42 protein-coding genes and 4 pseudogenes (1 of these 46 only partly in view) are annotated in these 57,671 nt (G+C 42.8%); 34 read left to right on the top strand and 12 right to left on the bottom strand.

Annotated features, from left to right (window positions below; all coding sequences use genetic code 11):
* Positions 1-90: 90 nt before the first annotated feature.
* From BCU07_RS05370 to BCU07_RS05380, 3 genes are read right to left on the bottom strand one after another with little or no spacing between them, the layout of a single operon-like run.
* The gene (locus BCU07_RS05370; RefSeq protein ID WP_102321029.1) at positions 91-399 is read right to left on the bottom strand and encodes a hypothetical protein; all 309 of its coding nucleotides are present in this window, start codon (positions 397-399) and stop codon (positions 91-93) included.
* Complete coding sequence (locus tag BCU07_RS05375; protein ID WP_102427820.1) at positions 400-1,611, bottom strand: Arm DNA-binding domain-containing protein; 1,212 nt, start codon at positions 1,609-1,611, stop codon at positions 400-402.
* The gene (locus BCU07_RS05380; RefSeq protein WP_102321027.1) at positions 1,604-1,840 is read right to left on the bottom strand and encodes a hypothetical protein; all 237 of its coding nucleotides are present in this window, start codon (positions 1,838-1,840) and stop codon (positions 1,604-1,606) included. Before BCU07_RS05380 ends, BCU07_RS05375 begins: the two co-directional genes overlap by 8 nt.
* Positions 1,841-1,900: 60 nt before the next feature.
* Here BCU07_RS05380 and BCU07_RS05385 point away from each other — a divergent pair, with 60 nt between their 5' ends.
* Positions 1,901-2,131, top strand: a complete 231-nt coding sequence (locus tag BCU07_RS05385) for a helix-turn-helix domain-containing protein (RefSeq protein ID WP_102393890.1) — start codon at positions 1,901-1,903, stop codon at positions 2,129-2,131.
* 201 nt (positions 2,132-2,332) lie between these two features.
* Here the strand turns inward: BCU07_RS05385 and BCU07_RS05390 are convergent, their stop codons facing one another.
* The gene (locus BCU07_RS05390; RefSeq protein WP_102427821.1) at positions 2,333-3,187 is read right to left on the bottom strand and encodes a WYL domain-containing protein; all 855 of its coding nucleotides are present in this window, start codon (positions 3,185-3,187) and stop codon (positions 2,333-2,335) included.
* Positions 3,188-3,408: 221 nt separating this feature from the next.
* Here BCU07_RS05390 and BCU07_RS05395 point away from each other — a divergent pair, with 221 nt between their 5' ends.
* The 15 genes and pseudogenes from BCU07_RS05395 to tnpB all read left to right on the top strand — a co-directional run bounded on the left by BCU07_RS05395 (position 3,409) and on the right by tnpB (position 24,989).
* Positions 3,409-7,068 carry an ATP-binding protein gene (locus BCU07_RS05395; protein WP_277871495.1) on the top strand — a complete coding sequence of 1,220 codons (3,660 nt, stop codon included), beginning with the start codon at positions 3,409-3,411 and terminating at the stop codon, positions 7,066-7,068.
* Complete coding sequence (locus BCU07_RS05400; RefSeq protein WP_102321023.1) at positions 7,065-7,703, top strand: hypothetical protein; 639 nt, start codon at positions 7,065-7,067, stop codon at positions 7,701-7,703. The genes BCU07_RS05395 and BCU07_RS05400 overlap by 4 nt, the downstream gene beginning before the upstream one ends.
* Entirely contained in the window at positions 7,703-7,960 is a 258-nt protein-coding gene (locus BCU07_RS05405; protein WP_241910032.1) for a hypothetical protein, read from the top strand. The genes BCU07_RS05400 and BCU07_RS05405 overlap by 1 nt, the downstream gene beginning before the upstream one ends.
* A 126-nt stretch (positions 7,961-8,086) precedes the next feature.
* Entirely contained in the window at positions 8,087-9,001 is a 915-nt protein-coding gene (locus BCU07_RS05410) for a hypothetical protein (protein ID WP_241910033.1), read from the top strand.
* Positions 8,998-9,843 (top strand): hypothetical protein, encoded by an 846-nt coding sequence (locus BCU07_RS05415; RefSeq protein WP_102427823.1) that lies wholly within the window; start codon positions 8,998-9,000, stop codon positions 9,841-9,843. Before BCU07_RS05410 ends, BCU07_RS05415 begins: the two co-directional genes overlap by 4 nt.
* Positions 9,844-10,168: 325 nt before the next feature.
* Positions 10,169-11,815, top strand: coding sequence for a type I restriction-modification system subunit M (locus BCU07_RS05420; RefSeq protein ID WP_102427824.1), 1,647 nt, complete (start codon positions 10,169-10,171; stop codon positions 11,813-11,815).
* A 16-nt stretch (positions 11,816-11,831) separates the two neighbouring features.
* Entirely contained in the window at positions 11,832-13,184 is a 1,353-nt protein-coding gene (locus BCU07_RS05425; RefSeq protein WP_241910034.1) for a restriction endonuclease subunit S, read from the top strand.
* 169 nt (positions 13,185-13,353) lie between these two features.
* Entirely contained in the window at positions 13,354-15,036 is a 1,683-nt protein-coding gene (locus BCU07_RS05430) for an SWIM zinc finger family protein (RefSeq protein WP_102427826.1), read from the top strand.
* 132 nt (positions 15,037-15,168) lie between these two features.
* Positions 15,169-18,465, top strand: coding sequence for a type I restriction endonuclease subunit R (locus BCU07_RS05435; protein WP_102427827.1), 3,297 nt, complete (start codon positions 15,169-15,171; stop codon positions 18,463-18,465).
* A 12-nt stretch (positions 18,466-18,477) separates the two neighbouring features.
* Entirely contained in the window at positions 18,478-18,873 is a 396-nt protein-coding gene (locus BCU07_RS05440; protein ID WP_102427828.1) for a (deoxy)nucleoside triphosphate pyrophosphohydrolase, read from the top strand.
* Positions 18,874-18,885: 12 nt separating this feature from the next.
* Positions 18,886-20,667, top strand: coding sequence for a DNA/RNA helicase domain-containing protein (locus tag BCU07_RS05445; RefSeq protein ID WP_102427829.1), 1,782 nt, complete (start codon positions 18,886-18,888; stop codon positions 20,665-20,667).
* A gap of 52 nt (positions 20,668-20,719) precedes the next feature.
* Positions 20,720-22,738, top strand: a complete 2,019-nt coding sequence (locus tag BCU07_RS05450) for an MrcB family domain-containing protein (protein ID WP_102427830.1) — start codon at positions 20,720-20,722, stop codon at positions 22,736-22,738.
* A 5-nt stretch (positions 22,739-22,743) separates the two neighbouring features.
* A complete protein-coding gene (locus BCU07_RS05455) occupies positions 22,744-24,120 on the top strand; it encodes an McrC family protein (protein ID WP_102427831.1) in 1,377 nt (458 codons plus the stop codon).
* A 200-nt stretch (positions 24,121-24,320) separates the two neighbouring features.
* A pseudogene (tnpA, locus tag BCU07_RS05460) lies at positions 24,321-24,639 on the top strand (IS66 family insertion sequence element accessory protein TnpA).
* 5 nt (positions 24,640-24,644) lie between these two features.
* A pseudogene (gene tnpB, locus BCU07_RS05465) lies at positions 24,645-24,989 on the top strand (IS66 family insertion sequence element accessory protein TnpB).
* Positions 24,990-25,128: 139 nt separating this feature from the next.
* Here the strand turns inward: tnpB and BCU07_RS05470 are convergent.
* A pseudogene (locus tag BCU07_RS05470) lies at positions 25,129-26,663 on the bottom strand (IS3 family transposase).
* Between the two features lie 83 nt (positions 26,664-26,746).
* Here BCU07_RS05470 and tnpC point away from each other — a divergent pair.
* Positions 26,747-28,219, top strand: a complete 1,473-nt coding sequence (gene tnpC / locus BCU07_RS05475; RefSeq protein ID WP_413286165.1) for an IS66 family transposase — start codon at positions 26,747-26,749, stop codon at positions 28,217-28,219.
* A 123-nt stretch (positions 28,220-28,342) separates the two neighbouring features.
* Here the strand turns inward: tnpC and BCU07_RS05480 are convergent, their stop codons facing one another.
* Positions 28,343-29,602: an adenylosuccinate synthase gene (locus BCU07_RS05480; RefSeq protein WP_017059182.1), complete on the bottom strand. Its 1,260-nt coding sequence runs from the start codon at positions 29,600-29,602 to the stop codon at positions 28,343-28,345.
* A 214-nt stretch (positions 29,603-29,816) separates the two neighbouring features.
* Between BCU07_RS05480 and BCU07_RS05485 the strand changes: the two genes are divergently transcribed.
* The 4 genes from BCU07_RS05485 (at position 29,817) to BCU07_RS05500 (ending at position 34,698) form a co-directional block, all read left to right on the top strand.
* Entirely contained in the window at positions 29,817-30,689 is an 873-nt protein-coding gene (locus BCU07_RS05485) for a LysR family transcriptional regulator (protein ID WP_017068305.1), read from the top strand.
* Between the two features lie 276 nt (positions 30,690-30,965).
* A complete protein-coding gene (gene dmeF / locus BCU07_RS05490) occupies positions 30,966-31,961 on the top strand; it encodes a CDF family Co(II)/Ni(II) efflux transporter DmeF (RefSeq protein WP_017059184.1) in 996 nt (331 codons plus the stop codon).
* Entirely contained in the window at positions 31,939-32,355 is a 417-nt protein-coding gene (locus BCU07_RS05495) for a MarR family winged helix-turn-helix transcriptional regulator (RefSeq protein ID WP_017059185.1), read from the top strand. Before dmeF ends, BCU07_RS05495 begins: the two co-directional genes overlap by 23 nt.
* A 618-nt stretch (positions 32,356-32,973) precedes the next feature.
* Positions 32,974-34,698, top strand: coding sequence for a methyl-accepting chemotaxis protein (locus tag BCU07_RS05500; RefSeq protein ID WP_102428734.1), 1,725 nt, complete (start codon positions 32,974-32,976; stop codon positions 34,696-34,698).
* Positions 34,699-34,843: 145 nt separating this feature from the next.
* Here the strand turns inward: BCU07_RS05500 and BCU07_RS05505 are convergent, their stop codons facing one another.
* The 4 genes from BCU07_RS05505 to BCU07_RS05520 form a co-directional block, all read right to left on the bottom strand.
* A complete protein-coding gene (locus BCU07_RS05505; RefSeq protein ID WP_004733935.1) occupies positions 34,844-35,083 on the bottom strand; it encodes a PAS factor family protein in 240 nt (79 codons plus the stop codon).
* 112 nt (positions 35,084-35,195) lie between these two features.
* The gene (locus tag BCU07_RS05510; protein WP_065583616.1) at positions 35,196-35,840 is read right to left on the bottom strand and encodes an HAD family hydrolase; all 645 of its coding nucleotides are present in this window, start codon (positions 35,838-35,840) and stop codon (positions 35,196-35,198) included.
* Positions 35,841-35,860: 20 nt separating this feature from the next.
* Positions 35,861-36,946, bottom strand: coding sequence for a class I mannose-6-phosphate isomerase (locus tag BCU07_RS05515; RefSeq protein WP_065583617.1), 1,086 nt, complete (start codon positions 36,944-36,946; stop codon positions 35,861-35,863).
* Positions 36,947-36,948: 2 nt separating this feature from the next.
* Positions 36,949-38,403 (bottom strand): mannitol dehydrogenase family protein, encoded by a 1,455-nt coding sequence (locus tag BCU07_RS05520; protein ID WP_102333272.1) that lies wholly within the window; start codon positions 38,401-38,403, stop codon positions 36,949-36,951.
* Between the two features lie 223 nt (positions 38,404-38,626).
* Between BCU07_RS05520 and BCU07_RS05525 the strand changes: the two genes are divergently transcribed.
* From BCU07_RS05525 to BCU07_RS05540, 4 genes are all read left to right on the top strand, one after another.
* Positions 38,627-40,399 (top strand): sodium:solute symporter family transporter, encoded by a 1,773-nt coding sequence (locus tag BCU07_RS05525; RefSeq protein ID WP_065583619.1) that lies wholly within the window; start codon positions 38,627-38,629, stop codon positions 40,397-40,399.
* Positions 40,400-40,466: 67 nt separating this feature from the next.
* Complete coding sequence (gene uxuA / locus BCU07_RS05530) at positions 40,467-41,648, top strand: mannonate dehydratase (RefSeq protein ID WP_065583620.1); 1,182 nt, start codon at positions 40,467-40,469, stop codon at positions 41,646-41,648.
* A 142-nt stretch (positions 41,649-41,790) separates the two neighbouring features.
* Positions 41,791-42,333 (top strand): acyltransferase, encoded by a 543-nt coding sequence (locus tag BCU07_RS05535; RefSeq protein ID WP_065101257.1) that lies wholly within the window; start codon positions 41,791-41,793, stop codon positions 42,331-42,333.
* 11 nt (positions 42,334-42,344) lie between these two features.
* Entirely contained in the window at positions 42,345-44,624 is a 2,280-nt protein-coding gene (locus tag BCU07_RS05540) for a heparinase II/III domain-containing protein (protein WP_102428733.1), read from the top strand.
* Between the two features lie 37 nt (positions 44,625-44,661).
* On the opposite strand, the gene BCU07_RS05545 is transcribed toward BCU07_RS05540, so the two are convergent.
* The gene (locus BCU07_RS05545; RefSeq protein ID WP_083190198.1) at positions 44,662-45,420 is read right to left on the bottom strand and encodes an FCD domain-containing protein; all 759 of its coding nucleotides are present in this window, start codon (positions 45,418-45,420) and stop codon (positions 44,662-44,664) included.
* Positions 45,421-45,834: 414 nt separating this feature from the next.
* Between BCU07_RS05545 and BCU07_RS05550 the strand changes: the two genes are divergently transcribed.
* From BCU07_RS05550 to BCU07_RS05565, 4 genes are all read left to right on the top strand, one after another.
* A complete protein-coding gene (locus BCU07_RS05550; protein WP_102428732.1) occupies positions 45,835-46,833 on the top strand; it encodes an acetyltransferase in 999 nt (332 codons plus the stop codon).
* 487 nt (positions 46,834-47,320) lie between these two features.
* Entirely contained in the window at positions 47,321-49,510 is a 2,190-nt protein-coding gene (locus BCU07_RS05555; RefSeq protein WP_102428731.1) for an immunoglobulin-like domain-containing protein, read from the top strand.
* Between the two features lie 229 nt (positions 49,511-49,739).
* Positions 49,740-50,660 carry a LysR family transcriptional regulator gene (locus tag BCU07_RS05560; protein ID WP_017059189.1) on the top strand — a complete coding sequence of 307 codons (921 nt, stop codon included), beginning with the start codon at positions 49,740-49,742 and terminating at the stop codon, positions 50,658-50,660.
* 181 nt (positions 50,661-50,841) lie between these two features.
* The gene (locus BCU07_RS05565) at positions 50,842-52,887 is read left to right on the top strand and encodes a TonB-dependent receptor domain-containing protein (protein ID WP_102428730.1); all 2,046 of its coding nucleotides are present in this window, start codon (positions 50,842-50,844) and stop codon (positions 52,885-52,887) included.
* A 129-nt stretch (positions 52,888-53,016) separates the two neighbouring features.
* On the opposite strand, the gene BCU07_RS05570 is transcribed toward BCU07_RS05565, so the two are convergent.
* Positions 53,017-53,760, bottom strand: coding sequence for a class I SAM-dependent DNA methyltransferase (locus tag BCU07_RS05570; RefSeq protein WP_102428729.1), 744 nt, complete (start codon positions 53,758-53,760; stop codon positions 53,017-53,019).
* A gap of 459 nt (positions 53,761-54,219) precedes the next feature.
* Here BCU07_RS05570 and BCU07_RS05575 point away from each other — a divergent pair, with 459 nt between their 5' ends.
* The 5 genes and pseudogenes from BCU07_RS05575 to BCU07_RS05595 form a co-directional block, all read left to right on the top strand.
* Positions 54,220-54,744, top strand: a complete 525-nt coding sequence (locus tag BCU07_RS05575) for a GNAT family N-acetyltransferase (RefSeq protein WP_017059192.1) — start codon at positions 54,220-54,222, stop codon at positions 54,742-54,744.
* A 14-nt stretch (positions 54,745-54,758) separates the two neighbouring features.
* Positions 54,759-55,355, top strand: coding sequence for a LysE/ArgO family amino acid transporter (locus BCU07_RS05580; protein WP_017059193.1), 597 nt, complete (start codon positions 54,759-54,761; stop codon positions 55,353-55,355).
* Between the two features lie 13 nt (positions 55,356-55,368).
* A pseudogene (locus BCU07_RS05585) lies at positions 55,369-55,526 on the top strand (porin family protein); the annotation flags it as partial.
* Between the two features lie 213 nt (positions 55,527-55,739).
* Positions 55,740-56,993 (top strand): exonuclease subunit SbcD, encoded by a 1,254-nt coding sequence (sbcD, locus tag BCU07_RS05590; protein WP_017067000.1) that lies wholly within the window; start codon positions 55,740-55,742, stop codon positions 56,991-56,993.
* A gap of 5 nt (positions 56,994-56,998) precedes the next feature.
* A protein-coding gene (locus BCU07_RS05595) for an SbcC/MukB-like Walker B domain-containing protein (protein ID WP_102428728.1) crosses the window boundary here: on the top strand, positions 56,999-57,671 show its 5' portion. It continues 3,044 nt past the right edge of the window; only the first 673 of its 3,717 coding nucleotides appear in the window; it begins with the start codon at positions 56,999-57,001; its stop codon lies off the right edge, out of view.

Consider the following 57,671-nt stretch of genomic DNA (forward strand, 5'->3'; position numbering starts at 1 on the left):
TCAAGCAGAGTATGGAAATGTTCAAAAATGGGAAATAGAAAAGAGCCAAATAAACATGGGTTCATTTGGCTCTTTTTTGAGTAGCTCTCATTAATGCAATTGCTTCAAAGAAAAACTGATCCGTGATTGCATTGCAATCAACAGCCAACTGGCATCTCGATTATTTGGCTTGTCTTTACATAGATGTAGTGCTTTTAGTACACCGCGCGTGACTGAATCAATAAAGACATGTTCATGATGGAATTTATCTGGCCACAGTTCAGTACGTTGCTTGATAAGTTCGTAAATTTCATCGTATAGCCAATCAATATCTTGATGAGAGATTTTCTGAAAACGCTGAGCCTGAAGAATGTCACAGCACAAACTGGTGCAGTGAATAGCTAGAGGTGAATAAGCCATTTACTTTCCTCCATTTAAATTAGCATCTAATAACTTTTCAAAAGCACTGCCGTCTTGCCTGGTTAGGTTTGGTATATATCGGCTGTAAACTGTGAACAGCATTTTTGTAGTGGTATGGCCCATTTGGCGAGCTATCCACTCAGGTGCTTCTCCGGCTGCTAACCATAATGTTGCAGCCGTATGTCGAGTCTCATAAGGGCGGCGATATTCCATTCCCAAGTTTTTAAGTGTCGGCTTCCAGATTCGGTCTCTGACGTTACCTTTATCTAAAGGGTTTCCAGCTGCATTGCAGAACACATACTCCTTAGTACCAGTCACTTTGTATTGGGATTTTATAGCTTTAAGTACAACAGATGACATTTGAATGTCTCTTGTTGAACCCACCGTTTTCGTTGTGTCTGAACGGCCGTGTACAAACGTTTCTCGAACTGAAATTAAACCACGCTCAAAATCTATGTACTTCCATTTCAGACCATCGATCTCTGAGGTGCGCATTCCGGTGAAGAAACGAACGGTGAAGTAATCTTTAAAATCGGAACGTACCGATGATAAAAACAAGTTCACTTCGTTAAAATCAAACGGGTTTACATTAGTGCGTTCAACACGTAGTGGTTTGATGTTTTCAAACGTCGAACGAAAATCGTAGCGATCTCCGGCTTCGCCCCAAATCATGCGCAGTGGTGTCATGACATGATTAATGAACTCGGCAGATAATTTTTTGCTGTTGTTACGCGGTTTCACTAAAGAAGCACGGTACTTTAAGATGTCAGGTCGAGAGATCTTCGCGACGTCTAAATGCCCGAAGTGGGGTACAAGGTACGACCATAAGTAGATCTTCATACTGTCCTTATAGCTCTCTTTCCAACGAACTTCGTTTTCGTCATACCACTCTTGTGCGAAGCTTTCGAACAAGACAGTTTCAATTCCTTGTAGCTCTTGTACTGCCGTTTTGTAATTACCAAGTAATTCCTGTTTGCGTTTTTGAGCTTGGATGTCTTGTTTCAAAAATGTTTGAGCTTTCTTAGACTCAGGGAAGTACTCACTATATACAAAACAACTCAGGCGAATGTCCGCTTCAATTTGATTTAGCAGTTTCTGTAGCTTGCGTTGGTTTACTTGAGTTGCAGGCAGTGCAGTTTGCTCACGGCAACGCATACCTTCATATCGGAAGTCGAGATAGAGCTTACCGCTACGTGAATTGATACTACCCATGACACACCCTCCCGCCAGCCATTGGAATATACTGAAGGTTACGTGATGCAGATTGGTATAATTCTGCCTCTACCTCTTCCCAAATGTAGAGAATTTTTCTACCATTGAATGGTCGAATGTAGTGTTTACCTTCGATGAAAATTGAATCTCGCAGAGTCGAATTGATATAGTTGGCGCTAAATTTGATACGACCTGCAAGCTCTTTTGCTGTAAGTAATAATTGGTCCATTTGACCTCCATTGTTTGTGTTTTATCAAGACACATTATTATATCTTTTAGGAATTGATGTGTGATTAGATATAACTTAAAGGAACTTATAGATAAAAAATCAGCGGAAGAGGGACGGAAGATCTCTGGAGCTCAAATTGCTGCCGAAATAGGTATTCAGCGTTCGGCCATGGCGAAAATGATCCGAGATGAAGGGTACACTACAACCACAAAAACTCTTGATGCCTTGTGTCAGTACTTTGATTGTGATGTGTCAGAGGTTATTTGGTATCAGAAAAGGAATATTAGCTAAAAACTTATCGAGTGAAATGTAGGGTGTTTTTAGTCGTCACTTTACAATAGATGTAGGCTGCTGTTTTAAAGCATTCAGCAAGGAGCGTATATTCATGGATCTTTACACCATAAATACAGTCAGCCCTAGTTTCGAGTAGACAGGTAATGTTCCATCTAGAACATCACCAATCTTATCGGGCTGTCTCGAACGAACCTTGATTTATCTAGGTAGACTTACGTCAAAGTAAGCTGTCAATTGGTAGGCTTCTGGTTGTTCTTTTAGCAGCTTTTGGTCTTGTATGACGCTCATACGTCGCAAGTAATAATTGACTAAAGCTCCACGAGTTACTATTTCCATCTTCTTGTTTTTCATAGCGTAGTCGTCAGCAACAACAACTTGTTGTTGCTCAGACAAGTAAGGATTAGGTGTAATCGTTAACTTAACTTGATGGTTCCAGTTGTCATCATGTTCTCGCATTTTTGGTGACTTATCCATTAAGTCAGGTTCGTTCCTAAAGCGACTTAACACGAAATCTCGAAATTCATTTTTCTCTTCACAATATGCTCTTACATGCCACCTGATCCCATCATAGACTAAGCTGTGAGGCGCAATAATTCGACCTCGAACCTCAGGTGTAGAGAGCGATACATAGTCAATATCGACTCGAAGGTTAGCCCTTGCTGCCGCAATTAATCCTCGAACAATACTTGGTGATATAGCCCTTTCAGGAACGTTCAATACGGTCGATTGAGCTTCCCCCCAATTAAAGAACTCGAAGGTCTCTTCTTGGTTATATTGCTGATGAAGCATAAGTAGATACTCGTGAGCAGTGCCTTGAGTAAATAAAGGCTTAAAGTTGTCTGCTGGCCTATAGCCTTTAATTGTTCTATCCAGTATCAATTGACCTTGGTCAGTTAAGCTAATGTACTTGTTGATATCCCTGGAAGCTTGTTGTCTCCCTATGTGAAAAGCATCACATAGGTGATTTGTCGTCAGTCGACCCTCCCAAAGAGCAATGATCTCAATTAGTCGAAATCGTACTTGTTGGTCCCATTTGATATCTGCTTGACTCATGTTCGTGCTCATAAATGTTACATGTTGATGTATACAGTATAAACATGTAGTGAAAAAGTACATATATTTATTGTGGATATTGGCAAGGGCAAGAAAAGTCAGGAATCTTTACTGTGAGAGAGTCGATGGTATTGAAAGCTGTAACCTGATTTAGTGGCCACAAATTCAAACTGGTTGATTTTCAGTCAAGAAAAACAACATAACTCGAGATAGATACGATGATGTATGCCGGATTGACCAAAGTTATCGCAATAAATTCTTATCAGAAAAACAAGATGTTTTCTGAGTATTCTTTTGACGCTCCCACTCAGATCACTGGCGGTAACGGAGAAGGCAAAACATCACTTTTAAGGCTCATTCCGTTTTTTTATGGGGCGACTGGCACGCAGATCGTCAGGAAATCGAATGTCAATAAGCCCTTTGCCGAATGGTATTTACCACACAACAACAGTTATATTGTTTTCGAGTACATTACTGCTCGTGGTCAAGTTGCTCATGTCATTTGTTATCGAAACCTTAGTACTAAAGGTGGCATTGTTTACCTTTTCGTTAAAGGTCAGTTTGAGCAGTCAGTGATCATTAAACAAGACAGCGAAGATAAGCCTTACGCTATCGGCTGTACAAAGCTGGCCGCGGAGCTGAACGCTAACGGCTTAGAATACGAGTCGCGTATTACTAGCGTCAAAGAGTACCGCGAAATTATCCAAAATATTAATGCAGGGAATTTGAGCAATCAGTTCCTGAGCTACTCTTTGTGCTCTGGTCGTCATGATGTCCGTCACATTGAAAAAATCACAGCGGCGTTGATTCAAGGTGAATTCAATATGGCCGACACAAAGGCGCTTTTCCTGGATATCCTCGAGCAAGGAAATAGCACATTAGAGTTTGGTGTGGATGCAAACAGAATTGAACAATGGTGTGATGACTACAACGGCCTAACAGCGTTCCTAGCCAAAAAAGAAGCGTTCATTGAAGCTATTGCGAACAATAAGCAGATTGCCTATCTAACCACTCAGCTCGCCGTTGCCTTAACAATCATTCGTGAAGCCTCTGAAAGCCTTGATGAATCTCTTAAGAAAACCGAAATCGAGCGCTCAGATTTTCTTGAAAACAGTGACAAGCAGATTGGCGAAATTAATCAAGATAAGCTTGATAAAGAGGTTCAAAAGAGCGCTCTTCAACGCTCTATCACAAGTATTAACTCTGAGATCGAAGTACATCACAGCAAGCTTATAACATACGAAAATAGTGGTTATCCAGAACTGTCCGTTAAGCTAAAGCAATTGCCAGAAATGGAAGACAGGGTGGCACAACAAAGACAAAGTTACGCCGATCTTGAAACTAAGGTAAATGATGCGAAAGCAAAGTATGAGAAAGACAAACAAAACCTTGTTAGTAAGTTCAATAAAGAAAAGTCTGACCTAACAGAGCAAAAACTTGATGCCGAGAAAGAGTGCAAGGTTAAAAAAGACAAGATAGACGATGTATATCAGCCACAGTTAAAGGAACTGACCCAAACCCATACGATTTTTACAGCGGATAAATCTCAGGCTCTTATGGAGCATAGGGCTGAACTCGCTACTCAAAAGCAGCGACTAAAGAACCCAGATATTGATGAGTTTCTCATTGAGCAGAGAGAGCAGTTGGAGTCTGAGAAGGACAGATTACAAGAACAAGTAGACACGTTAAAACACACGACAACTTTGAGTGAGAAGGAAGGAGTCAACTTACAAACTAAACGTGAAAAGCTACTCGAAAGATTAGAGGCCACTCGTCGAAATATGCGCGATGCCGAAACCAGGCTAAAAGTAGTCAGTAACCGATTAGACCCAGATTCAGGAACCTTGTTCTCGTTCCTGGAGGCTAATCGACAGGGGTGGCAAAGCTCTCCACTTGGTCGTGTTCTCACCGATGAGCTTTTGATGGACACGACACTCACACCATCAATGACTGAAGATTCAGGTTCAATGTACGATTTATATATCGATACGAGCAACCTAGCAGATTGTAGTGTCACCAACAAAGCTGATGTGGAAGAGCAGGCTCACTTGATGGACCGTATCGTTGAGCTTGAAGACGCAGAGGCTGATTTCAATAAGCAAATTTTGAAAAATGATTTTGCTGTTAAGCAGTCAACGCTTGAGTTATCACGATTACGCAATGAACTGCGAAACGCTGAGGGTGACCTATCACAAACTAAGGTTAACCTTAAAAACAAGAAAATAGAGATTGCCCGTGCAAAAGAGGGCTTAGTCGAAAAAATTAATATAAACATCAAATCGATTGAGAAAGCTATAGCCCTGATTGATAGGGAAATCTCAGTAACGCTTGAACGTTTTGAAGAAGCAAAATTAGAGCTAAACAACGACAGGCTTACTCAAATTAGCAATGTTGAATCATCACTTGATCTCACGATCGGAGCTATAGATGAACTACTGGAAAAAAGTACTCTGACGTTGGGCGAGAACAAACAGCGTATCAAAACGGAGTATGAACAGCGGTTGAGTGATCAAGGTATTAGCGGTGAAATCTATCAACGCTACAAAGAAGAAATTGAATTGCTTGATAATGAGATCAAAAACTTAAAAGTGAAGTCTCATAAAATCAAAGAATACGAGATATGGCTTGCTGTTTATGAAGTGGATGATCCTAAGAGACGTGACGATCGAAATACTAAGGTCAAAGAACTTGAAACGGTGCATCAAGAGTTTGAATCTTTTGAAACTAAACTGAAAGAGTTGAGAGCCAAAGCTCATCGAACCAAAAAAGAGTTTGATGAGAAGCTCTCTATCTTGAGAAACCACAAACAGCGAGCTGACAGTGCAATCTCTCGCCTAACTAACTATGTGATGTTTGAGGGCGAAGAAGGCAGCCAAGAAGCGCTCGATTATAACGGCGATTTAAATTCACTCTTGAGCTATGTAGAGAGCAAACTCCCGGAGTTAGAGAGGCTTACTAAGCTACGTAAAAAAGATATACAACAGATGGAAACTATCACTCTCAACCTTGGTGACGGGGAGCTGTATCGTTTCTGGAATGAAAGCAGCCGAAACGCCATTACAGAGGATATTGTTGCTAGTGACTCTAAGCGAATAGATATTCTAGAAATCATCATGAATGACATTATTCCTCAGGTGACCAGCATAACAATTGAAAGCGCGGTCAACATGGGGCGTATGCTCGTTGACTTCAAGCATCGGCTACTCGGCTTCGACCGTGACATTAAGAAACTTGGTCGTAATATCTCTGAACAAGTAAAGCTCAATAACACGTTCTCGGTGGTTGGTTCTATTGACATTAACGTTGAAAGTTCACTTTCCAAACTACAAGGTTGGCAAGATATTATTAACTTCTCTGAGATTTACGAAGAGTGGGATAAAACGGGATCTGCTGAGCTACCAACCAAAGAGTTTTTCAACGCTTTAAGCACACTGACATACCATATTAGTGCCGAGAAAGTTAAAAAGCCTACTGAGCTGTTTGACATCAAATTTGAAGTCATCGAGAACAACCAGCGTAAAACGGCCAAAACAGATAAAGATATGCGTGATTTGGCCAGTAATGGTACGAACTTGCTCATTCAATCCATGTTGTATTTAGCACTTCTGACACAACAACGTGGAGCAAGTCGACTATCAATAACTTACCCAACCGATGAGATTGGTAAGCTGACGGCAGAAAACCAAGCCAAACTGCTCAAAATGATGGGGGCACACAACTTCAATGTTATCGCGGCTCAACCCGATGGCAATAATCGTACGGCCAACTTATTTAAGTATCTGTATCACTTAACGCCTTACAAGAACATTTTCAACAAACCTAAAGTAAGCAAACTTGCGTTAGCTAAAGCCGCTGAAACTAGCACAGGAGTAGAAGCATGAAGCCAGTATCACAAGTCTTAGAATCTCTACTTAGTGGTAGCTTTATCTGCCCAGCAACGGATCGTGAAGCTTACAAGACGCTTAAAGAGGATCGTACACGCCGAGAAATCAATCAAGCGTTGACTCTTATGGGGCGCGAGCTCCAATGTACGAGCAGAACCAGCGCCTATTATGTTACCTATAAAAGTATCGACGACCACAATCGTCGTCAGGTGACCGCGTTGATGAGTAATGTACACGGTATCATTCGACCTGTGGTTAAGTTCGTAGCGACAGTCAGTGAGGCTGCTCAAGTTGAAGCTGTGATGGTTGGTGGTGATGAGTTAAATGTGCCTGTGCTGAGTGCGCAAATCCAATCGTCTCCTAGCTTGATGGAGAAACTCGATAGTATTTATCGACTTCCAAAAGTGAGTCGGAAAAAAGTGCGTGACAGTGCAGCGGATAAACTCAATGTAGTTGTCGAATTTCTGGTTAAAGAAGGGGTGGCTCATTTAGTAAACAAAGAGCGCCAACTCTATGTGATGACGGGAAAATTAGACTTTGTCTACGAGGTGCTCGATTTCATCGATACGCATGAAAAGATCGTTGAGACAGTTAACAAAGCAAACGAGAACCAAGGGGAGTTCGACTTTTGATGAGCCCTCAAAACAATGGGAAACATGGTGGTGTTAACCACATGCTTCGCTTAATCAGCCAAGCAAAGGACACATTAACGCATGTTTTTGAAAATGGCACGATACGTGAGACTCATGAAAACGCCAATGACCTACGTAAATTAAAAGAAGCCCGTGTTGTTATCGTGACAAGCCGCGGCTACCGCGTGCACCCTAAGATGGAAGCATTGATGAACTACTTCCTTGAAACGGAAGCGAGTTCATTTCTTGGGACTTAACATGCTGAGCGCATTCCAGAAATTCAGAGCTTAGCGCAAGAATACCTGGAAGCTAAATTAAATGGCAAAAGAGAACAAGAGGCGGATAGGTTTAATAGCCTTGAAGGTGTGGTTTATGAAATCACAATGGACTTGCAAGAGTCTTGTCGTCGCTTAAGAAACCGTATCAGTTATGATTTTGGCTATGGCCATACGCTCGCTCAAAAACAAAAAGAGAACCAAGTTGCTATAGAGCAAGCTGAAAAGCTTGTTACTGGCATGAAAGCTTTCTCTTTTAAGTTGTTGAGTGAAATGGCTGGAGATAACTCAGAGCTCAACACCTTGTTTTGTGCTGAAATGCACAGTGCGATTCGTAGTTGCCAACAAGAGCTCGGATCTATCCTAATTCAACTCCGAGCTTTGATGCTGAAGTATCGTAACCGCGAACGCGATAAGGACCTGATCAATGCCTTTGATCGGTTTATTGATCAAGAGCCACACTGGACACCAAGTGACGATTTGATTTTGCCTGATGAGGTAGCAAAGCACGATGGTATACCGATGTTTTGGCTTTCAGAGCCGTTACAATTTGCGCATCACCCAAATCCTGATGATATGGACCAAGAGCCGGAATTGGCTGATATTGTTGAAAAAATTACGGCACAGCCTGCAGAACAAGAAGAGCTTCCGGTTGTTGAAGAAGCTGAGCGACGAGAATTGACTCTTGATGTTGAAATACAAGAGCTGATTGAAGCGGACATTGATTCTCATTGCGATACCTTTTTTGCTGAAGCCTTTATTGGTAAGGGAAAAACCAGCATTTCCGCTTTGGAGTATTACGAGCAAATCAATAGTGACTTACCGGAAGATCTTGACCAGCTCACTTGCGCTAAAGACGTGTGGCTATTTAGCGTGCTTAATTTCCATAGTTCAATGCTTCCCGAAGATAGCAAAGGCTTTACCGTTGAGCCTATCGGGTCTTATACCTATTTAGCAAAAGGTAGCAATATAGGTTACGGCAACCTTCACTTAGAAGATGTGTCTATAGCGAGGAAACTGTGAGTAGAATTATTGATGATATAACGGGTAGTGATTTATATCGGTTAAAGCAACTCTTCTCTCCTGCGAAGGTTAATGAAGGTGCCAGTGTAGCGCTGAGTGGCGTGTTTGATACTTTTCATCGCGACTTTAGTGTTGGGAGCGCCAGAGGAGAACATTTGCAGCTGACGCCTAGAGATATACGTCAAATTAGGAAGGTGATTAAAGATCAATCTGGTTTTGATCTTTTAACTGATCCCATCCCTAATTCTCGAACGGATATGGCTCAGTTCTTTCCTAACGAGAAGTTAAGCTCAAGCCCTGTCAAAGACAAGGTCATTAAAGTTTATGGGATTTTGTCCACGAACATAAATGGTAAATCATATGACTTACAAGAGGGCATGAACATTGAGTTAGCTCTAAGTCATTTGACGAGCATTGAGCACAGCCAAGTTGTGATTGTTGAAAACTATGAAGCATTTTCTAAGTTTAGATTAGTACAAACCGACATAGGATCTAATCCTCTTATTGTTTACCGAGGAGATAAGGACACGGGAGTAATATCAAAAGAAATTGCGTTGGCTTTTCCAGGCGTAGAGCTTATAGCTTGGTTTGATACCGATCCTAAAGGTATCTCTTTAGCTTTATCATCGGGAGCGACTTATATGCTGCTACCTAATTTATCAACAGATACTCTCAAAGAACATGGCCGCTCAGAGCTATTTGCGGACCAATACCAAGACTGGAATCGAGTCTCAAAAATTATCCCCCCTAAGTTAGAGTCCATAATGTCTGAACTGGAAAAAGGGATAACCCAAGAGTCAATCATGGCAAATCAAATAGCCGTAAGGTTACATCAAATTTAGTCACGTAAATGTTGAGCTCCCCTGTAAGTGCGGAGATAGGCATGTTTACCTTGGGGTAATCAATCAAATGTTGTGAAGCTCATGCAGAGTGCCTACAAGACTGTTAAGTGCTGCTAATCTAGCCACTGAATTATTTATAAAGATTAAACGAATTTTGTGGCTTTTTTAAAATGCTCGATCATTGGGATATTTCCTTATCTTAAGGTACGTAAAAAGCGCCTAAAATCGGAGCTTTATCAATTCAACTCATTCAATTTCATATATAATCGCCCTCAATAGTCTGCGCTTGAAAGCAGAGTCCTACATTATTCGAGTAATTAAGAACATGGCAAAAGCACCCGCTAACAAGAAACCCGCCTCAAAAGCTAAGCCTACGTCAAAAGCTAAAAAAGCGACCAAAGGCTTTGAAGAGACCCTTTGGGATACCGCTAATCAGCTGCGTGGCAGTGTTGAGTCATCTGAATACAAACACGTGGTATTAAGCCTTGTGTTCTTAAAGTTCATCAGCGACAAGTTTGAAGCACGCCGTCAGAAGATGATAGACGACGGGCAAGACGCTTTTGTTGAGATGAAAGAGTTCTACCAACAAGACAACATCTTCTTTTTACCAGAAGATGCGCGTTGGTCATTTGTTAAAGCGCGCGCTAAGCAAGATGATATCGCTATCATCATCGATACCGCTTTATCGACTATCGAAAAAAACAACCCTAGCTTAAAAGACGCCCTGCCAGACAACTACTTCTCGCGCCAAGGTTTGGAAGTGAAAAAGCTGGCGTCACTTATCGACAGCATTGAAAACATCGACACGCTGGCGAACGAATGCGACATGAGCGAAGAAGATTTAGTCGGTCGTGTTTATGAATACTTCCTAGGTAAGTTTGCAGCAACCGAAGGCAAAGGCGGGGGCGAGTTCTATACGCCTAAGTCAGTGGTAACATTGTTAGCTGAAATGCTAGAACCTTTCCAAGGTAAGATCTACGACCCGGCTTGTGGCTCCGGCGGTATGTTTGTTCAGTCTTTAAAGTTCATTAAAGAGCATGAAGGACGCACCAAAGACATCGCTATTTATGGTCAAGAGCTGACCTCGACCACTTATAAACTGGCGAAGATGAACTTAGCCATTCGCGGTTTATCTGGCAACTTAGGTGAACGTGCAGCCGATACCTTCTTTGCTGACCAGCATAAAGACTTGAAAGCCGATTACATCATGGCGAATCCACCATTTAACCTTAAAGGTTGGCGTAATGAAGCCGAGCTAACCGATGATGCGCGCTTTGCTGGCTATCGCACACCACCAACAGGCAATGCCAACTACGGTTGGATTTTGCACATGCTCTCTAAGCTAAGTGAAACAGGCACCGCAGGCTTTGTATTGGCAAACGGCTCTATGAGTTCAAATACGTCTGGTGAAGGTGAGATCCGCCAGCAGCTAATCGAGAACGATCGCGTTGAGTGTATGATCGCGTTGCCGGGGCAGCTGTTCTTTACTACGCAGATCCCTGTATGCATTTGGTTTATCACTAAAGACAAAACCGAGAACACCACTAAAGGTTTCCGTAACCGCCAAAAAGAGACGCTATTTATTGATGCTCGTGAAATGGGCACCATGATTAGCCGCACCAATAAAGAACTGACTAAAGACGATATCGCGCTAATTGCTGATACATACCATGCATGGCGCTGCGATGAAGCAGAACTAAAAGCGCGTATTGAACGTGGTGATGGCAAAGTAGAGAAGTATCAAGACCAAGCTGGTTTTAGCAAATCAGCGACCATTGCAGACATTAAAGCTAATGATTTTGTACTGACTCCGGGGCGCTATGTAGGTGCAGCCGAAGTGGAAGATGATGGAATTCCGTTTGAAACCAAGATGAGTGAGCTCACACAAACCCTGTACAGCCAAATGAATCAATCCAAAGAGCTAGACAAAACCATTCGCCAGAACTTGGAGGCATTGGGCTATGGGGAGTGATTGGAAAACATTTACATTGGAAGAGTTAGCTAGTGAGCAAAAATCAGCTCTAGCAACTGGACCTTTTGGATCCGCCATTAGCTCTAAGTTTTTCCAAGAGAACGGAATTCCTGTTATTAGAGGTGGAAATTTAAGTGCCAATACTTCAGATAGAATGTCAGATGATGGCTTGGTATTTGTAAGTGAAGAAAAAGCAGCTGAGTTTAAGCGCTCTGTTGTGAGAAAGGGTGATTTGATATTTACTTGCTGGGGGACAATCAATCAAGTTGGTTTACTCGATGAACAACGCCAATTTGACGAGTACATTATCTCCAATAAGCAAATGAAAGTGACTTTAGATGTTGACAAGGCAGATCCTTTATTTGTCTATTACATGTTTTCCGGTCCGAAGAAGCAAAAAGAAATTCTCCAAAATGGAATTGGCGCAGCAGTACCAGGTTTTAATCTAGGCCAGTTACGCGAACATAAACTGACTCTTCCTAATATTAATAATCAACGACGAATCGCTTCATACTTAGATTCGTTGGACCAAAAAATCACCCTCAACAACCAAATCAACCAAACCCTAGAGCAAATGGCACAAACGCTTTTCAAATCTTGGTTTGTCGATTTTGACCCAGTAAAAGCCAAAATGAATGGCGAACAGCCAAAAGGGATGGATGCGCCTTTTCTTTCAAAAGAAGTTGCCTCGCTTTTCCCAGAAAAGCTCGTTGAGTCGGAGTTAGGTTTGATTCCTGATGGCTGGAAAATCTTGCCATCCGAAAAGGTTGCGACTGTTGCTATCGGTAAAACCCCTCCGAGAAAAGAGCCTCAATGGTTTTCAGAAGATAGCAAAGATGTTACTTGGGTTTCGATCAGAGATATGGGTAATACGGGAACGTATGCACTTGATTCATCGGAATATCTAACACAAGAAGCTATCGATAAGTTTAATGTTAAGGTAATTCCTCACAACTCTTTGATTCTTAGTTTTAAGTTAACTGTTGGGCGTGTAGCGATCACCCATGGCGAAATGGCGACCAATGAGGCGATAGCTCACTACAAGTTGAGCAAAGATGCCCGCGTATCTACCAATTATTTATATTCATACATGAAGCAGTTTAACTTTGACTCTTTAGGAAGTACCTCTTCAATAGCAAAAGCTGTAAATTCTAAAATTATCAAAGCATTACCAGTCGTTGTTCCTTCAAAAGAGGTGTTGGATAATTTTGATACATTGGCTAAGCCGTTATTCGACAAGATTAAGTCGAATCAGATGGAGAATCAGAGCTTAGAAGACTTGCGCGACACTTTGCTTCCTAAATTGCTTTCCGGCGAAATCGACTTAGAAAACGTGCAAGTAGAACAAGCTAAAGCACTAGCAGAGTAACCTTTCGTCATTCCAGAAAGTGAGGAACGAACTTATCAGGAATCTCGTTTTTGACGGTGGTGAAAAGCGAGATCTCAGATACCTCGCGCCTCGGTTCTGAGATAACGAAGGTGGGAATTAGATGAATCCGAAATAGAACAAAGCAAAGCGTAGGTGGAACCATAATATAATGAACGCAACTAATACTCGTGAAATCGACATTTCTGAATTGACGACACTGTGTGAAACAAGCACTTTGCAAAAAGGCATCTTGCTTTCACGCAGTGGTGCAGTACGCAAGCTTAACCTTGTTGGCAACACCGCGACCGCACAGGTCAAAGGCAGCCTCAATTATCAAGTGAGCCTCGATTTCACTGGCGATCTGGTTGGCACTTGTACTTGCCCTGCGGCGCAATATCAAATGTTGTGCAAGCACGGCGTGGCGGTTGCCCTTTGCCTACAAGACCAAGAACAAGCTTTAAACCAAAGTAGTGAACGAGATACCATAAAAAATCACCTGCAAAGCCTTGGTGAAGAGGCCATGGTAGAGATGCTACTCGAATACCTAGAAGAAGATGAGTACACATGGAATGCACTGCTGACAAAAATTGAAATACGCGAAAAGCCAGCCGTATATGGCGAGCTGAAAAAGTTGGTTACCCAAGCCTTACCGCGAGAACAGCTCTGGGATTGGCGAGAAAGCCATGATTATTTCAACTCAGCAGAAATTCAATTGAACATGATCATTGAATCAATGCAAAGCCTTAACGCCGATCATCAATGGAAATTAATAAACTACCTTGTTGAACGGTTGAATAAGGTGCTAGAGCAAATTGATGACTCCAATGGCGATCGTTATGGCATTGAAAGCATGATTAACGAACACATGCCAAAGACGCTGGCAAAGCTTAATTGGAGTGAGCAAGAGAAAGCGCAGTGGATGTTTGAGCGTTTGACCCATTACGAATTTGACGTATTTCCTTCGATTGAAGAGAGTTTTGGAGCGATTTGGCAATCTAACACCCACTTTCTAACCTTATGCCGCCAAGCGATAGATCAAGCATCGCAAGATGAGAGTAGCTGGAACTTACGCTCATGGGCAGTTCCGTTAATGAAACACAGCTCCGATTGGCGTGAAGTGGCGGAAATTAAACAAAAAATAGCACGAACGTGTCGAGATTATCTTGAAGTTGTTGATATGTTCATTGATGAGCAAGAGCCGTTAGAAGCTGAGTTTTGGTTAGCTAAGGCGAAAAAAATGGCGAGTGATTATGAACTTCGTGCGTGCGAACAAGCTCAATTCCGTCTTTATGTTGAACTAGGTGAAATCCATTCTGCATGGGTATTAGCTAACCGTTTGTTAGAACAATCACCAAGCTTTCAATATTATCAACAGTTAGCGAAGTTTAAAGCCAATTACCAAATTGATGATGTTGAATTTTTCTCCCGCACTGAACTGCTACTTGCCAATGCCTATCAACAACCAGACCGCTATAATCAAGCTTCTGATCGTACGGATGCCTTGGTTCTGTTCTATATCGATAACCAGCAATTAGACAAAGCGTGCGAATGGGTTGCCGAACATAAAATATCAATACAAGGACTTATTTCGCTTGCCGATCAAATTGTGGATGATAAACCTGAAAATACGCTGGATTATTATCTGCGAGCAGTCTCATCTTATATCGAACAGACCAATAATACGGCTTACGATCAAGCTTTAGAGTTACTTCGACGTTTAGAGAATATGCTGAAATCGCATCCTACTCAATTGGCGACATTTTATAGTCAGGTGGCGCAACTCGCTACCACGTACAAGCGTAAGCGTAATATGTTCGCTTTAATTCAGAAATATTATTCAAAATATATCTGATTCTGCGGAGGTGACAAGATCTGCGGTGTTGAGAAAATGGAACAAAGCCCGAAACCGAGTTACTACAAAACAAATTTAAATAACTCAATTTAGAAAACAACAAACAACGTCAAACAGCAGTAGGAAAAGGCGATGAGCTTAAAATTTACTGAAGCCAAACTCGAACAGGCCATTATTGAGCTATTGGGTGAGCAAGGCTACCCACACGTAGTGGGTGAACAAATAGCGCGTGAAGACAAAGAACAAGTACTCATCTTAGATGACTTACGCCGCTACCTTGCCAAGCAGTACCGAGGCGATGCTATAACCGAGAGCGAAATTGACACCATTGTTCGTATGATATCAACGTTGCCTGCCAGTGATTTATACCATAGCAATAAAACCTTCTGCCAATGGCTAACCAATGGCTTTCTGTTTAAGCGTGAAGATCGCTCAAAGAAAGACCTCTATATTGAGTTAATCGACACAAGACATTTGGCACAAGCCTTACGCTTGATGTTTGTCCCGTTGCTAGAGAATAAATCTAAATCAGATAATACTGATAGAGAAGTTGCAGAGGGTAATGTTAGTTACTTAGAAACATATCGCCTAGACCCGACTGATACCAATATCTATAAAATCGTTAACCAGCTAGAGATTGAAGGTGTCGATGAACAAGTTCGAATCCCTGATGGCATCCTTTATGTGAACGGCTTACCGCTGGTGGTGTTTGAATTCAAAAGTGCCGTGCGAGAGAAAGACGCGACCATCTTTGATGCATGGAAGCAAATTTGCGTTCGTTATCGCCGTGATATTCCCAAGCTGTTCGTCTACAACGCGATGTGCATCATCAGCGATGGCGTGAACAACAAAATGGGCAACCTGTTTGCGCCGTATGAGTTTTTTTACGCGTGGCGCAAAGTAACGGGCAACGAGTCTACCGAAAAAGAGGGTATTAATTCCCTCTACACCATGATTGCCGGGTTGTTTAACCAAACTCGATTACTTGATGTAGTGAAGAACTTTGTCTTCTTCCCTGATACCTCTAAGAAAGAGATAAAAGTCTGTTGTCGTTACCCGCAGTACTACGCAGCGCGTAAGCTTTACTACAACATCGACAAAGAACGTAAGCCATACGGTAGTGGTAAAGGCGGTACTTACTTTGGTGCAACAGGGTGTGGTAAGAGCTTTACCATGCAGTTTCTATCTCGCCTATTGATGAAAAGCATCGATTTTGAAAGCCCGACCATTGTACTTATTACCGACCGCAACGATCTCGATGACCAGCTTTCTAAACAGTTCTGTAATGCCTCTGATTACATTGGTGATGAGATGGTGGTGCCAGTTAAAAGCCGTCAAGATTTAAGAGATAAGCTACAAGGCATCAAGAGTGGTGGTGTGTTCCTGACTACCATTCATAAGTTCACCGAAGACATCGAATTGCTTTCAGAGCGTACAAACATCATCTGTATTTCTGATGAAGCGCACCGTTCACAGGTCAACCTCGATAAGAAAGTGGTGATCAAATATCAAGATGGTGTAGCCGTCGATGTGAAAGAGACATACGGCTTTGCTAAGTATCTACACGACTCTCTGCCAAGCGCGACTTACGTTGGCTTCACCGGAACGCCGATCGATGCCACCCTTGATGTATTCGGTGATGCAGTAGACAGCTACACCATGACAGAATCTGTTAATGATGAAATTACGGTTCGTATTGTTTATGAAGGTCGAGCCGCTAAAGTCATTCTTGATAACAGCAAGCTTGAAGAGGTCGAGAAATACTACCAAGCGTGCGCAGAAGCGGGCACCAATGAACATCAGATAGAAGAGAGCAAGAAAGCTTCTGCCAATATGAACGCGATCCTTGGCGACCCTGACCGTATTGAAGCTTTGGCGAAAGACTTTGTTGAACATTATGAAGGGCGAGTTAAAGAAGGTTCTACGATAAAGGGCAAGGCGATGTTTGTCTGTGCGAGTCGTGAAATCGCGTTTGATTTTTATAAGCAAGTCAAAATCTTAAAGCCAGAATGGTTTGAGGAAAAGCTATCAATTGATGGTGTCGAGCTGACGGATAAAGAGAAAGAAGAGTTTAAGCCACTTGCGATGGTGCAAATGGTGATGACGCGCGGTAAAGACGATGATCCTGATCAGTACAGCCTGCTAGGGACAAAGGAATATCGAAAATCGCTCGACCAGCAGTTTAAGAGTCCTAAGTCGAATTTCAAAATAGCCATTGTAGTCGACATGTGGCTAACAGGTTTTGACGTTCCTGAACTGGATACTATCTACATCGATAAGCCGTTGCAGAAACACAACCTGATTCAAACCATCTCACGTGTTAACCGTAAGTTTGAAGGCAAGGCGAAAGGGCTGGTTGTCGATTACATTGGTATCAAGTCGCGAATGAATCAAGCCTTAGCAATGTATTCAAAGGCTGATGAGACTAACTTTGAAGATATTCGTTTTTCTGTCATTGAGGTGAAGAACCACCTCGATCTATTAAGACAGATGTTCCACAAGTTCGATACGTCAGGTTATTACACAGGAGAGCCGTGTAAGCAGCTGGAGTGCCTTAATCAGTCGGCAGAATACATCCTTCAAACCAAGAAAGGCGAAACCCGATTCATGGCTTTAGTGGGCCGTATGAAGGCGGCTTATGATGTTTGCTGTGGTAGTGAATTGTTATCTCAGCAAGAGCGTGACCAAATTCACTTCTATATCGCAGTGCGCTCTATCATCTTTAAGCTAACCAAAGGTGATGCACCAGACACGGCACAAATGAATAGACGTGTTCGTGAGTTAGTGGCAGAAGCACTTCGTGCCGATGGAGTAGAAGAGATCTTTACGATTGGTGATGAGCACGCCGAAGCTATCGATATTTTTGACGAAGATTACCTAGCTCGTATCAACAAGATTAAGCTGCCAAACACCAAGATTCAGTTGCTTCAAAAGCTGTTAGAGAAGGCGATAAGTGATTTTAAAAAGGTCAACCAGCTGCAAGGCATGAACTTCTCTAAGCGCTTCCAATCGCTGGTGGAGCAGTACAACGAACGTCGTGAAAATGATGTGTTGAATGGTGAGGAGTTCGATACCTTCTCTCAAGAAATGACCGACATTATCTTTGATATCGTGAAAGAAATGGGCTCGTTTGAAGACCTAGGCATCGACCTAGAAGAGAAAGCGTTCCTCGATATCTTGAACCACATGCGCAAGAAGTACGATTTCACTTACGACGATGACAAGATGCTCGAACTGGCGAAGGAGATGAAAACCACAGTAGACAATGTCGCTCAATACCCAGACTGGGCAGGCCGCGATGACATCAAAGCCAAGTTGAAAGTGGATTTAATCTTACTGCTACACAAATACGGCTTCCCACCAGTTGCCAATGATGATGTTTACAAAGGCGTGCTAGAGCAGGCTGAGAATTATAAGAAGAATAGTTAGGGGCAAGTGAATATGGTTAAAAAAATAGAAGTAGTAGCGGCCATTATTCAACATGAAGATAAAACTTTGTGTGTTCAGCGCGGTCCTTCAAAGTTAGCTTATATCCATGAGAAGTTTGAATTTCCCGGCGGGAAAGTGGAAGTAGGTGAGCAGAGAGAAGAAGCCATTAAAAGAGAGTTGAATGAAGAGCTGCATCTGAATATCGAACATGTAGATTATTTCATGACGGTTGAGCATGCTTACCCTGACTTTCATATCACGATGCACGTTTACTTATGTCCTGTCGAAAACCGAAAGATAGTACTTACTGAGCATATTGAAGCATTGTGGTTAAATCTCGATGAGCTAACTTCTTTAGATTGGGCCGAAGCTGATGTCCCCATTGTTAGAAAGTTGCAAGCAAACTGAAGAGGACCGTGAATGACTTATTGCTATGCAAATAGGATTGATGTCTTTCTTCAAGAACAAGAAGAAAACTGGTTGGCCAACATGTGTTCTGAGTTTTGTATCAACTTCCCTGGCTTAGAGCTCGGTGAACTTCAGAAACGAGCTTGGGTTGATTGTTTTCATCATCTTCAGAAAGAACTCTCCAAGCGTGCCCAATCTGATGGCTATATTATTTTTGAGTACGCTCTACCAATGGAAGGAGGGCGTAGACCCGATGTTCTGCTTCTCGTCGAAAATAAGCTATTCATTTTAGAATTCAAAATGAAGGATCGCTATCAGCGAGCGGATTATGATCAGCTGTGCGGCTATTATCGAGATCTCTGCAATTACCATCATGAAAGCGCTGCGCTAGAGGTGATTGCCGGTTTGGTTTTGATTCAATCCACCGGTAAATTAACGGATATCGAAAGTAATATCTCAATCCTATCTAGCGATAAACTCAAAGCCTTTCTTGATAAGTACTTAACGGGCGCTCCAACTAACACTGATTTAAAACAGTGGCTTGAATCGCCTTATGCGCCATTACCAAATTTAGTGGATGCGGCAGTAGAGATATTTCAAAACAACCCAATAGAAGAACTAAAGAGCGCTAAAAGTGCAGGGATTTATGAAGCGCTTGATGAGTTGGATAAAGTAACTGCTTGGGTTGAGAGTGAAGGAAATAGAAATCGGGCGAGTGTATTGACCCTGGTTACTGGTGTTCCTGGAGCAGGGAAAACGTTGCTGGGTTTGGAGTTTGTACATCGGAACAAAAGAGGTCAGTTTCTATCTGGGAATGGCCCGCTGGTAGATGTCTTGCAATATGCTCTTGATGACAAAACGTTTGTTCGCGCGTTGAAAGACTTTAAACGCGAATACATGAAGCCACGTACAACCCCTCATACTAATTTGGTTGTTTTTGATGAAGCTCAGAGGATGTGGGACGAAAATAAAAACAAGAATTACCAAATGTCGGAGCCTTCTTGCATCATCAGGATCGCAGATAAAGATAAAGACAAAGATAAAACGCCTTGTCACTATGTCGCTCTAGTTGGAGAGGGACAAGAGATTTATGTAGGTGAAGAGGTGGGTATTTCTCTTTGGTGTGATGCTTTGAAAAGTAGTGAAGAGCCTTGGATTGTTTTTTGCCCACCAGCGTTAGAGCATCATTTTCAATTCATGAGCAGTAATCGTGTTCGAGTAAACCCATTGCTAAATTTAGATCAGTCTTTACGATCTCATAGCGCAAGTTTATATCCTAAGTGGGTGGAAGGTGTTTTGAATGATAAGCCGGATGTTGCGCTGGCTAAGCAGACGATTAAAGACGGTTTCAATATCTATCTAACCAGAGATTTGGATAAAGCTAAAAGGTATTGCAGAACCAGGTACCAAGGCACAGCCAAGAAGTACGGGTTATTAAGTTCTTCCAGTAATACGAAGTACACTGAAGAAACTGTCGGTCCATGGTTTCATGATGATGTGAGTGCTCCAAAATCGTGTTGTCAGTTTGAGCGGACCATCGATGAATTTAAGTGCCAAGGTTTAGAGCTTGATATGCCGATTCTTGTTTGGGCTGATGACTTTATTTTTGACGGGAGAGGGTGGCAACTTTACAAGGGGAATCAAAAAGTGAGAGACCCCTATCAAATAAAACTTAATAGTTACCGGGTACTGATGACAAGGGGTAGAGATGGCGTAGTGTTTTATTTTCCTCAAGAGGCACGGTTCGACGAAACTTACGAATATTTCTTAAGTGCAGGTGCGGAGGAACTCTAGTTCTTCATATTGTTGGCTCAGGGTAAAAATAATAAGAAAGGTAGTAGGTACAATGTTAAGAGAAAAGCTAAAAGATGTACTTGAGAACTGGCAGAGCGCTAAAAAGGAAGCCTTTTCTGGGCACCGTCTTGGTCGAGTTATTAGAAACGAGCTTGTTCAAGAAATAGAAAATATTGCTAGCACCAAGGAGAGTGCCTTTGTTTTAAAGGGATCGATCGGTGCTGGGAATTGGGCTGATGTTCCTTGGGTTTCTATCCTGCATAGTGCTATAACTCAGACGACTCAAGGCGGGATTTACCCTGTGTATTTGTTTTGTGCTGATGGAAGCGGGGTATACCTTTCTCTTAACCAAGGTACAACCAAGCTAAAAGAAAAGTTTGGTACCAGAGGGGCTAAGCACGAAGCTAAGAAAAACGCTGACTCAATATACCCATATTGTGAATTGTTGCTAACTCAAAAAGGCTGGACTAAAGGTCCGCTAGACTTAAAAGCAAAGACAATTACTGGTAAATCTTATGAAGAACCTAATGTTGTCGCCAAATTTTACCCTGTAGGGTCTATTCCTTCTGAACAAGAGCTTATTTCGGATCTAGACTCGTTACTTTCAGTTTATGAAAACATTGCACATGACTATCCATTGAATTCTGAAGTCCTGGTTGAAGAGCCAAAAGAGGAGTATGACGTGTTCAAAAACAACGTATATACAAATGCCGCTCCCCTAAATCAAATTCTCTATGGCCCACCGGGAACAGGTAAAACATACCACACTATCGAAGCCGCAGTTCAAGCCGCTGATCCTGACTTTTACGCCAGCATAAACATTGATCCTGAAACCGGTGTATCAGAAGAGCAAAGAGGCTCACTAACGAAAAAATACAAAGCACTGACTGCCGCTGGTCGAATTCGTTTTGTCACATTCCATCAAAGCTATGGGTATGAAGAATTTGTGGAAGGACTTAGTGCTAAAACAGAAGGCGGTCAAATTTCTTACTATGAAAAAGAGGGTGTATTTAAGGCGCTCTGTGAAAAAGCTAAGGACTACCAAGAAACCAAAACCACGGATGAGAAAGATGATTTTGATACATTGTGGGGGCGTTTTCTAAATAGTTTATCTGAACAGGAAGAGGGCGTTCGAATCGACACCGTTCGTACGTTTTTTATAGTGACTGATGTCGATAACAACACAATTCGCTTTGAAAAAGACAAAGGTGAATCAACCCATTCTTTGAGTGTAAAAACCTTAAAAGACATCTTTCATGGTGATCGAGTGATTAATGGAGGGTTGAACCCTTACTATTCTGCTTTGATCAAGCATTTAGAAAAGCTTGCGCATAGTAAGCGCGAAGTCAAAACAGAACGCCAAAACTATGTATTAGTTATCGATGAGATCAATCGAGGTAATATCTCAAAAATTTTTGGGGAACTGATTACCTTGATTGAACCTTCTAAGCGCAAAGGTGCGCAGGAGCCGCTAGAAGTCATCCTACCTTATTCTGGTGATACTTTCTCAGTGCCAGATAACCTATATATCATCGGCACTATGAACACGGCGGACCGTTCATTGGCAATGATGGACACTGCATTACGTCGTCGTTTTGACTTTAAAGAGATGATGCCAAACCCCAAGCTTTTTGCTGATAAAGAAGTTAAGGGCATCAATTTATCTAAATTGCTAGAAACACTAAATAAGCGAATTGAAGTTCTCTATGATCGTGAGCATACGCTCGGTCATGCTTTTTTGTTCCCTGTTTTCAATGAGGTTGATGAAGGTAAGGCGTTTATCGAGCTACAGTCAGCGTTTAAGAACAAGATAATCCCATTATTGGAAGAGTATTTTTATGAAGATTGGAGCAAGATTCGTTTAGTCCTTGGTGACAGTTTGAAGCAAGATGAGAGACTACAATTTTTAAAAAGAACTGAAGACTCCTACAGTGAGTTATTTGGCCCTGAACATGGATTGGAGCTGTATGAGGATTGTAAAGTGACATACTCATTCAAGCCTTTTGGGGCAGGGACTGTTTGGCAAAACCCGGCAGCGTTCAAAGCTATCTACGCAAAAGATAGTGAGTAAGGCTAGTGAAAGCCAAACAAGAAATTACTCTCTTTGAGTATGACTGTTTAGTGAGTGAAGATGTGTTGAAAGATCAGACTGCATCTTCACACGTTAAAGCTATCTCTATATCAGCTTATCAATATCTCAAGCAGCTTTGCTTAAGTAATGAGAATGAAAGAAATCTTCTTCAATTACGTCGTCGAAATGGTATGGAAGTTCTGCAAGTTCAAAACTATGCAGGAGTTATGTTTACGCCAGATAAAACGCAAATTGAAATCTTGCCTAAAATCGGAAAAGGCTTCACAGATGAAGGTAGTGACAACAACTATGATGACGCTTATGTGAAAGCTCGGCACACACTACTAGTAATGTTACGTGCGTTGAAAGGTTTCTCACATATTCAAACCTCGAATGCTAATATTACTCGCCAAAGAATGCCGTTGTTAGAGGTATTTATAGGCCAGTTCTTACAGTCGGTGAACACGCTCGTAAAACGTGGCTTAAGAAGCGACTATGTACGTAGGGAAGACAATTTAGGTTTCTTAAAGGGGAAGCTGAATGTAGGAAAACAAGTTAGGCATAACTCCATTAGTAAGCATAAATTTTACTGTGAGTACGATGAGTTCTTACTCGATCGTCCCGTAAACCGGTTAATGCATAGTGCTCTAAAACGAGTGAAAGGCTATACGCGGAGTGCAGATAATCAGAAGTTGTTACAAGAGCTAGACTTTGTATTTAATGAAATACCAGAGAGTAGGGACTACAGCGTTGATTTTTCAAAAGTCAGGCTTGATAGAGGGATGAGCTACTACCAAATACCTTTAGACTGGTGTCGACTAATCTTAGAAGGTTTTTCTCCACAAACGATGAAAGGTAGTGCTAACGCAGCTTCTCTTTTGTTCCCGATGGAAAAGGTATTTGAAGACTACGTTGCTAAAGTTCTAAAAGAACAACTAGCGGTCAGCCATCCTAAGCTCAGTGTTAGTACACAAGTTACTGGTGAATACCTTGCCCGTTATGACGGTAGAAACAAATTCAGTTTACGCCCGGACTTGATCATTAAGGAAGGGAGCACCAATCAAGTCGTACTCGATACGAAGTGGAAGCTCCTCAATACCAAGTTAAGTAATTCAAATATCTCCCAATCGGATATTTACCAACTGTTTGCTTATGCAAAAAAATACCTTGCGGATGATGAAAGTGGTCAGGATGTGGTGCTGATTTACCCTAGCCAAGACAACTTTGATGAAGCACTGCATTTCCCCTTTGAGTTGGGAGGTGGGCATCAGCTTTGGGTCGTACCATTCGATATATCAGAGAAGGAATATACGGGTATCAGATGGCCATCAGCTTTCCACTTGCCCTCTAGTATTGAAGTTCTTCAACAGCAATCAAACTAATGCGAGTGCGGGAAAGACTCTAAGAGTTGATTGTAATGAACTAGATCAATATGCATGTGATGGATCAATCTATTATTGCGCCATGAATTATGTACTAAGGCTTGGTAGATATTTAGAAAGGTAAGCGTGCCATGAACACCGCATTCTAATCCTTCAGCACGAAGAATAAGATCAACTCTCCAACCCAAAGGAGAGTTGAAATGGCAAAACGACGTACCAACCTAGAATGGCAATCACTGTTTGAGCAATATGAAAGCAGCAGTGTTACCCAACGCGCTTTTTGTGAAGAGCATGGACTGAGTTTATCCACGTTTCTTTGCCAAACGGCGTCAACTCCAAACAGCAAGCCAATCGGAATCTGTCGGATTTGTTAAAGCCGAAATCGTTGAAAAGACAACCAAGTATCAGGCCCAGATAGCTACGGCGAACATGACACTTCTCATCAATGATGTGGAGCTGAGCATTCCTCAAGGCACGCCAGCCACCTATCTTGCTGAACTCATTGGAGCGTTGTCATGAAAGGTATGCTCAGCGCTCCAGACATTTACCTTTATCGTGAAAGCGTCGATTTTAGAAAGTCCATCAACGGCCTTGCAGCGATTATCGAAAATGATACTGACTTGCCTCTTGGCAGCGGTGCGCTGTTCCTGTTTACCAATAAACAGCGCGATAAGATTAAAGTGTTGTACTGGGATAAAACAGGCTTCGCCCTCTAGTATAAACGCCTTGAAAAAGCCAAGTATAAGTGGCCTTCAAAAGAGAAAAATCAGGTGTTTACCCTCACTCAATTTGAGCTTGACAGACTGCTTTCAGGCTTCACAATTATCGGCCACGAACCCATCAAAATAAACGATTTTACAATGAGTTAATCGAGAATAAAGCCTTATTCTCCAAGCGTTAACGGCACGATTTTAGTATAATCAATGCTATGAAAAAGACGCCAAATATCGACCCAGAAAGCCAAGATGTCGGTGTTTTTCAAGGTAGTTGTCATCATTTGCTTACTTATTAAGCAGCTTCTCTTTCTGGATTTAGGTGAACGTCACCAACAGGCGCACAGTTCCTGATATCACCAGACCACCGCTCAGGCTTTCGCTGTTTTGCAGCGAGCAATACCTCTACACGACGCTTCAAGATCTCTTTATCTTTTCCATTGTGACGCTCTGAAGGCGTGACGTAATTTAGCTGACTGTGCTTGTGCTCGGTGTTGTACCAGCGTACGAAGGCTTCAACCCAACTTTGGCTACTATCGATTGTTTCAAAGCCCTTTGTTGGCCAGCTTGGCATGTACTTTACCGTGCGGAACAATGACTCAACATACGGGTTATCATCACTGACTCTTGGGCGACTATACGATGAAGTAATACCTAACTCTTCCATTTTTGCTTTGAACGTCAACGACTTCATCGGCGCACCATTATCTGAGTGAAGAACCAGTGCTTGATTGAAGCACTGCTCTCGCATTAACGTTCGTTGCAGAAGTTGTGACGCTAGCTCACCGCATTCATGCTCATACACTTCATAACCAACAATTTTTCGACTGTAGATGTCCTCAATGACATACAGGTAATAGTGTTGGCCTCGAACCTTTGAAGGTAAGTAAGTGATATCCCACGTATAGACTTGGTTTGAGTCCGTCGCTGTGTAACTGGTTGGCTTCGCTTGCTTCTGTCTGCTCCGCTGACGACCTCGCTTGTGAAGTTACCCCTGCGTACTCAGTACTCGATAGTAGCTCGACTCAGAGGCGATATACTCACCTCTATCAAGCAGTGTCGGGACGATTTGAGTTGGAGGCAAGCTTGCGAACTCAGAGCGGTTACACACCTCGACAATCGCATCACGCTCTTCCTGAGACAGCTTGTTAGCAGGCTCAGGTCTGATGCATATTGGCCTTTTGTCAGCTTGAACTTCTCCTTGCTGATACCAGCGACGATAGGTTCTCAAGTCAATTTGAACTTCATGGCAAGCTAGCTGTAAACGGCATCCGCATTGCTTCGCTTCAAGGATTAGAGTCACTATGGTCTGCCTTTCATCGGTTGAGGTTAGTCGTCCTCTGGCTCTTCCCCGTAAAAGGCTCTCAGCTTTTTTCTTAGTACCAAGAGGGCGGCCGTTTCAGCGAGTGCTTTTTCTTTGAGTCGTAAATCTTTCTTCAAATCTTTGATTTCAAGTTTGTCAGCTTTAGCCTGCTTCTTTGCTTCAGCTTCCTGCTCTTTACTCGACTTAAACCCTTGCATACATTCGCTGCGCCAACTTTGGATTTGTTCAGGGAAAAGACCTTTTTCACGACAATATTGGCTGAGTTCACTTTCGGTCATCGAGTAAGTCTCGGCAACAATGGCGAGTTTAGTTTGAGCAGACCACTGCTCTGATGAAGTGTTGCTATTTGGCACGGCGGCTCCTGAACCTCTGAGTTGCTGGCGCCAATGATACAGGGTCGCAGTGCTAATTCCTTCCTCTTCCGACACTTCTTTCACTGACATCGAATAGGGAGGTAATAGCTTCTTCAAGATAGCTTCTTTTCTTTCTACTGAGATACGAGACACAATTACTCTTTATCGCCCAAACTGGTTAAATTTTAACAGTGACAACTACCCTGCCAGATAGGGATGTTGCCGAGCTACAAGCGATGGTAGCTGCTCTGATGTCGGAGAAAAATGAGTGGAAACAAGAGCGCCAATCGCTGCTTGAACAACTCAAACTCGCCTTCGACCGTCAGTTCGCGAAACGCTCGGAGGCATTAAAGCCTTACGATGAATCACAAGGTGACCTCTTCAACGAAGCGGAATGTGAAGCCGTTAAAGAAGACGAGGTTGAGGTGACAACCACGACCACAACGAAAAAGCGCGGTAAACGTAAACCTCTGCCTAAGACCTTGCCTCGTGAGGTTATCGAACTTGATATAGACGACCATGAAAAGCAGTGCGCTTGCTGCAATCATAGCCTGCATAAAATCGGGGAAGACCGCAGCGAGAAGCTAGAGTTCACGCCAGCGGTACTCAAAGTGTTGGAATATGTTCGTCCTAAGTACGCTTGCCGCCAGTGCGAGAAAACAGGCGACAGCAGCCGAATCGTTCAGAAGCCATCCCCTCAGAGCCTCATCCCTAAAAGCTTCGCCACAGAAAGTTTGCTGACCAACATCATTCTTGGAAAATACCAATACGCGATGCCACTTTATCGTCAAGAATCGCTGTTTACCCAGTCGGGTATCGAGCTATCACGTACCACCATGGCTAGGTGGGTCATCCAAGTCAGTGAGAAGTTCGCCCCGCTGTATGCCGCCTTGAAAGAGCACCTACTTCAACAAGTGGTGGTTCAAGCGGATGAAACGCCGCTCAATGTGCTCAAAGAAGAGAAGCAGTGTTATATGTGGCTCTACTGCTCAGGCGCTGACTCACCCGAAGCGGCACTGCCGAATGTGAAAAATATTGCCTTGTACGACTATCAAAACAGTCGCGCGAGGGCGTGTCCCGTGGACTTTTTAGGTGACTACAACGGTTATCTACAAACCGATGGCTACGCGGCTTATGATGGACTTCATCACGTCACCAAGGTAGGGTGCTTAGCGCATGCTCGTCGCAAGTTCATGGATGCTAAAAAGCTTCAAGGGAAAGGTAAATCGGGCAAGGCTGATAAGGCGCTGGCTAAAATCCAAAAACTCTACGGGATAGAATCACGCTTAAAAGGTGCGCCTGCCGAAGAGCGAAAAGCAGAGCGTCAAGCGCTTGCCAAGCCGATACTGGATGAGCTTTACCAATGGATGACAACCCAGAAGGTGATAGGCTCTAGCCCACTAGGCAAAGCAATAAAGTACACGCTCGGGCAATGGCCTAAACTCATTCGTTATATCGACGATGGTCACTTATCTATCGATAATAATCGCGCTGAACGCGCAATTAAACCGCTGGTTATTGGCAGGAAAAATTGGCTATTCTCCAACACACCAAATGGCGCTGAGGCGAGCGCGATGCTTTACAGTATCGTCGAAACTGCAAAAGCCAACGGCCTTATCCTCTATGACTATATGGTCAAGTGCATGAAAGAGCTAGCAAAAGCAGAGCCCGATATCGACGCACTCCTACCTTGGAACTTCAAACACTGACAAGTCGCCCCGTGGGTTCATGGGACGGATACCCTGTAATTCCTTGTGTTATCTCGTTCTTTATGAACAATCAAAAAAGTCCACTGAATGTGGGCTTTGATGTAGATCTTGTCGTCTTCTAAGCTAAGCTCGAATGATCATTTGCTCGCGCTCAGGACCTACCGATACCATCACGATTGGCACACCCATCAGCTCTTCGATACGAGTAACGTAATCTTGCGCTGCTTGAGGAAGGCTCTCAAACGTGCGGCAACCCGTGATGTCTTCATCCCAGCCAGCCATATCTTCATATACGGGCTTTAGCTCAGCCGTTTGTGGCCAAATCGGGTTCTCAGTATGTTCACCTGAGTAAGCGGTACAGATTTTAAGTTCAGACAAACCAGACAGGCAATCGATCTTAGTCAGTGCTATTTCCGTTGCAGCTTGTAGGTCAACACCGTTGCGAGTTGCCACTGCATCAAAGTAACCCATGTCACGTGGGCGGCCTGTTGTTGCGCCGTATTCGTTAGAGCTTTCGCGGAAGCTATCTTGTTCTTCCATTGCAGTTACTAGCGTGCCAGTACCAACAGACGAGCTGAATGATTTAGCAACAGCGATAACACGTTCAGGACGAAGTGCAGGTAAACCGCTACCAATGCCAGCATAAGCTGCGGTTACATTCGAAGATGTTGTCCAAGGGTATTCACCGTAGACAAGGTCGCGACCTGCGCCTAACTGAGCTTCAAACAGTAGGTTTGCGTCTTGTGATTGCAGCGCTTTAAGCGGCTCAGTTACGTTGCAGATGAACGGGCGCCACGCTTTAGTTACTTCAAGTAGCCATTCTGTCATTTCAGAAGCAGTCTGGGAGAAGTCACATTGAGGGTAGAGCGCTTTAAGCTGAGGCATCTTCCAATCAAGTAGGAATTGAATACGCTGCTCTAAAATTTCAGGTTGATTCAGCCAACCGACAAGAATGCCTTTCTTCATTACACGATCGCCGTACGCTGGTGCAATGCCTTGACGTGTAGAGCCGTAAGCGCCATCGCCCAAACGCTCTTCTTCAAGCGTATCTTCAAGAGCATGTAAAGGGAGACACAGTGTCGCACGATCTGAGATCGCCATTTTCACTTTGATGCCAGCCTCTTGAACTTCTGCAATCTCTTCAGTTAGCGCAGCAGGGCTGATCACCATGCCAGGGCCAAGAACCGCCGTACAATTAGGATTAAAAATACCACTAGGTAGTTGGTGCAGTTTGAATGTACCGAAGTCATTTACCACAGTATGACCTGCATTGTTTCCGCCTTGGAAACGAATGCTAGCAGAAGCTTGGTCTGCTAAAAAATCGACGATGCGGCCTTTGCCTTCATCACCCCAGTTTGCGCCCACAACAACGATAGATGGCATAATTTTTCTCCTAACTGATTGAGGAATCATGTTAGGCCTACAAGGTGGATAAGAGAAATTAATTATCTTTATTATCTTGATAAGGATTTCATATATCCTTAAAGTCTTAAGCTACAAACGAGATTCCCTATCACGTTCGTTCCTCACTGTAGGGAATGACGATGGGGCATTCTTTACTTTTAGGGAATGATATTAGTGACACGAGAGAGAGGACATGATGCTCGATATTAATTTGTTGAAGACGTTTGTGACGCTTGCGGAGTACAAGCATTTTGGGAAAGCGGCCAATGCACTGCACATGACACAACCCAATGTGAGTTTGCACCTAAAACAACTGGAACAACAAACACGCATAAAGTTGATAGAGAGAAGCCCTTTTCAATTGACTCAAGCGGGTGAACGGCTATTGGAAACAAGCCAAAGAACGCTACTCGAACTGCAGATTTGTCAGGCCGATCTCAATGCCATTAACGACCTTAAAATAGGGACGTTAACCATTGCCGTAAGTGACATCATTTCTCGATTTTTGCTAATTCGTCCGTTCCAGAAGTTCAAAGCGCAGTATCCCGGTATTGACCTTACGCTCTTGAATACCACGTCATCTCAGGCATCGAATTTAGTTAAAAATGCTCAAGCGGATATTGGTTTTGTTATCGCCAAAGAGCAGCACAACGAGTCTTTGTATTTCACTAAGCTGCAAGAGCTTTCTTGGTGTGCGCTTGGCGATGGGGTTGATATCCGAGACTCTGATGCAGAGCTCACTTTGATTCTACTAGGTCATGATACGAGAACGCGTGACTTTATTGATGAAGGTTTACCAAGCCTTAATCTACCTAATTATAGGGTGATGGAAGTAGGGAGTGTCGATGCTCAAATCGACTGGGCAGAAGCGGGATTTGGTGTGGCTATTGTCCCGGAGTTTGCGGTATCAACCAAGCAGCACCTGCATTCGAAAGTGACACCATTGACCAACTTCTCGAGCACCAGTCTTGGTTATATTGTTCGGCAGAACCAAGTCTTGTCGAAAGCAACCAAGCAGCTGTTAGGTTGGGTGAATGATGAGATTATTTCATTGCAAAACAAATAAATACAATCATTGAGTTTGACTCAATCAGCCCACCTCGAGTGGGCTTTTTTGTCCCTGGAAAGCCTCGTTTTTACTGAATCAATAATCTTTGGAACAAACTAGCGCTCACCATCAACTATTCGTCCCGCAAATCAGAGTTTCAAAATTTATCGTTGACAAAGTTTGATAATCAAACTAAATTTCAAATTATTACTTTGATTGTCAAATTACTTGTCAATCAAAGGGCTTTTATTTGCAACGATCATCTAACCACAAACACAAGCTAAGGACGCCATTTTGAGTTTTCCAACACGTCACCAACACAACTTTTCTTCACATAACAGTCAAGGTGAGAAACGCACGTTCTATGTCCTGTTATTGACCGTCGTTACCATGGTTGTCGAAATTGTTGCAGGTACTATTTACGGCTCGATGGCATTGCTTGCCGATGGTTGGCACATGGGGACGCACGCCGCAGCGTTTGGTATCACCTTATTTGCATACCGTTATGCGAAGAAACATGCCGAGAGCGAACGTTTCTCTTTCGGTACTGGCAAAGTCAGCGTGTTAGGGGGCTACACCAGCGCGATTGCATTGGGGATTGTGGCATTGTTGATGCTGGTGGAATCAGTACATCGTTTGTTTAACCCACAAGCGATTCAGTTCAATGAAGCGATCATCGTTGCTTGTATTGGTTTAACTGTGAATGTGGTGAGTATGTTTTTACTTGGCGATCACCATCATGATCACGGACACGAGCATGGCCACAATCATAGTAAGAATCACGGTCATTCACATAGCCATGAGCACGACAGCGACCATGGTCATAAACATGGCGAGCATCACGGACACCATCATGATCACAACCTACGCGCAGCCTACATGCATGTGTTGGCGGATACTCTAACTTCGCTGCTTGCGATTGTTGCGCTGCTATTTGGTAAGTTTTACGGTTGGAACTGGTTAGATGCAGCAATGGGAATGGTTGGCGCATTCGTGATTGCTAAGTGGACGATGAACCTTATGAAACAAACCAGCCCAATCCTGCTGGATGAGAATATCGACCAAGATTATCGTGACTCAGTGACCAAAACCTTAACGCCTTATGCGTCGGTCACCGATTTCCATATGTGGAAGGTGAGTGGGCATCACTATTCAGCAGCGATTACTCTTGAATCAAACAGTGATAAAACCGTCTCTGAATATAAACAAATGCTCGCCAAGTTTGATAAGATTAATCATCTTACTCTTGAAGTGCATTCAAACGACCATGCGAAATATAGAACAGCTTAACCAAATACTGACTGAGTTCTACGATAAAATGTCTTCGTGGGAGCAGTCTGTTGTCAAAGAGACGGGTTATTCCCTGGCTCAAGTACACACCATTGAAGTACTTGGTATGCATGGTGCGTTAAGAATGAAAGAGCTCGCTGAAAAGTTGGGTATTACCACGGGTACACTTACTGTTCAAATAGAAAAGTTGGTTAAAGCTGAATTGATTGAGCGCCATGAACACCCAACAGATCGTCGTGCGATTGTGGTTGCCTTGACGGATGAAGGGCAGAAGATACACGTTCACCACAATCAGCTTCACTTGAATTTGGTTAATGAGCTGACGCAAGATATCGAAGAAGACGAGAAAGCGGTGTTATTGAAGTGCCTAACCAAGATGGTAAAAGCGTTTTAGCCAGCCTTGAATTCGCACCTAACTCTTTAGCTGCAAAGCGATTGACTAGAAAATCAAAAGATGGACCTGACTCGAATTGAGTAGGTCCATTTTTTTCGCCGTTTACGCTCTACTGTACAATCATCAATAGACGGATTCACTGTTTAAAAACCAAGTCAAAACCTCCAATATTGCGCTTCGCTCGTGCTCTTCTGGAGAGCCAAAAAAATGTCATCATAAATAATGCATCCAAATGTGCGTCAAAGTCTTTTAATTCAATGCCTTGTATACCATGACATTCAAGCCATTTATGTTCCGTCAAATAGCTGTCTCTCACTTTTATCATTCAACTAATGTACATGTATTCAATTTGTGTTATTGATGCTTTTATCTTTAGTGAAAAGATTCATTCTCTGTTTGAATACCATTGAGAATGTCACTGCTGGTGGGCTGAACAGTCGCTAGATTTAGTGCTCATTACTGATACAAAAAATATAACAATAACCAGGTCGCGCAAGTTGGATATCCATTCTTTGATGCGATTTATTTAGATACTCATAGTTAATTTAGTAAAGACGAGCCACGTATATGAACATAAAGAAAAAGCTCTATTCGTTGGGGATGTTCTCCATCTTCGGCATGATTTCACTGCTGTTTACCACATCACAATTTGCAGACACTACCGCTCAAATGAGCGAAGCCAAACAAATTACCAAAGAGCTTGAAGTGCGTTTGCTCAACCTTCGCCGTAACGAGAAAGATTTTTTACTGCGTAGCGATATGAAATACCTCGACAAGTTCGACGTAAACTACAAAAAATTCTTAGCGTCTGAATCTGAGCTAGATACAGTGCTCAGTGATTTAGGTTTAGCCAACAGCACACACCTACGTGAAGACATCGAAACTTACCACACCAGCTTTGTTAACTTAGTTAAAGCGAGCGAAGTCTATGGGCTATCACGTGACAAAGGTATGCTAGGCGAGTTTCATGTTTTGCTCGATAACATCAGCGCGACAGCCAGTGCGGAACAAAAAATCGAGCTTTACCTGTTCAATGACTTAATTGAGAAGGGGGAGTTTGACCCGAGTGTTCTTTCTATAACTTCAAATATGAGTAGCTCAGCTGCTTTGATTGACGCTGCTCGCCAAGTGGTTGAGCAAAAGCGAGTGATTGGCTTGAAGCACAACGAAGGTCTGCTTGGGCAAGCTCGCTCGGGTTCTCATGCTATCGAAACTCAATTTAAAGAGTTCTCCGCGGTGCTAGACCAACAAACGCAGCAAGAGATGGACAAGCTATCGCTGATCAACAACATCCTTTGCGTCACGCTACTCGTGTCGATCATTCTGTTCAGCTGGTTAATCGTCCGTTCTATCATTGGTAAAATTGAGTCACTGCTTTCGGTGATTCGTAACATCGTTGATTCTAACGACGTGTCTATTCGTTCGCACCTTGATGGCAAAGACGAACTCAGCACTTTAGGCCAATACTTCAACCAACTGTTGGATCAACTGGAAGGGCTTATCGCTGCCTCTCAATCTAAGTCACTGCAACTGACACAAAGCACATCGAACATGCATGATGAGCTAGAGTCAGTAATCAAACAGTTTGAAGTTCAAGCAAATCACACATCTACAATGACAACGTCAGTTCAAGAGATGGTACTCACCATTGGCGAGATCTCTGAAAGCACATCGGTTGCCGCTGAAGGTGTACATCAAGCGAAAGTGAATGCCGATAAAGGCCGTGAAGTGGTGGTTGAAACCATCAGCAACATCACCCAGTTGTCTGAACGTCTTTCAAGCAGCCAAGATTCGATCAGTTCACTGAACCATCATGTTGACCAGATCGGCGATGCAGTAAACATCATCCAAGGCATTGCAGAACAAACTAACCTATTGGCATTGAACGCAGCAATTGAAGCAGCACGTGCGGGTGAACAAGGTCGTGGCTTTGCGGTAGTTGCCGATGAAGTACGCGCACTAGCAAGCAGAACGCATCAATCGACCACAGAGATAACTTCCGTGGTGAGTGCAATTCAAAGCCAGATGCAGGCGTCGATGACAGAGATTGGCGAGTGTAATCAACAAGGTCAACTAACGCTGAAAGATTCGGAAGAGCTGGATGCGAGCTTGCAACTTATCTTGAGCGACATGGAAAGCATCCAAGGTAATTCAGAACGTATTGCTTCAGCGATTGAAGAGCAGGGCGCAGTAATGGCGCAAGTGAGTGACTCAATTACTGAGCTGAACACTATCTCGAACGACAATAACGCTTCGGCGCAGCATTGCTTAGTTGAAGTGGACAAGGTAGCAGAGCAAGCGAACGATATGGACCAAGCGGTCGCGCAGTTCAAGACTTCATAAACAACATAGAACTTACTAAAACAAAAGGCGTGGATCATCTACGCCTTTTTTGTGCCTGAAATTCAAATAGATAAATGACGAGAATAAAAAAACGGCCCGATCTGGGGGAAGATCTGGGCCGTTATATTACGTATTAAAGGGGGGACTACTTATTTCGGCCTTCCAGCACATCCAGTGCCAGTTCAACCGCTTTATCAATATTGTCGCATCCCGCTAACTTACCTGAGCTGATAGGACCAAGCACATTAGCGTATAACGAGAGCTGCTTGTTAAATGGCAGGCTCAACTGCTCATATAAACGCTGGCGAATCTCGGCATGTTGCTCAGGAGCGTGAGCAGCAAGGCTTTTCAAAGTGTCATAAACAAGAGTGGTGGTAGTGTTCATTCGTCTCTTTATCTTTGAGTGGGGGATTTCTATTTTAATATCATTTGGGTACAAGTTGCTGTGATATATGTCATACAATAAGTCAAATAAACTTAGGGTGAGCATTTTGGTCTTAACTGACAAGTGAGAAATCATCAATGATTTTTAACGCACCTGAAAAATCATTGTTTATGTTGAAAGAATGTTGAAATGCAATGACTTCACAACCACTAGCTAAACCAGCCTGAAGTCCTGGAGCCGAGTCTTCAAAGATAATGGTTTTACTTGCGGTTACATTTAATCTAGATAGCGCCAACAAATAAGCTTCCGGATCTGGCTTGTGCATTGAAACATGCTCTTTAGCGATGACAAGATCAAACAAGTGCTCAAGTTTACAAGCTTCCAGTATTTGGTTAGCCATCCACTGTTGCGCAGAAGTTACAACCGCACATCGCTTCCCAGAAGATTTTAGTTGCTGTAGGAGGCCAACGACACCTTTATTGATAGATAATCTTTGTGAAAGGAGTAATTGATAATGTTCCTTAAATTTATCGTTAAACTCTTGTCTCTCTGGTTCGATTTCTCCAACTTTGAAAAAATACTGAACGACATTTTCCCATTTCATACCCATTACATTTTGATAAATACGGTGGTCAACGATGGAACCATAGTCTTTACAGGTCAGCGCTAATGCTTGGCCTTTGAGCGGCTCGGAGTTTACTAATGTTCCATCCATATCAAAGATAAAGGCGTCGTAATAAAGTTTTATTGGTTCCATTTCAATACGTTAACTCAGGATTAATTCGTTAATGGTGGGTAGCATTCAATAATCTCGACGCCATCGTCTGTTTCTATCGTGATATTTTCAATGCCAGCCGGGCAGAAAAATTTATCGTACTTATTGAGTACTAAAATTTCTTCGTCTAATTTAATCGTACAACTGCCAGCAGCAATAACACCGACATAAAAGTCGTTCTCAGATTTGGTGATGCTGCTAATGACTTTTGTGCGACAAACTCGATATCTGTCGGTTGTTTTGTCATCAATGAGAGACTCTTTTACCGATCCGTCAGCATAAGCTGTTAATAGTTGAGGTGTCTTTTTGTTCTGAGTTGCCACAGCTTCAACCGACTTCTCTGAATAGTCAAAAACATCAAGGCAAAAGTCCAAATCTCGCTTCATGTAGCGAGCTTCTTCAGGAAGTGTATAACCAGCTCGTTCAAACTCAAATCGAACAGCCCAGTCCGATGGTTCCATTATCTCAATCATTAGAATGCCTTCGCCAATCGCGTGAGGCATTCCTCCTGGAATAAAGTAACACTCACCAGGAGATACTTTGATTTTTTCGAAGCAAGTTTTCAGTCGGTTAATGTCTTGTTCAACAATGATCTCTTTCAACGTTTCTTTAGTCGGAGGCGTCTGAAATCCGAGATAAATATAAGGATCATCAATCTCCTCACGAACTTGTAAAATATAGTAGGCTTCAGCCTTGCCTGAATTTGAATCTAGGTGCTTTTGGGCAAACTCTCTGGTTGGGTGTGCTTGGAAATGTAAGCGAATTGAAGAGTCTAGAAACTTAATCAAAACCATAGGGTTAGGACCGAATCTACTGAAGTGCTCTTTACCTAAAAAATACTCAGGATCTAGATCTAATAATTCGGCGAAATCGAGTGAGTGATCGCCGATAATCGCAGTTGATTGACCTTCACTGATTGTTTCTCGACCTGGGTTAACGGCTTTAGTGACCGATGCAATCCAGTCTTCAGGAAAATGAGAGTCGACCGGAACGCTTTCGTTATTAATTTGGTCTAAAACCTTACCACCACTGTAAGAGCGCCAAACGCGGTTCTGACCAAATCGAATCAACTTATTTTTGTATTCCATGCCTAGCCCTTTAAGTTCAGTGTTTTTGTTAAGTTATGTAAAGTTTGCATTGCACCAACCTCTTGAATACATTCGAAAAGGTCGACTATCTTATTTACGAATTCGGCATCTGCAAGAAGGCTAGATTCAAAAATACCATCAATGCTTAATAAAGAAATGACAGCTTCACGAGGCGTTTTACTTTCTTGTTTGATTTGCTTGAACACGCCAGCCATTGGATCATGAACCTCGATAGCATCGCCGTTGTCATCCATGCCAATCACATAAGCCATCCACCCTGCAATGCCCAACTCTAACCAAGTTGTTTGAACAGCATTTTCACGGTTATATTTGAGAGATTCACAAAATCGTGGTGGTAATTTCTGACTTCCGTCCATTGCTATCTGAGAGGTAAGGTGTTTTAAATTTGGGTTAGAGAAACGTTCAATCAGCGAATCTGCGTAAGCTGCAATGTCAGTTTCCTTTGGTAACGACAATGAAGGCGTTTGCTCATTCATCATGAAGTCTAGAATCACCTTCTTAAAATATGGGTCTGAAATCGCTTCTGACACATACTTATAACCACTCAAGTATCCCAAGTACGCAAGAAGTGAGTGACTACCATTTAGCATGCGTAGCTTCATCTCTTCAAAAGGTATGACATCATCGACAAATTGCGCGCCCACTTCATCCCAATTTGGTCGACCAATTGCAAACTTATCTTCTATTACCCATTGTCGAAAAGGTTCACAAGCGATGGCACATGGATCCGAGTAGCCGATAGCTGTTTCTATATAAGATAAGCTTTCTTTACTCGCCGCTGGAACAATACGGTCTACCATAGTGTTTGGGAATGTGACATTAGCCTCTATCCAAGAATACAACTCCAAGTCGACCAATTTTGCAAAACTAAGAATAGCCGACTTCGCTACTTCTCCATTGTTTTGAATATTGTCGCAAGACAATACGGTGAACGCGTTAATATTCCTTTCTTTTCTGAGTCTTAAACCTTCAACGATATAACCGATGGCGGACACTGGACGAGAAGGTGAGTCGAGATCGAGCTGGATGAGACGATTGTTAACATCAAGAGAGCCAGTACTTGGTTCAATGCAATAGCCTTTTTCTGTGATAGTCATTGAGACTATACGAACGTTTGGATTCGCAATTTTTTCGATGATAGTCGACTGACCGTCTAGATCTGGATGTAAGGATTGAGTGATTGCCTTTGATATTTTTATTTGTTCGCTTGTCGCACCTCTCTCCAAAACAGTGTAGCAATGACCTTGCTCTCTTAACTGCTGAATAAGCGATTGTGAACCAAATAAGTTAATGGAACAGATCGTCCAGTTAGACTTTTTATTGTCTAACAATTCGCTTGTATATAAAGCTTGATGAGCTCGATGAAAAGCCCCTAAGCCAATGTGAACAATTCTCTGTTCTTCTTTTAAGTATTGATTTAAAACATTTTTATTCATACTTCCGCACTCTCACTCCAATTTTTAAAATCAGACGGCTATAAAAATTACCATTAGAGAGTAACATTCATTTGTATTATTTAAACGGCATATCATCAGAGATTTATTTTTTTGTGAGAAGTGTCAACCAATTGGTAGACCAATTTTGACAGCCAATATCTAGGGGCGATATAAAAGAAAGCGAAAGGTGTTTAGTTTTTAAATATCACGGTTAGGGATCATTATGAATATCGATATACTTATAGTTATAGGCTACTTCGTTTTCCTCCTCGGAGTAGGTTGGATGTTTCGATCAGCAACGTCATCGACAAGTGATTACTTTAGGGGGGGAGGCAAAATGTTGTGGTGGATGGTTGGGTCCACAGCATTTCTTCAAGCACTGAGTGCTATGACGTTTACTGGCGTAATGGGAAAAGCTCTTGATGTTGGCTTATCCATCTCTGTTATCTTTTTTGCGAATGCTCTTGGTTACTTTTGTAACTACTTATTCTTTGCTGCAAGAGCTCGACAGATGCGAGTTATCAGTCCAATCCAAGGCATTCGCAAACGTTTTGGTCCTGTTAGCGAGCAAGTTGTAACGTGGGCGACGGTACCGTCGAGTGTACTTCAGGCTGCGCTATGGCTGAATGCATTAGCGATCTTTGCAAGTGCGGTATTTAATATCCCAATTGAAACAACGATAGTTGCTGCGGGTATGGTTGTACTTCTTATGTCTCTGGTCGGCGGAAGTTGGGCTGTAGTTGCATCAGACTTTATACAGATGATCATCATTACTGTTGTTACCTTCATAGCGACAATCGTAGCGATATACAAATCTGGTGGTGTAGCACCAATCCTAGAAGCGGGTTTGCCTGATCAAGGGTTTGTTGGAGAAGGGTATAGCTATACCTACTTATTTGTTGGCTGGTTTATCTGTATTTTCATCAAACAGTTCTTCAGTACAAACAATATGATTGATTCTTACCGCTATATTGCAGCAAAAGATACTAATAATGCACGTAAAGCTGCAATCCTAGCGTGTTGTCTAATGGCGTTTGGACCTTTCATTTGGTTCCTTCCTGCTTGGTATGTAAGCGGAAATTACCCAGATATGTCTACATGGGGCCTCGATGTTCTAGGCAAAGATATTTCTAATGCCACTTATTTTGTCTTCGTTCGTAACGAGATGCCCGTTGGGATGGTTGGCTTGATGATGTCAGCTATGTTTGCTGCAACCATGTCGTCAATGGACTCTGCATTAAATAGAAATGCCGGCATATTCATTAAAAACGTTTATGAACCTTACATGGCAAAAGACAAATCAGATAAATCGATCTTGTTTGCAAGTAAAGTTTCTACCGTGGTATTCGGCTTGTTGATTATTGTTTGTGGCTTGTTCATGAGCAAACTGCAAGATTTTGGTCTATTTGATGCACTTATGATGGTGAGTACGCTTGTCGCGTTCCCTGTGCTTATTCCGTCACTGCTTTGTTTCTTTATCAAGAAGACTCCAGATTGGTCATGTTGGGCAACCATTGCCGTAGGCGCTTGTGTTTCAGCCGTTATTGCTTCAACAAATGCACCAATGATCGAAAGCCTGTTTAATTTATCTGAACCATTGTCTAGTCGTGAATTCGCTGAAATGAAATCGATAACCATGGGCGTAACAGGGCACATTATTATCACAGGTGGTTTCTTCTTGCTGACTCAACTTTTCTATAAAGAGCCAACAGGTAAGCGTGCTGAAGAAATCGCAGAGTTCTTTAGTAATGCAGAAACTCCAGTAATTGTAGAAGATTCGCCTCAAAGCTTCGAAGCTGATAGACAACAGTACATTTTACTTGGTCGAGTGTTATTGGCGACAAGTGCAGCGCTTCTCCTATTAACGCTGATACCAAACCCTATGTGGGGAAGAATGTTATTTGTATTAATGGCAGCGATTGTCGGGTTTATATCTTGGCTATTACTACGAGCTGGTAAGTTAAATGATGTAAAACTAAAAGCTTACACTGTCTAATTAAATAAAATATCAGATGAAGCCTTAATAAGGCTTCATCAAAAAAATTAATAATAGGTAATAACTTATGAAGCAAACTTGGCGATGGTATGGTCCAAATGATATTGTAACGCTTAATGATATTCGTCAGGCTGGGGCAACAGGAATCGTAACGGCATTACATCATATTAAGAATGGTGAAATATGGTCTAAAGAAGAAATACTAAAACGTAAAAAGTTAATAGAAGAAAATTCACTTACATGGGAAGTTGTCGAAAGTATCCCTGTTCATGAAGAGATCAAGACTCAAACTGGAAATTTCATTCAATGGATAGAGCACTATAAGCAATCTATTATCAATTTATCTGAATGCGGAGTTGATACAGTTTGCTATAACTTTATGCCAGTTCTTGATTGGACGAGAACAGATTTAGAGTATGTACTCCCAGATGGCTCAAAAGCATTAAGGTTTGACCATATTGACTTTGCTGTTTTTGAGCTATGCATACTAGAACGAGAAGGTGCACATGAAGAGTATTCAAAAGAAGACATTGCACTTGCTCGAACTCGTTTTTCTAACATGCCTGATGACAAAATTGCACAGCTAACATCGAATATCATCGCTGGTCTACCAGGTGCGGAAGAAGGCTATACTCTTCAGCAGTTTAGAGAGCAACTGGATCAGTACCAACACATTGACGGCAATAAGTTACGTGAAAATTTAGTTTACTTCCTAAACGAAATTACCCCAGTGTGTGAAGAGTACGGCGTGAAGTTGGCCATTCACCCTGATGATCCACCACGCCCAATTCTTGGTTTACCGCGAGTGGTATCTACGATTGAAGATATCGAATTCTTGACGCATCGTGTACCGAGCAAAATGAACGGTATTACTATGTGTACCGGGTCTTATGGCGTGCGAGACGATAACGATCTTGTGAAGATGATTGAAACTTTTGGTGATCGAATTTATTTCACGCATCTGCGTTCAACAAAGCGCGAAGAAGAACCCGGCAACTTCCATGAAGCAGCTCATCTCAATGGTGATGTTGATATGTATGAAGTGATATTTGCACTTCTTAAAGAAGAAAATCGTCGTACTAATAATGGACAAAGTGATTTAATTCCAATGCGGCCTGATCATGGTCACCAAATTATTGACGACTTAAATAAAAAAACAAACCCAGGGTATTCTTGCATAGGCCGTTTAAAAGGCTTAGCTGAGATTCGTGGTGTCGAGTATGCATTGACTCGGTCTCATTTTAATTAATGTGTTTTCAATTCGATATTGGGTTTTTAAATTAAGCTAACCCAGGGATATTATCGGATTAGCTTATTTAGTGTCAGTGAAAATATTGATAATCAATAAGGGAAGTCGTTACTGTTACTTCCCTTTATTTATAGGTGATGATATGTCGGTTCAACAAAAATTTGGCGGTGAACTTTCGGATGAGGAATTTAGAAAATTCACCCTATATACAACACAAAGTAATAATAAACATGATGACGAGTCGAGAGCTCAAATCTTAGGCTTCACCAACAATAATGTTCGAGTTGCTCCAGGAGCTATCGTTCGCATTGGTGAAAACCAAATCGGAACACGAAGTTATATAGGCCTATACAGCTACATTAATGGTGATGTGGAGGTTGGTGAAGACGTTTTGGTAGGGCCACATGTTTCTGTCGTTGCGTCTAATCATTTATTTGACCCGACTTCAGAGAGCTTTAGTGGTCGTAGTGATTTGGAAAGCGGAAAGGTCACAATCGCAAAGGGTGTTTGGTTGACATCTGGTGTTGTTGTCACTCCAGGAGTGAGCATCGGTAAATGTTCATTGATTTGTGCTAATTCGGTAGTGACATCCGATGTGCCCCCATATTCGATTTTTGCAGGGACCCCAGCGAAGCAAATTGGTCATATTGATGCAGAGACAGGGCAATATCATTGGTCGAAATAGAGGAGTAACACATGCTACAACTAGAAAGAACGCATGATTTCCAAATTTTTTTGTCGCCTTGTAACGAAATTTCCTCAGTCAATCCCCCAAGTTTCAATTGGCCTCAAGGAGAGTATGGTTCTGCATATAACATCGAACTTGAAGACAAAGACGGTGAGCAAAAATGGGATTGGAAATCGGTGCAGTCTCCTTTACAACCGACATTTCAGTTACCTCAAGGTAGCTATCGCTGGAGAGTGACTTGCCTCAATACTCTAGCAAAATCTGATTGGATTGTTTTTGAAATCACGACGGAGTCAGAAAACTACTTGGCACCGGACGCTATGTCACTATTCTCACTGTGTACTAATAAAGACCAGTTTATGATGTATCTCGATGAAGATATTGACGCAGTCAGCAATGCTTCATTAAGTGCAAGAGACAAGTTACGCAATAGTGTTGAACTAACTGATATAGATGACATTTTATATTCTAATCATTATCGCCGTGGTAATGAAGAAGGGAAGCGTACAGCTATCGCTAACGTAAGACGTTGGATTGATCGCGATCTTATCGCACTAACATTACTATATAAGGTGTGGGGTGATGAGGTGGCAGGACATAAGGCATGCCAAATTTTATTGCGCTTATCCGAGTGGAGCCCTGAAGGCCCGGCGTCACTGTTAAGGCCTTGTACGTGGGGAGATGAAATTGGCCTGTCAATGACGCGAAATTTGTATCTTGCCTATCATTGGTTGTCTCCATTGCTGACGACCGACGAGTGTTCATTCGTCAGGCCGCTCTTAATTCGATATGCCTATCAAATGGAAGAGCGCTTAGAGCAAGATAAGTTTAAACAGTACCCGGGACATTCACATACATCGCGTTTGCCTGCTTACTTAGGCGTTGCTGCCCTTGTGTTACACAAAGAGTTTGAACTTAAAACTTGTGAACGTTGGCTTAATTACGCCTTAATGATTTACCGAGGTGTGTTGCCTTTCTATGGCGGAAAAGATGGCAGTTGGGTTGAGGGGCCTTTTTATTCTTCTTCCTATACCAAGTGGCACCATCCGTTTTTCTTGTCGGTTGAGCGTTTAAGTGGCTTTTCTTTCTATAATCACCCGTTTTATAAGAATTACGTTAAGTTTGCTTTGGACTTTGTGGCGAATAACGATCGAATTCATCCCTTTGGTGATGGCTTCTGGTGCAAGAGAGAAGGTAAAGAGTGGCCTGGTTTCTTTGCGCAAAATCCACTCAGAATATATGCACCACGGTATGGTTGTACGAAGTCGATATTAGAGTCCAAGAAGTTAGAGTCCAATATTGAGACTTACAAGCTCCATTTATTAGATATAGTACCGACGTATCCGCAGTTACAATTTGAAAAATCGGATCAACATTCAACCGTTTCTAATACGTTAATGACTTCAAATGAGGCGTTTGTTTCTGACGAGACTGCTCTGTGTGTGAGCCCTGCGTCGAACAACATTTACTATTCATACGCAGGGTTAGGTAAAACTGCCCATAGTAAAATGTCGGTGTACTACCGAGCAAGTAAGTTTGGTAATAGTTCTCATCGCCATGCTGATCAAGGGAATGTTGCACTAGTCGATGATGGCGTTAATGTTCTTACTCCGAGTGGCAGTTATGGCTATAGGTTTGGTAGCAAACATCATAGTTTATGGACTCGAACTACGCAGGCGCATAATTTACCCTTATTTGGTGGTGTCAATTTAGACGATAGCGTTACCAACGCGACTGAAGGTCAGAAGATAGATTGCGCAACAGCTCAAGCAACAGTAATCACTCGAATTGATAGCAATGAGTTTCAATGTGTCGTTCTAGATCTCGCGAATGCTTATGAGAGTTGTGAGTCGTTTGTGCGAACAATAATACAAGTTGCAGATAACGGGGTCGTTATTGTCGACAACATTAGGCTATCTGAACCCAAATCGATGCAATGGCGAGCCCATACCCCGCTCGAAGTTGTTATTAAGGGGGGGAGTGTTGATTTGTACCATGAACAAGAAACTTATTATCTTGGAATGATGAGTGATCCTTCTTGTGTAGTTAAGTTAACAAGTGAAATTGATGACGGTGATGGTTTCAAAGGGAATGTTGAATCTGACGCTCAGAAAGATATTAAACATCTAGAATGGTTCATAGAAGAACAGCAGCAACATCAAGTGGTTATGAGTTGCTTAAAACAACCAATAGATTACGTGTTAACTGACGAAAATACTTTGATACTTGCCCATGCGGGCCAGTCTTTTAAGCTCAATGTAGAAACTGGTGAGGAGATCACTCCGTAAAAATCAGGTGACATAAGTATTTTATGTCACCAATTTTCTAAAGATTGTCTTTTGATGTCGCGATAGCGGGAATGGAGTTAAACAGATAACCATCAAAATTAGGGTCGGTAAAATCAGAAAGCTCTAAAAGCCTAATCTTCACATGTTCTAGATGTTGCCACATCGCTTGCTTGGCTTCGATTGGGTTCTTGCGTCTCATTGCTAGCAAAATAGCAGCATGATCATCTAGCCACTCTTTCCTATAGTCTTGGATCTCGATATGTGTATGCAGTATCTTCCACATAGGGCTAGACTCACGACGTTCCCACGATTCCTTTAGAATATCGACCAGCACAGAATTCTGTGTCGCTTCGGCAATACACTGATGGAACATTCTGTCACCAACCGGATTTTGGACATTGTTTTCAATTTCGCGGCGCTCAATTTCTAGAGCTTCACGCATTTTTTCGATATCAGCAGGGGTTGCTTGTGTTGCAGCAAACTCAGCAATACTGCTTTCCAATAACTGTCTTGCTTGAAGCATTTCAAAAGGACCTACATCTTCATTTTGTGCCACTGTTGATGTAGTCGGTAAGTTAACGATGTACACTCCCGAGCCTTTCTTTACTTCAACGAGTCCCTCAAGTTCCAGCATGATGATTGCTTCTCTAACCACAGCTCTGCTCACGGATAGACGCTCAGCAATATCTCGCTCGGGCGGTAAACGACTTCCAATCGGGTAAAGACCATCAGATAGTTCTTTTCTCAAGATAAGACCGAGGGTTTGATAAGGGCGTTTGGGTTCGAAGTTGATCATGGAAATGCAGTGTACCTTTGGATCTGTGGTTTGAATTGAAAGTTTTCGCTAACTCGAAAGTCATTTTAAACGCTTATAAATGTCAATTCGAGTAAAAACCTAACTAATCCAACTCTAATTGTATCAAAGCGTAACGGTTCGTTGTGGTCACTTTTATGTACATGAACAAAAGGTTATCAACTTCGATATTAAACTTTCAAAAGCCATACAAGGAACGCGCTCATAGTTTTGAAGTGAGATTAAGCGTATTTCGTATAATCTTGAGTTTTTGATCAATAGCACAAGCCGTCAATAACCGCTATGTTCAATAGAGTTATATCACCTAACAAGTTGATATTGATAATAAACAACGGTGCTTGTAAAAATACAGATATAAACTTCAAGCCTAATCTGATTGAGAGTAAAAGGAACAACATGCACTACGACGTATTCAACGGAGACGCAGATGGCATAATCGCGTTGTTACAGCTGCGATTAAGTGAGCCAAGAGAGAGCGTGCTCATTACTGGTGTTAAGCGTGATATTAAGTTGGTCTCTCAAGTTGTTACTCAAACTATGGAGCCGGGTAAGCAAGGTGATGTTTCTTCCGTTACCGTTTTAGATGTATCGATGGAGAAAAACCTGCCTGCACTGCACTCACTGCTAGACGCAAACATCAATGTATTTTATTGCGATCACCACCGAACAGGGGATGTCCCAACTTCTAGTCATTTAGATACTCTGATTGATACCGCGCCAGAGAGCTGCACGAGCTTGCTGATTAACCAGAAGCTGAATGGTGCGCATGTGGCTTGGGCAATCGCAGCTGCCTTTGGCGACAATCTAAAAACGGTGGCGGCGCGGCTAGCGGATGAAAATGGATTCGCTCAATCTCAAAAAGAGTTTCTAGAAGAGCTAGGTACCTTGGTTAACTACAACGGTTACGGTTCGTCACTGAGTGATTTGCATTTCACGCCAGCTGAGCTCTACAAAACCCTTTATCAATACCCGAATCCGTTTGATCTTTTGGATGATAAAGACTCTGTGTTTTATCGACTGCGAGCTGCTTATCAAAATGATTGCCAGCAGTTATCAAACCTTGCTCCTGTTTATGAAAGTGAAGTCGCACGTGTGTTTGAACTACCAGGCGAGACTTGGGCAAGGCGCATCAGTGGCGTATTTGGTAATGAAATCGTTAATCAAGATCCAAACCGAGCGCAAGCAGTATTAACGAAAAACCAAGACGGCGAGTCTTACACGGTGAGCTTACGTGCGCCATTATCAAATAGAACGGGTGCAGACGAAATTTGCTCAAGTTTTGCGACTGGCGGAGGAAGAAAAGCAGCGGCTGGAATTAATCAACTTAATGAACTTGATAAGGTGAATTTTATTTCACTATTGGATGCATATTATTCATCTGGCACTGACGGTTAACTGAAAAACTCCCGACGTATACATTCAAAATCCTACAAATTCTTGCTCCTATATTCCGTTATACGTGTGTATTGCTAGCACATGTATGATGGCTATATCCAAGCTGTTTTAGTGATATCACTCGCAATGGTATCTGGTCTTAGGTCAGTAATTACGGCGTATTTGGGATGATTTTTGCCGATTTAAAGTTTATTTTTTCCTATCGGTGATTTTTTATATTTTTGGTTAATTATCTTAGTGAATTAAGGTTGATCAAATATTTATATGGTCAATGCATTCAGCCGAAAATAACAGTTTTTAGCATTTCAATTTGAATGAAAAGTCAAAATCATATTGATTCTGATATTTAATCTGTGACTTAAAATCACAAGTTAAATCAAAGGTCATCTTTTCCTATAAATTCCATTACTTCTCTATAAATATTCATGATTACAATGAATTGGTTCGGTTGTGATTGGCACAGCTGTTAAGTAAGGAAGTGGGACTAATGTTGAAACGTAAAGCTCTACAATTAGCAGTATCGCTCGGCATGGCGGCAATGTCTGGCGCTGTTTATGCGAATGGTTCAGATATGACGAATCCAGACTCTGGCGTGGTGGTTGGCTATTGGCATAACTGGTGTGACGGTGGCGGCTACCAAGGTGGTAATGCGCCATGTGTGACGTTGGATGAAGTGAACCCAATGTACAACATCGTGAATGTGTCATTCATGAAGGTCTACGATGTGGCTGATGGTCGAATCCCAACTTTTAAACTGGACCCAACCATTGGGCTTTCAGAACAACAATTTATTGACCAAATCTCGGAACTCAACAAGCAAGGTCGCTCTGTGCTGTTGGCTTTAGGTGGTGCGGATGCACACGTAGAGCTAGAAACCGGTGATGAAAGAGCCTTTGCTGATGAGATTATCCGTCTAACTGAGCGTTACGGTTTCGATGGCCTAGATATTGACCTTGAACAAGCAGCCGTAACCGCAGCAAACAATCAAACCGTGATTCCTGATGCTCTTAAGTTGGTAAAAGACCACTACCGTGCTGAAGGTAAAAACTTCCTTATTACTATGGCGCCTGAGTTCCCGTATCTCACGACAGGCGGTAAGTACGTTCCTTATATCGATAATCTAGAAGGCTACTACGACTGGATTAACCCACAATTTTACAACCAAGGTGGCGATGGTATCTGGGTTGAAGGCGTGGGTTGGATTGCTCAAAACAACGATGCGTTAAAAGAAGAATTCATCTACTACATTTCTGATTCGCTTATCAACGGAACGCGTGGCTTCCACAAAATCCCACATGACAAGCTCGTGTTTGGTATTCCTTCAAGTATCGATGCTGCAGCGACAGGTTTTGTGCAAGAGCCACAAGATTTATACGACGCATTTGATAGCCTAACGGCGCAAGGCCAACCGCTACGTGGTGTAATGACTTGGTCTATTAACTGGGACATGGGCACCAACAAAAACGGCCAACAATACAACGAGCAGTTCATTAAAGACTACGGCCCGTTTGTACACGGTCAGGTAACGCCACCACCAGTCGAGGGCGAGCCCGTTCTTAAAGGTGTCGAAAATACGCGTGTTCTTCACGGCACAACGTTTGATCCTATGGATGGCGTGACGGCAACAGACAAAGAAGACGGCGATCTAACGTCATCAATCGATGTTGAAGGTTACGTTGAAACCAGTGTTATTGGCACTTACGTTTTGACTTACCGAGTGAAAGACAGCGATAACAACGAAACCACTAAAGCGAGAACGGTAGAGGTTTACAGCCAGAAGCCAGTATTTAATGGCTTATCTGACACAACAGTTGTGTTGGGTACTGCATTTGATGCTATGGCAGGCGTGACGGCGAATGATGCTGAAGATGGCGACCTGACAAGCACTATTACACACACTGGCAGTGTCGATGTAAATGAAATCGGCAACTACACACTTGTGTATAGCGTGACAGACAGCGCGAACCAAACCGTAACCGTTGACCGTAAAGTGTCTGTAACTGATGGTTCTAACTGTGCTGCTGCATGGGATGCCGACACCGTTTATGTTGAAGGTGACCAAGTATCTCATGACGGTTCAACGTGGGGAGCAGGTTGGTACACTCGCGGCGAAGAGCCAGGAACAACAGGTGAGTGGGGCGTTTGGAGAAAAGTTTCAGACTCTTCATGTGGTGGTAACCCAGATCCGGGCGATGACCTAGAGCTTTCGGTTTCAGGACTTCAATCACAATATGCGCCAGATAACGGCAACGTGCGTTTAGATCTGACACTGACATCAAATGAAGCATTAGATGTTACCGCTATGGTGATCAACAGTGCAGGTACTGTGGTTGAGCAAACTAAGGTTAACGTAACGGACAGCCGTGCTATTACCATCGACTTATACGATGTAGCGGAAGGGCAATATGCACTTGAAGTAGTCGGTAAAGCATCTGACGGTGAAATGGTGATGGTAAACGATTCGTTCGCTGTTAAAGATGGTGGCGGAACAACACCTCCTCCAGGTGATTACCCTCCATATGAAGCGGGCACAAACTACGCAGCGGGTGACATTGTGGTCGGCAGCGATAATGGCTTGTACGAATGTAAGCCTTGGCCATACACGGCATGGTGTGCAAGCGCGTCTTACGCTCCAGCAGATAGCCAATACTGGCAAGATGCTTGGACAAAGCTGTAGTCTGATAGCTCAACGCTAGCAATATAAAGTAGACGATCAAAGAGAGGCCATTGTGCCTCTCTTTTTTATGTATAAACAGTTCTGACTTAGAGCTTTAAAACCCACTTAACCTTAAACTCTGCTCTGCATATTGCTCTAGATCAAAATAGGAGTGATTATCAATTGTATTACATGTTAAGAAATAGCACTATGCGCACATTGAATTTTATATATTGTTAATATTTGCATAATGAATCTTGCTCAAGTCGACCTCAATCTACTCGTTATTCTTAAACACCTTCTTGAAGAGAAGCACGTTTCCAACACGGCATTGGCGCTGGATATGAGCCAACCTACGGTGAGCCGATCTCTGCAAAAACTGCGTACCGTTTTCAATGATGATCTATTGGTGCGAGCGGCTTATGGCTATGAGTTAACGCCAAAAGCAGAAGCCATTAAGCAAGATCTCAATTCGGTACTGACACGTTTAGAAAAGCTGGTACATGGCGATGTATTCGAACCGCAAAGCAGTGACAGTACGGTTCGCTTCTTTGGTTTAGTGCCTAATGTCGCGCACTTGCTGCCCAAGGTAGTTGCGGAGATACGTCAACAAGCGCCAAACATGACTGTTGATATCGACTCGATTCCTAAACGACACTTTGAGCCTCTGTTATCCGGTGATGCGCACTTTGTGTTGTCGACCCACGAGCCGTTAAGTTCAGAGCAAAATTTGTATCGAATGTTCGTGATTAGCCGCGATTACCGTTTGCTGATGAGCAAAAAACATCCTTTGGCGGACAAAGAGATCACGGTTGATGACTTGTTGAATAGCCAACTTGGTCAAATCTCACTGCAAGGGGATAAGAAGCTCTCGATCGAAAGTCGATTTAAAGATCTTGGCTTGATTGATAAGCAGCGCCAGCTGTCCATTCCAATTCAGCTTTCCAATTTTAACGTCGCGCCGGATATGGCAGAAGCAACCGACATCATCTTTCATTTACCGACACCTTTTGCTCAACAAGCCGCTACGCAAAGAGATCTTGTTTGTAAACGCGTGCCTAAAGCGTTGCGCCACCCATCAGAAGACGTCTACTTATACTGGCATAAGCGCTTTCATAACGACCCGATGTGTCGCTGGGTTCGCAATATATTCAAAGAGCTTTATACATAATCCATCTGCAGGGTGAATGAAAATTACGAATACCTATCAAGTTGGATATAGATCTCTTTCATTATTTGAATGGTGAATAACGAGAATCGATTTTTGGTATGAAACTTTCGTTGATAAGAGTGGTAGTTGGTTGTTTAATGCAAACCATTATCATTACCAATCACATATAAGAATGAATATCATGTCTGAGAGATCTCTTTTGATTCGCAAACCTCTTTTGGTTCGTAAACCCCTTTCGATCGCAGTCGCTGTTATTTGTACCTCACTTTCAGCTAACGTGTTGGCGCAAGAAGAAGCGCAAGCAACAGATGAGCAAATGGTTGTTACGGCAACTCGTACCGAGATGGCACTAAAACAAGCGCCAGCTTCAATGTCGGTTATCACCGCGCAAGACATTGAAGACAGCCCTGGTATTACCTTGGCGGACATCGTTGCAGAATCAACGAGTGTAGAGTCTGATTTTGATAGCACACGTGCTGGCCGTCAGATGATCTCTATTCGTGGTATGGATTCAGATTACACTCTTATCATGGTGAACGGTCGTCGTTTAAGCTCTGCAAGTGCCATCATCCGTGGTAACGACTTTGACCTATCAACGATTCCTGCTGATTCGATCGAACGTGTTGAAATAATCCGTGGCCCAATGTCTGCACTTTACGGTTCAGATGGTATGGGCGGTACAATCAACATCATCACTAAGGCTCCAGAAAACGATTGGAGCTCTATACTGAGCATGGACACTTCATCTCCACTTGATGGTGATGGAGGGGAAGAGTATTCGATGGGCTTCACGACATCTGGTGCGTTGATTGAAGACGAGTTGTTTGCTCGCCTATCTGTTAACCAAACTAGCCGTGATGCTTGGCAACCCTATTCTGGTACGCATAGCTCTGGTTACGATCGTTCAGACATTACTGCGTTAGAAGAAAGAGAGACATTAAGCTTACTCGCGAGCCTGACATGGAATGCAACAGACAACCAAACCATTGATTTCGATTTTGGTTACAGTGACGACGAACGTGAGTCATCTGCGGAAAACGTATCATCTGTGATTGAGTCTGACACACGTGTTGTACGTCAGAGCCAAGCGATCACACATAGTGGTTTTTGGAGCTGGGGTGACACGCAAGTACGTTATTCACGTGAAAATGTGACAGATAATGATGCTGCGGACTCAGATACTAACTATAGCAGTGACATCGAAGAGCTGACTCAAATTGTTGAAGCTTCGGCGACCACGTATCTTGGTGATAGTCACACCGTAACGTTTGGTATGGACTACCAGTTGAGTGAATTAACCAACAAAGAAAACTTAGTCAATGGTACATCTGAAGCTTATCAAGGTGCGTTATTTGTTCAAGACCAATGGTTAATGACGGATCAACTAACGGCAACCATTGGTGGTCGTTTAGATAAGCATGAACTGTACGGTGAAGAGTTCAGCCCACGTGTGTACTTGGTTCATCAAACAACGAATGACCTGATCATCAAGGGTGGTGTGGGTAAAGCATTTAAAGCACCAACATTGACTCAAAATCAGACAGACTACACAGTTAATAGCTGTAAAGGCGTATGTGATTTACATGGTAATGAAGATCTTAAGCCCGAAACCAGCTTGAACTATGAGATCGCTGCGATTTATAGCCAACCTCGTTGGAATGTTGAAGGTGCCTTATTCCGAAATGAAATCAACGACCTAATTGATCGTGATGAAACCTATTGTGAGAACGGCGGAGTGTTTGAATCGGGTAAAGGTTGCGCTGATAGTTCAAGCTCAACTGGCTATGTGAATGGTAAGCGTACTTATACAAACGTATCAGAGGCTGTAGTTCAAGGTGCTGAGCTTACAGGCCAATTCCAAATTACTGATGAATGGGGTGTGTCTGGTAATTACACATTCTTAGACACTGAAGATAAGTCTACTGGTGACGAATTACTTGAGCGTTACAAGCATTCGGGTTTAGTTAAACTGAACTGGAGCCCAACTTACGATCTAAGTACCTTCGTGAGTGCGCGTTACCGTGGTGAACGTCAGATCGAAAGCGATCTAACTCAAGACGCTTACACAACGCTGAACCTAGGTGCTGTCTACAACGTGAATGCTTCAGTACGACTACGTGCAGGTATCACGAACTTAACTGACGAAGCTGTATCACAAGAGCTAGAGAGCATGGGCTATGTTGAAGAGCCACGTACTTACTACGTAGGTATGACAGCGGACTTCTAATTTAGAGTTCAGTAACTGATAGCTTGATACAAAAGAACCCACACTGGCTGATGCTCTAAAAGGACAATGGCGAGTGTGGGTTCTTTTTTGATCTATAGATTTGGTTTAATTTGCCGTTTATCTATTAATCTAGATTTTGACACATGTGATCAGCGCATTACCGGACTGAGTATCCCAAGGAATCAGCTTGTCGTAATCGTGCTCGAAGATATTAACCTCGAAGTAGGGCTTCAATATCTCGATTAACTCTTTAAACGAGAATGCCACCATTGGGTGTTCATCATTCCACACTTGAGTTTCACCAGCAGTCGTCTTTTCGATGCTAAGCTTTAGCGCTTGCTTATCACCCTGACCAGAGTAATACCAACCAGAACGGAACGTGAAATCGTCTTTGTCTTGGTTTTTTGTGTGTCTAACAAACAGGTCGTTGCTGATCTTGTCTTTATCAACCACGTTAAAACAGAAAATACCTTCTGGCTTTAACGCACGATGCACACTTTCAATACACTCTTTAAGTTTCTCAAGGTCATCGTTGTAATGGATGGAATACAGGAAGCAAGTGATAAGATCGAGTGGTTCCGTGACCTCAAAGTTACTCATGTTTTGTACTGAGAACTTGGCTTCCGGGCAGCGAACTTCTGCGATATCTAACATCGGCTTGTTAAGATCTAGGCCACCGCTTTGGTAACCGAAATCAATAAAATGACGAACGTGTGGGCCAGTGCCACAAGCTAAGTCGAGGTGTGTTTTTCCTTCATTTCCAAAGATTTGATGGAGTCTACGTACGCAGTTACTTTGCGCTTGGTAGTCAATATCTACACACATTAAATCATAGTAACCGGATAGGTCGGTATAGAGTGCGTTGGCGGACATATTTGCCTGCAGCATAAGCTGAAAAATTAGGGTGGCGCATCATATACCGAAATTGGAAAATCGCAATCAAATATTCGATCAATGAAAGCGTTTTATTTTCTAACTTATGGTCGTTTTAAATGAGACCGTTTAAAGGGATGTTTAAGCTGCCCACAACATCAGTACGCGTGTCATCGCTATTCACTTTGCCCTGACTACTTATTCGTTAACTAAAACAGGTGTTGCTCCCTCAATGCAGCGACCATACGGGCTTTGCGGAACGCTTTTATCACGAGACGAGATAGGAAAAATATGGTATCTAGGTAAACCCAGTGTGACATTTATAATTTTATGATTAATCAGTAATTTTACTGATTCAAACCGAGTTCTTGAAAAGGAAACAATTCAGGAAAGTGGGCTGTTGATAAAAACCAAATCACTCAAGCTAAATAAGCGAACTAAACAAGGAGAGTTGAAACAATGACATCAGCAATAAATGCACAGGGTTCAATGGAAAATAGAACAGCATTGGAAAGCAGTGCTTCAATAGAAATTAAGGTGGATGACTTGTCGGGTGGGGAAGTCATTGAATTACTTGAAGAGCACCTCGCTGATATGTACGCCACTTCGCCAGCCGAAAGCGTTCATGCACTGGATCTAGATGGGCTCAAGTCACCAGAGATTACTTTTTTCAGTGCTTGGAAAGACAGCCAACTACTTGGGTGTGTTGCCATTAAAGAGCTAAATACCCAACACGCTGAACTCAAATCGATGAGAACCTCACAGTTTGCTCGAAAGTCAGGTGTTGCGAGCCAACTTTTACAGCACGTATTGGATACAGCAACCGCCCGCCAGTATCAAACAATCAGTTTAGAGACCGGCTCAGAAGACTACTTTAAGGCTGCGCGTAACCTGTATGAAAAGTTTGGCTTCGGATACTGTGAACCCTTTGCTGATTATGTGTTAGACCCGCACAGCCAGTTTATGAGTATTGAGTTGCGTTAAGAGACTAGCCTTAGATGTCGACTTACTTTGCAGGTTTCTCCCTTGGCCTTTCGCTGATTCTTGCGATTGGCTCTCAAAATGCGTTTGTTTTAAAGCAAGGGCTTAAGAACCAACACGTATTGGCAGTTTGTGCTGTATGTGCCATTTCTGACGCCTTACTGATTAGCTTTGGCGTGACGGGCTTTGGCGCAATCGTTAAGCAGTTCCCACAAATTGAGCAGTTCGCCCGTTATGGTGGCGCTATCTTTTTGGGTGTCTATTCATTCTTAAGCTTCCGATCAGCATTTACCGAAAACCACGCCTTAGAAGCCACGGCAGAAACTAAAGACTCATTAACCAAAGCGATTGCGATGTGTTTGGCGTTCACTTGGCTTAACCCGCATGTGTATTTGGATACTGTGGTATTGCTGGGGTCTATCTCAACTCAATATCAACCGGATCAAATGTTGTTTGGCGCTGGGGCGGTATCGGCGTCATTCGTGTTCTTCTTTTCACTTGGATATGGCGCTCGCTTCTTGGCTCCAATGTTTAAGAACCCGAGAGCGTGGAAGGTGTTGGAATTTGTCGTTGGCGTGATCATGGCATCTATTGCAATATCTTTGATTGTCTAGCTGCGCGTAATTAGGCTTCCATTTTGGTATAGGTGTTGAATACACGCCAGTAGAAAGCCTAACCTTACGTTTAATCTCACAAGCAGATGCAGTAAATATCGAATTCTTCGGCCCGAAAGCCGTGATGTAGCGTTTAGCACAGTAACTCTGGGCGCTTCGTACAATTTTTGACGACCTCTGTGAAATAGCTTAAAGCTAAAGCTATGGACACCTAAAACCGCTCTAACGTTGAGCGGTTTTTTTATGTCAAAAATAACGATTGGTCACGCTATGGGCGGAGTTGGTCCAAAGCCTGAAATTAGTTGGTTTTCACAAGCTTATAAAAGGGAATTATCTCGACTATTTTGGTAGATTAAAGGTATTACAGACTTCCAGTGAGCAGCAATGAAGATTCTTCACACGTCCGATTGGCACCTTGGCCAAAACTTCTACAATAAAAGCCGCAAGAATGAACATGAACGGTTTTTACAATGGTTACTTGAGCAAGTTACAGAGCACGACATCGACGCGATCATTGTTGCTGGCGACATTTTCGATACCAGTACACCGCCGAGTTACGCTCGTGAGATGTATAACAAGTTTGTGGTCGATTCGAACAAGATCGGTTGCCAATTGGTGTTATTAGGTGGAAATCACGATTCAGTCTCTGTGCTTAAAGAGACACAACAGCTGCTCAAATACATGGGCGCAGACGTGATTCCTAATACCAATGAAGATCATGCGACTCAGGTTGTCGAACTAAAAGGCAAGAACGGCGATGTAGAAGCGCTGGTTTGTGCCATTCCTTTTATTCGCCCTCGCGATGTGTTGATGAGCCAGGCGGGTGTCACTGGCGTTGAGCGTCAGAAGCAACTCGGCGATGCAATCAAACAGCATTATCAAAGTGTTTATGATGCGGCGGTTGCTAAGCGCGCGACGTTTGTAAACAGCGAGCACATGCCGATTATCGCTACCGGTCATTTAACGGCGATGGGTGTCCAACAATCGGATTCTGTGCGTGATATCTATGTCGGCAACCTTGATGGTTTCGCCGCTGATGGCTTCCCAGACGCAGACTATATCGCACTTGGTCATATCCATCGCCCACAAGTGGTGGCAAAGCGTGAATACATTCGTTATTCAGGCTCTCCAATCCCACTAAGTTTTGATGAACTTAAGTCTCAGAAACAAGTGTGTGTTGTTGAGTTTGTTGAAGGTGAGCGCACCATTTCTCAATTGCCTGTTCCCACATTCCAACCTCTAGCTGAAATCAAAGGCGACTTGAGCGAGATCGAATCTCAGCTGAACCAATACATAGGTTTAGATAGCGAACAAAGCGTGTGGTTATCGATCGAAGTGCAAGCGCAAGATTACCTTTCAGATCTCCAAGAACGTATGCGTGCATTGACCGAAGGCTTGAACGTTGAAGTACTTCAACTGCGCCGTGCAAGAGAGCGTCGTAATCAAGCATTAGAGCAAGAGTCGGCAGAAACCTTATCTGAACTGAGCCCGATGGACGTGTTTAGCAAGCGTATTGCCTTAGAAGAGTTTGAAACGGATTCTGAAAAAGCGCGTTTAGAGCGCATGACGGTGAAGTTTAAACAAGTGATGGTTGAAGTGTCTGAGAGCGCTCAAGCGCCAAACAAAGTAGAAGAGTAACCAGTATGAAGATTTTAAGCCTAGAATTTGAAAACCTGAACTCTTTGAAAGGACGTTGGAAGCTCGATTTCACCCAATCACCGTTTGCAGAAAATGGTCTGTTTGCGATTACTGGCCCAACAGGGGCGGGTAAAACCACCATTCTTGATGCGATTTGTTTGGCATTGTTCCACCGCACACCGCGTTTAAAGAGCATAGCTAAAGGCAACAACGAATTAATGACGCGTGGCACGGGTGAGTGTTTTGCTGAACTGGAATTTGAAGTTCAAGGTAAAACGTACCGATCTAATTTCCACCAAAAGCGAGCGCGTGGAAAACACGATGGCGCATTGCAAACGCCAACGTGCGAGTTTGCCGATGCGGACACCGACAAAGTCTTAGAGACCATGTTGACCAAGAAGACCAAGCTGGTGGAGCAGGTTACAGGGCTCGATTTCTCACGCTTCACTAAATCCATCATGTTGTCTCAGGGTGAGTTTGCGGCGTTCTTAAATGCCAATGCTAACGACCGTGCAGAGCTACTTGAAGAGCTGACGGGAACAGAAGTTTATAGCCTGATTTCAGAGCGTATCTACGATCATTTTAAGTCGAGTGAAACATCGCTTAATCAACTTAAAGCGAAAGCTGAAGGTGTGAGCTTACTGTCTGAAGAGCAAATCAAAGAGCTGACCGCAGAGC

The organism is Vibrio sp. 10N.261.54.E10, from assembly GCF_002877735.2.
Lineage (GTDB): Bacteria > Pseudomonadota > Gammaproteobacteria > Enterobacterales > Vibrionaceae > Vibrio > Vibrio crassostreae_C.

Excerpts from the sequence above, each read along its gene's own strand:
- BCU07_RS05370 (WP_102321029.1), bottom strand. The coding sequence starts at position 399 with ATGGCTTATTCACCTCTAGCTATTCACTGCACCAGTTTGTGCTGTGAC.
- BCU07_RS05375 (WP_102427820.1), bottom strand. The coding sequence starts at position 1,611 with ATGGGTAGTATCAATTCACGTAGCGGTAAGCTCTATCTCGACTTCCGA.
- BCU07_RS05380 (WP_102321027.1), bottom strand. The coding sequence starts at position 1,840 with ATGGACCAATTATTACTTACAGCAAAAGAGCTTGCAGGTCGTATCAAA.
- BCU07_RS05390 (WP_102427821.1), bottom strand. The coding sequence starts at position 3,187 with ATGAGTCAAGCAGATATCAAATGGGACCAACAAGTACGATTTCGACTA.
- BCU07_RS05395 (WP_277871495.1), top strand. The coding sequence starts at position 3,409 with ATGTATGCCGGATTGACCAAAGTTATCGCAATAAATTCTTATCAGAAA.
- BCU07_RS05400 (WP_102321023.1), top strand. The coding sequence starts at position 7,065 with ATGAAGCCAGTATCACAAGTCTTAGAATCTCTACTTAGTGGTAGCTTT.
- BCU07_RS05405 (WP_241910032.1), top strand. The coding sequence starts at position 7,703 with ATGAGCCCTCAAAACAATGGGAAACATGGTGGTGTTAACCACATGCTT.
- BCU07_RS05410 (WP_241910033.1), top strand. The coding sequence starts at position 8,087 with ATGGACTTGCAAGAGTCTTGTCGTCGCTTAAGAAACCGTATCAGTTAT.
- BCU07_RS05420 (WP_102427824.1), top strand. The coding sequence starts at position 10,169 with ATGGCAAAAGCACCCGCTAACAAGAAACCCGCCTCAAAAGCTAAGCCT.
- BCU07_RS05430 (WP_102427826.1), top strand. The coding sequence starts at position 13,354 with ATGAACGCAACTAATACTCGTGAAATCGACATTTCTGAATTGACGACA.
- BCU07_RS05435 (WP_102427827.1), top strand. The coding sequence starts at position 15,169 with ATGAGCTTAAAATTTACTGAAGCCAAACTCGAACAGGCCATTATTGAG.
- BCU07_RS05440 (WP_102427828.1), top strand. The coding sequence starts at position 18,478 with ATGGTTAAAAAAATAGAAGTAGTAGCGGCCATTATTCAACATGAAGAT.
- BCU07_RS05445 (WP_102427829.1), top strand. The coding sequence starts at position 18,886 with ATGACTTATTGCTATGCAAATAGGATTGATGTCTTTCTTCAAGAACAA.
- BCU07_RS05450 (WP_102427830.1), top strand. The coding sequence starts at position 20,720 with ATGTTAAGAGAAAAGCTAAAAGATGTACTTGAGAACTGGCAGAGCGCT.
- tnpC (WP_413286165.1), top strand. The coding sequence starts at position 26,747 with ATGGTAGCTGCTCTGATGTCGGAGAAAAATGAGTGGAAACAAGAGCGC.
- BCU07_RS05480 (WP_017059182.1), bottom strand. The coding sequence starts at position 29,602 with ATGCCATCTATCGTTGTTGTGGGCGCAAACTGGGGTGATGAAGGCAAA.
- BCU07_RS05485 (WP_017068305.1), top strand. The coding sequence starts at position 29,817 with ATGATGCTCGATATTAATTTGTTGAAGACGTTTGTGACGCTTGCGGAG.
- BCU07_RS05495 (WP_017059185.1), top strand. The coding sequence starts at position 31,939 with ATGCGAAATATAGAACAGCTTAACCAAATACTGACTGAGTTCTACGAT.
- BCU07_RS05500 (WP_102428734.1), top strand. The coding sequence starts at position 32,974 with ATGATTTCACTGCTGTTTACCACATCACAATTTGCAGACACTACCGCT.
- BCU07_RS05505 (WP_004733935.1), bottom strand. The coding sequence starts at position 35,083 with ATGAACACTACCACCACTCTTGTTTATGACACTTTGAAAAGCCTTGCT.
- BCU07_RS05510 (WP_065583616.1), bottom strand. The coding sequence starts at position 35,840 with ATGGAACCAATAAAACTTTATTACGACGCCTTTATCTTTGATATGGAT.
- BCU07_RS05515 (WP_065583617.1), bottom strand. The coding sequence starts at position 36,946 with ATGGAATACAAAAATAAGTTGATTCGATTTGGTCAGAACCGCGTTTGG.
- BCU07_RS05520 (WP_102333272.1), bottom strand. The coding sequence starts at position 38,403 with ATGAATAAAAATGTTTTAAATCAATACTTAAAAGAAGAACAGAGAATT.
- BCU07_RS05525 (WP_065583619.1), top strand. The coding sequence starts at position 38,627 with ATGAATATCGATATACTTATAGTTATAGGCTACTTCGTTTTCCTCCTC.
- uxuA (WP_065583620.1), top strand. The coding sequence starts at position 40,467 with ATGAAGCAAACTTGGCGATGGTATGGTCCAAATGATATTGTAACGCTT.
- BCU07_RS05535 (WP_065101257.1), top strand. The coding sequence starts at position 41,791 with ATGTCGGTTCAACAAAAATTTGGCGGTGAACTTTCGGATGAGGAATTT.
- BCU07_RS05540 (WP_102428733.1), top strand. The coding sequence starts at position 42,345 with ATGCTACAACTAGAAAGAACGCATGATTTCCAAATTTTTTTGTCGCCT.
- BCU07_RS05545 (WP_083190198.1), bottom strand. The coding sequence starts at position 45,420 with ATGATCAACTTCGAACCCAAACGCCCTTATCAAACCCTCGGTCTTATC.
- BCU07_RS05550 (WP_102428732.1), top strand. The coding sequence starts at position 45,835 with ATGCACTACGACGTATTCAACGGAGACGCAGATGGCATAATCGCGTTG.
- BCU07_RS05555 (WP_102428731.1), top strand. The coding sequence starts at position 47,321 with ATGTTGAAACGTAAAGCTCTACAATTAGCAGTATCGCTCGGCATGGCG.
- BCU07_RS05560 (WP_017059189.1), top strand. The coding sequence starts at position 49,740 with ATGAATCTTGCTCAAGTCGACCTCAATCTACTCGTTATTCTTAAACAC.
- BCU07_RS05565 (WP_102428730.1), top strand. The coding sequence starts at position 50,842 with ATGTCTGAGAGATCTCTTTTGATTCGCAAACCTCTTTTGGTTCGTAAA.
- BCU07_RS05570 (WP_102428729.1), bottom strand. The coding sequence starts at position 53,760 with ATGTCCGCCAACGCACTCTATACCGACCTATCCGGTTACTATGATTTA.
- BCU07_RS05575 (WP_017059192.1), top strand. The coding sequence starts at position 54,220 with ATGACATCAGCAATAAATGCACAGGGTTCAATGGAAAATAGAACAGCA.
- BCU07_RS05580 (WP_017059193.1), top strand. The coding sequence starts at position 54,759 with ATGTCGACTTACTTTGCAGGTTTCTCCCTTGGCCTTTCGCTGATTCTT.
- sbcD (WP_017067000.1), top strand. The coding sequence starts at position 55,740 with ATGAAGATTCTTCACACGTCCGATTGGCACCTTGGCCAAAACTTCTAC.